This is a genomic window from Hamadaea flava (assembly GCF_024172085.1).
In the GTDB taxonomy this organism is placed as follows: Bacteria; Actinomycetota; Actinomycetes; order Mycobacteriales; family Micromonosporaceae; genus Hamadaea; species Hamadaea flava.
On sequence record NZ_JAMZDZ010000001.1, the window covers coordinates 111,594 to 166,542 of the forward strand.

Here is a 54,949-nt window from a genome sequence, read left to right on the forward strand (position 1 = left end):
TATTCGGTGCAACGGGTGACGGAGACGCCGCGGTCCAGGCCCACCATGGCGATGACCAGGAAGCACTGCTGACCGATGCCCCGCGCGTACACGGTCGCCTCGGTCGCGCCGGCCGGGGCGGTCACCAGCGGTTGCCTTTGACCGTCCTGGACGCGTACGACGAGGAAGGTCGCCTCGCCGTCGGTGGCGTCGAACCACGTCACCACCACGGAGCCGCCCGTACGCCGGATGTCGATGATCGACGGGGCGATCTCGGGCTTGTTGAGGTTGCGGCTCGGCGACGGCTGCCTCGACACCGTCGGCGTCGGCGTGATCGTCGTGGACTTCGTCGGCTGCGTACTGGGCTGGGTCTTGGGTCGCGTACTCGGCTGTGTCGTGGGCTGAGTCGTCAGCGGTGTCGTCGGCTGGGACACCGGTACGATCAGGGTGAGCCACAGGCTCGTCACGCCGAGCGCCACCCCGACGAGGACTGTACCGGTCGCCGCCGCGACGGTCGCCCTACGCCCGACCGCTCGCGCCACCCGGATGCGGGCGCGGCGGATCACGGTTCCGGGTCGAATCTCGGCCCAAGATTCGACCGAGATCCGTGATCCAGCGCCAAAAGGGCCGGCGGCCGGGGTGGCGGCGGTGGGCGGGGCGGCGGGGGTGGCGGCTGCTGCGGCGGCGGCGACTAGGCGGCCCAGCGAGGTCGGCGACATGTCGCGTACTGGCTGCCGGACCGTGACCGCCTCCGGCGGAGCCGCCCCACCCATCGCCGGTTCAGCGAGGGACGCGAGTGCCGCAGGCGTTGCGGATGCAGGGGTGTGGGCCGAGGTGCGTTCGGATGAGGCGATGCGGCGCAGCTGGTCGCGGATCTCCAGCGCGGTGGCGTACCGGTCCTCGGCCGCCGGGCTCAGGCAGCGGTCGATCACCGCGCGCAGGTCGGCTGGCACGTCCGGCCGGGTCAGTGGACGCGGCGGCTCCTCGCGTACGCGGCGGACGTAGGCCAGGAACGTGTTGTCGTCGCCGGTGTGCGGCGGTTCGCCGTCGAGGAGCGTGAACAGCGTCGAGCCCAGCGCCCAGACGTCGTCGGCGACGGTGGGCGTACGCCCTTCGAGGACCTGGGGCGAGGCGTGCTGAACGGTGAACCAGTCCAGCGACTGGGTGTGCGGGGCGGCGTCGATCGGCCGGGCGATGCCGAAGTCGGCGACCACGTAGGAGGTGGGCAGGACGAGGATGTTCTGCGGTTTGACGTCCCGATGCAGGACGCCTTGGCTGTGGGCGAAGGCGAGCGCGTCGGCCACGACCGCCCCCGCTTCCAGGACGGTGCCGATCGGCAGCGGGCCGCGCGCGTGCAATTGGTCGTGCAGCGATCCGGCGTCGTAGAACTCCATCACGATGCACGGGCGGCCGTCGGAGGTGACCGCCGTGCCGAGGACCTGGACGATGTGCGGATGGCGGCGGCCGAGCCGCACGGTCAGCTCCACCTCGCGTTCGAACCGAGCCAGCGCGGCCGGATCGGTCAGCTGCAACGCTTTCAGCGCGACCGGCCGGTTCAGCGCCTCCTGGTACGCGCGGTAGACGACGCTGCCGGCGCTGCGGGCGACCTCGGTCAGCTCGCGATATCCGGGGACCTGCGGACCTGGCCGGTTCGGCACGGGTTCGCCCGCGGTCGTCATGTCCGCTGCTCCTCGTGCAGGATGCCCTTCTCGATGGCGAGCCGGGTCAGGTCGGGACGCCGGCGACGCCCGGTCTTCTGCCGGATGTGGTCCAGGTGCGACCGCACGGTGCGTACGCTGATCGCCAGCCGGTCGGCGATGTCCCGGTCCCGCTGCCCGGCCGCCAGCAACGCCAGCACCTGCCGTTCCCGTGTGGACAGTTCGACCGGCGGCTCGAACTGCCGCTGCCGGGCGTCGAGCAGGAACGCCGCCAGGCCCGGAGCGACATACCGGCGCCCCTGGGCGACCTGGCGGGCCGCCCGGCGTACCTCCTCGGCGTCGGCGTCCTTGGTCAGATAGCCGTCCGCCCCGGCTGCCAGCGCCGACAGCACGTCGGTGTGCCGGGACGACGCCGCGATCACCAGTACGCGAAACCCCATGCCCGTCACCGTGGTGACCGCCTCCGGCCCCCGCAGGCGCGGCAGTTGCAGATCGAGCGTCACCAGAGCGCCCGGCGGAACCCGGTAGGCGGCGAACTCCTCGACCGACCCGGCCGACACCCCGACCCGCAGGTCCGGACCGCCGTCGAGGACGCGTACGAGGGCCGCCCGGAACAGTGGATGGCCGTCGACCACGTGCGCCTCGAACTGCGCCTCCATCATCAAGCCCACCTCCCCTTCGGACGGGATTCGAAGCCGGGGAAGGCTTGGATGGGTCACTGCCCGAATCGGATCGAGCGACGCTCAACCGCTGGCGCCCGGTCGCAGGACGCCGTAGATTGCGAACGCGGCGACGAGGAGCGCGGCGGCGATCACTCCGATGCCGAAGGCGACCACGAAGGCGCGAGCCGGCGGCGTCGGCGGATTGGCCTGACCGGCCTGCAGGGCCGAGACGACCCGGCGGCGCAGAAAACGGTGCGCCTGAAGCTGATCCCGCTGCGTCCACACTGGAGGCATCCATTCCTTCGCTACCGGGCGATCCGCCGTTGACCGGTTCGCCGCTGGACCTGTTGCTGCCGGGACTGACGACCACCGCGTACGCCGATCGCGCAGGGCAGCGCGTCGGCGTACTGGGCTGGGCGATGGGCCGCACACCCGCGTGGAGCGTCCTGCTGCGGCTGGACGGAGTACGCGAGCCGGCCGGGCTCCTCGGCCCGCTCTCGGAAGGGCTGATCGCCGGGGACGTCCCGGTGGCGGCCACCCAGCTCGTCCGGTGGTCGGTGCCGCAACCGGGGGATCGGCCGGATACCTGGGACGTGTGCTGGGTCGCCGCCCGGCTGGACCCCGTCCAGGCCACGGCGGCGGTGGCCGCGCGCGGCGGTGGAGTCACCGGCGCGGTGCAGGCGACCGCTGTCGCCGGGCTGCGGCTGGCGCTGCGCCTGCGGGCCGCCGGGTACGCCGTCCGCCCGGTCGAGGAGGACCGGCTGCGCCCGGAGTTGGCAGCCTCGCTGGGCGCGCCCGATGCCGTGGTGATCCCGGCGAAGCACACGTGGTCGGTCGGCCCGTTGCGGCACGTCGCGTTCCGCGTACCGGGGCAGGCCGACCACGCGCTCTGGGCCGTTCGGCCCGGCCCGCCGGCGCTGAGCAGCTGCCTGGCCGTCCAGGTGACTCCGGCGCGTACCGGGGTCAAGGTCCGGGCGAGTTTGCGCCTCGGCGTGGCGACCGACCCGGACCGGGTCGCCGTCGAGGACGCCGTACGCCGGAGCCTGGCCGGACTGGATCGGCGGCTCACCGCGATGACCGGCGATCAGGCGCAGGGTGTGCTCGCGACGCTGCCGCTCGGTGTCTACTGAGGAGCGCTTCATCGGGTCAGCCCCCGGATCCGGGCGTACGCGTCGAGCACGGCGAGCGCGGTGGGCAGCAGCCCGATGAGGGCGGCGAATTCGAGGATGTCGAGCAGCCGCAGCAGGTAGGGCGACGGCGGCTGATCTGGGCGTACCGCTGTGACGAGTCCGGCGAGCGCCCCGGCGGCCAGCACCGTGATCAGGACGAGCCGGGCGGGGTCGCCTGAGTTCGCCAGCGTCGCCCCGGCCTCGGCCAGCACGGCCAGCCCGCCCGACAGCAGCACCACTCGTTGTCCGACTTGGACATAAGCGCGTACGCGCAACGTCAGCGCGATCCCGGCGAGCACGGCCAGGGCGAGCGACCACGGCCGCCCTAGCCGCAGCAGTACGCCCACCGCGCCGACCTCGACGGCGACCGCCCCGGCGAGCAGGCTGGTCAGCATCCGGGCGGACACCTTCGCAGCGGCCACCACGTCCGCCCCAGCCGCCGGGCGGATGTCGGTCGCCAACGCCGACTGGTCGGCGGGCAGCCGGGGCAACGGCAGCCGGCCGAGCCGAACCGCGATCCCCGGCATGAGGAGGGTCAGCACGGGCAGCACGGCGATTATCGGGGCCACCGCGATCGGCCCGGCGACCGTGGTGAGCAGCGCCGTGCCGAGGCCCAGCACGCCGGCCACGACGAGCCCGGCGAACCAGACGCGGGCGGCCGGCACGAGCACCAGCGCGCACAGGGCGTACCCGGTGATCGCGGCGGCGCCGGCGACCGCCCAGTTCACTCCCGCGAGTGGCGCGGCCGCGGCGACCGCCGGAATCCCCGTCGCCGCGATGACGGTGCCGGCCGCCGACCCACGGGACGACCGGGCGAGGGCGGTCGCGGCCAGCAGGCAGCCGACCGCCACCGCGGCCCGCCCGACCAGGGGAAGCGCCGCCGCCGATCCGGCGACCGCCAGTGTCGCGACGGCGAGCCCGGCCCGCCGCGCGTGCTCCGGCCGCCACCGGCTCGCCGCGTGCGCCGCCACGACCGCGTCGGCCACGTCGTCGAAGAGCACCGGGAGCGGACCGCCCCCTTGGGCGTACAAGTGGAGGACCTCGCCGTCGCGGATGCCCGCGCTGGCGACCGTGGAGCCGGGGTCGAACGGCTCGTCGCCGAGCCGGCCGAGGGTCCAGCCGCCGCCCACGGCCCCAGCCATGCGCACGAGCTGGGGGACCAGTTCGGCGACGGTCGCCTGGGGCGGCAGCGAGACGTCGACGCGGGTGGCCGGGGCGGCGATGGTGACGCGGCGCGGGGCGGCGAGCACGGCGGGTGCGATGTCGACGGTCATCGTGGGTCCGGCAGGTCGGGCAGGCCGGCTTGAGCTGCCGTGACCAGCGGTTCGAAGCGTCGGCGCGTGGCCTCCGCGTGCTGGCGGAGGGCGTCGTTGACGGCTTCGGCGATCAGCGGCCCGAGCCCGTCGGGTCCGTAGCGCCGCAGTGCCTCCGGCGCGACCTTGATCTCGCGGAAGGCGGCCGCGCCGCGCAGCGTGGCGGTGACGTCGCCGTGGCGGGAGCGGCCCACCACTTCCAGCCGCTGCAACGTGGTCTGGATCTCCTCGACCTGGCGCTGCTGGTCCCGCAGCCGGCCGAGCAGGTCGTCGATCTCGAACATCACGTCCCGACCTTTCCGTCGCCGTCACCGTCGAACTCGATGTCCTGGGTGACCTTCTTGCCGTCGATGACCGCCTCGACCTTCAGCGAGACGTCGTGCTCGGGCCGGGCCAGCTGCACCTCGACCCCGTCCTTCGTCGTCTTGATCACGATGGTGTCGCCCCCGGTCTGCGCTGTGCCGGACGGTGTCCCAGCGCCGGTCGCGCCACTGGTGGCGCTGGTGGTGGCCGGGTCTCGCGCGACCCAGTCGCCCGAGGTGAGCACGCTCGGCGTCAGGGTCTGGCCGGTCCCGATCGCCGAACCCGTCCCGCTCGTCGTCGCCCCATTGGTCGGTCCGCTGGTCGTTCCGCTCGGTGCGGTCGTCGTGCCCAGCCCGGTCCCTACGGCCGATTGATCCACTGTGGAGGAGACGGCCGGGCCGGTGGGCATCGTGGACGCGGTCTGGAGCGTCTGCTCGGCGGTCGCGCCGGACGAGGTCTTGAGCTGGTCGCTCATCCCGCTGAGGGTGGTGATCAGCTGGATGACGATCTTCACCACCATCCCGACGACCAGCCACGACGTGACGGTGGCGATCGCCTGCCCGCCGAACGGGATCGACAGCTGGGCGGTCGCGGCGGCGTTGCCGGACTTGACCACGGCGTTGTAGGTCCGCTGCGCCTGCTGGACGAGGTCGGCCACCCGGGCGAGCCACTCCGCCAGGTTCTTGAGCCCGTCGCTGGTGGTCGAGAAGCAGCCGTCGAGGACGAGCAGCCGGTTGACGTTCGTCTCCTTCGCCGCCCCGCTCCACACCGCGTCGATCGCCTTGCGGGCCAACGCGATCCGATCGCTCGGCCCGTTCAGCGCCGAGACGATGTCGAGCACCGCATCGGCACACCGCCGCAGGCTCTGCGGGTCGGCGAGCAGTCGCTGCGCGAGCGTGGTGAGCTGCCCGCCGGTGAGCATGTCGACCACCGGGCCCAGCACCAGGCTCAGCCCCGACGACTGTGCGGTCTGCGCGGTCTGTGCCGTCATCTTCATGGCCGTCGCACCCGCCCGAGATCGGCGGCGGCCTGCTCGTCCAGGGCGGCGTACGCCACGATCGCGTTCTCGATGGTCATCGTGACCGCCTGGGTCTGCCCCAGGACGGAGCCGAGCGCCTCGGCTAGCCGCCCCAGCACCTCGCGCGCGGCGGCCTGCGCGACGATCCCGGCGAGCCCGGCACTGGGCACGCTCAGGTTGCGCAGCGACCGCAACGCCTCGTACGCACGCAGCAGCTCGCCCGCGATGGCGCCCGTCTCGGCCCGCACCGCGTCGTGCTCCGCTTGATACCCGACGTACCTCATGCGGCCAGCGTAGGAACGCCACCCGGGCGTCCAGAACGGCAGAAATGCCCATGCGGTTGTCCGCATAAGTGTCCAAGGAACGGCCGCGCCGGAGCGGTTTCATGAGGCGATGAGCCCGATGAGCCCGATGAGCCCGATGAGCCTGATGAACCCCGAAGGATTCGACGAGGTCCAACTGCAGCCACCGCCGCTGCTGCCCCGCGAGGGCGGCTCGGCCTCGTTCACCCAGCTACTGGTGATGGTGCCGCTCATGCTCGGCATGGGCGCGATGACCCTGGTCAACCTGGGCCGGTCCAACACCACGATGTCGTGGCTGTTCGGCGGCCTGTTCGCAGCGTCCACGGCGGGGATGCTCGTCCTGACGCTCACCCGGTCCGGTGCGCAGAAGCGACGGCAGCTCGACGTCGAACGCCGCGACTACCTGCGCTATCTCGCCAACCTGCGTCGGCAGGTGCAAACGGCCGCCGCGCGGCAGAGCGAGGGGATGATCGATCGGCTGCCGCCGCCGCGGGACCTGTGGAGCCTGGCCGGCACCGCCCGCATGTGGCAGCGTACAGCGGGCGACCCGGAGTTCGGGCAGGTCCGGATCGGCACCGGACCGCAGCTGCTGGCGACGCCGCTGCGCCCGCCGCAGACGGCCCCGGTGGAAGACCTCGACCCGGTGAGCTCCAGCGCCCTGCGGACGTTCATCCGCACCTTCGGCACGGTCAGCGCGTTGCCGGTCGCGGTCTCGGTCCGGTCGTTCTCGCGGATCACCGTCGAAGGCGAGCGACCCGAGGTGCTCGGTCTGGCCCGGGCGATCCTGGGCCAGCTGGCGATCTTCCATCCGCCCGGCGCACTGCGGATCGCCTGCCAGGTCAGCGCCGATCGGCAGCGGTCGTGGGAGTGGCTCAAGTGGCTGCCGCACGCCTGCGACGGCGGGCGGATGGACGCCGCCGGTCCGGTCCGGCTCGTCGGCCCGGCCGCCGAACCGCTCGTCGAGCTGCTCGACCTCGACAGCCGCCCGGCGTTCTCGGCGTACGCCGAAGCCGACCCGCACGTCGTGTACATCGTGGACGGAGTGCCGGTGCCGGGCGAGGTCACCGAGGTCGCCGGAGTGACCGTGCTCGACGTCGGCGGCTGGCCCGGCGAACCGGACGGCGCCACCCTGAGCCTGCTCGTCGACGGCGACCGGATCGGGATGCGTACGCCGGAAGGGGTGCGCCCGATCGGCCGCCCCGATCGGCTCGACGAGGCACCAGCGGAGTTCCTCGCACGGCAGCTGACGTCGCTCAGCCCGACGGTGCAACCATTGCCGGACCTGAACACCGGGGCCGCACCCGGCCTGGCCGACCTGCTCGGGATCGCCGATCCCCGCGCGGTCGACCCGGCCGTCACCTGGCGCCCCCGCCCGGCGCGGGACCGGTTGCGCGTGCCGATCGGCGTCGACCCGGCGGGCCGCCCGCTGGACCTGGACCTCAAGGAGTCCGCCGAAGGCGGCATGGGCCCGCACGGCCTCGTCATCGGGGCGACCGGCTCGGGCAAGAGCGAGCTGCTGCGTACGCTGGTCACCGGGCTCGCGGTGACGCACTCGTCGGAGGTGCTGAACCTCGCGTTGATCGACTTCAAGGGCGGCGCGACCTTCGCCGGGATGACGGATCTGCCGCACACCTGTGCCGTCATCACCAACCTGTCCGACGACCTCACCATGGTCGACCGCATGGGCGACGCGCTGCGCGGCGAGATGGTGCGCCGCCAGGAGCTGCTCCGGTCGGCGGGCAACTTCGCGGCGGTGAAGGACTACGAACGCGCCCGGCTGGCGGGGGCGGACCTCGAACCCCTGCCGTCTCTGATGATCATCATCGACGAGTTCAGCGAGCTGCTGACCAGCCGCCCCGAGTTCGCCGAGCTGTTCGGCATGATCGGCCGCCTCGGCCGCAGCGTCGCCATGCACATGCTGCTCGCCTCGCAGAACCTTGACGAAGGCCGCCTGCGGGGGATCGACACCCATTTGAGCTACCGCATCGCGTTGCGGACCTTTTCCTCCGCCGCCAGCCGAGCCGTGCTCGGGGTGCCTGACGCGTACGAGCTGCCGCCGATCCCGGGTTCGGCGTACCTGCGGACGGACACCGCGACGCTGCTGCGGTTCAAGAGCTCCTATGTGTCCGGACCGCTTCCCGCGCAACGATTCCACGCCACCCAGCCCGCGCCGTTCCGTCACCGGGCGATGCCGTTCCCGTTGATCCCCACGCCAGCCGAGGCCACGCCCGAAGACGCCGCCCCCGCGATCGCCCCGCAATCGGACACCGGGGAGACCGTCATCGACGCGATGCTGTCCCGGCTGACCGGCCGCGGCCCGGCGGCGCACCAGATCTGGCTGCCGCCGCTCGCCGATCCGGCCACCGCGGACCAGCTGCTGCCCGGTCTGACCGCGACGCCCGAGCGGGGCCTCTGCCTGCCGAGCTGGCCCGGCAACGGCCGCCTCACCGTGCCGATCGCCATCGTGGACAAGCCGTTCGAGCAACGTCGTGATCTACTGTGGATCGACCTGTCCGGATCCGCCGGGCACGCCGTCGTCGTGGGCGGGCCGCAGAGCGGCAAGAGCACCCTGCTGCGCACGCTGGTCGCGCTGCTCGCGCTCACCCACACCCCGGTCGAGGTCCAGGTCTACCTCCTGGACTTCGGCGGCGGGACACTCGCGGGCCTGTCCGGCCTACCCCACATCAGCGGGTACGCCGGACGCCTGGACGTCGAAGGCTGTCGGCGTACGCTCGCCGAACTGACGGGACTGCTCGCCGAACGGGAGCGGATCTTCAGCGAACGCGGGATCGACTCGATGGCCGCGTTCCGCCGCCAGCCTCCGCCGCCCGAGGACGGGCGCGTGTTCGGCGACGTGTTCCTCGTCGTCGACGGCTGGCTGACGCTACGTCAGGAATTCGAGGAGCTGGAGGAACAGGTCGGTACGCTGGCTGCCCGGGGCCTCGGCTACGGCATCCACGTCGTGCTGGCGGCCAACCGCTGGACCGAGATCCGCCCGGCCCTGCGCGACCTCATCGGCACCCAGGTCGAGCTGCGGCTCGGCGATCCCGCCGATTCGGTCGTCGACCGGCGGGCGGCGGCCAACGTGCCGGTGGGCGTACCGGGGCGGGGGTTGACGGCGGACAAACTGGCCTTCCTCGGCGCCCTGCCCCGGATCGACGGCCGGTCGACCACCGACGACCTCGCCGACGGCGTCGCCGACCTCGTCGCGCAGGTCGGCAGTGGCTGGACCGGACCGAGCGCGCCCAAACTCCGGCTGCTGCCCCACCTGTTGCCGATCACCGCCCTGCTGTCCGACGTGGGTGCGGCGGGGCCGCCGGGCAGCGGTCGAGTGCCGCTCGGCATCGCCGAGGCCGACCTCGCCCCGGTGTACGCCGACTTCGCCATCGACCCGCACTTCCTCGCGTTCGGCGACACGGAGTCGGGCAAGACCGGGCTGTTGCGGCTGCTCGCCGCCGGCCTCCAGGCGCAGTACCGACCGGACCAGGCCGCCGTCCTCGTCGTCGACTACCGCCGCAGCCTGCTGGACGCGGTCGCCGCCGACTACCTCCTGGAGTACTGCGGTTCCGATCAGGCGGTCGCGGCGGCGGTGGCCCAGGTCGAACGCGCGATGCGCGAACGGCTGCCCGGACCGGAGATCACTCCGCAGCAACTGCGCGACCGGTCCTGGTGGACCGGCCCGGAGCTGTTCGTGCTCGTCGACGACTACGACCTCGTCGTGACGCCGGCCGGGAACCCACTCGCCCCGCTGGCCCCCTTGCTGGCCCAAGCCAAGGACATCGGCCTGCACCTGATCCTGACCCGCCGCAGCGGCGGCGCCTCCAGGGCGTTGTTCGAGCCGATCCTGCAACGACTGCGGGATCTGGCGACGCCGGGCCTGGTGCTCTCGGGGTCGAAGGACGAGGGACCGCTGCTCGGCCAGGTCAAGCCGGGACCGTTGCCCCCCGGCCGGGGCCGGCTCGTCACCCGCCGGGCCGCGCCGTCGCTCGTCCAGCTCGCCTGGATCGAGCCCACTGCATAGCGCGATGGGCACTTTTGCCGGGCCGCCGCTCCGCACTTGTGCCGTTCACCAGGGACTCCGCCGCGGCTTCAATGGCGTCAGGGCGTCAAACCCCGACCAGAAACGCATTCGACTAGAAGGGAGGTGGCGCGGTGACGGGACCCGGGTTCCAACTCGACACCGCGGCCGCGGCAGCGGCCGTCCGCGCCTACGACGACAGTTCCGACCAGGCTCGCAGCACGATCCAGCAGATGCTGGGCGACGTCGACGCGCTCCGGGCGACCAGGTACGCCGGTCGCCAGGCGCAGGCGCTCGACCGGGCCGTGGAAGGGCTCGACGGCGATCTGAAGAAGCTGGTGCAACTGCTGTCCGACCTGTCGTCGGTGGTCAACAGCACGCAGACCGCCTACACCGAGACCGACGACAGCGTCGCCCAGTCGCTGACGAGCGCGGCCGGCGGTGCGTACGACCGGCTGCGCGGGAACTGAAGGAGGAGACGATGTCGGATTACGTGGTCAGCGTCAACTTCCAGGCGATGTCGGACCTCGCCGCGGCGCTGCGGGCCAAGGCCGCCACGTTCAACCAGCAGATCGACGACGCGAACAGCAAAGCCGGTCCGCTGCGCGACACCTGGGTGCAGTCCGGCAGCCAGGCGGCCGAGAAGTACCAGGAGTACTGGACTCGGCTTCAGCGGGCGGCGCAGGAGCTGTTCGCCGACATCGACCGGCTCGGCTCGGCGCTGGGCCAGGCCGGTCAGGACCAGCAGGCCAACGAGGCGAAGTTCGCCTCCCAGTTCGAGTAGGACGCCATGACGGAGTCGTTCGAGGTTCACCTGAAGTCCCTGCTGGACTTCGCCGCCGAGCTGGAGGGCCAGATGACGGCCCTCGGGCTGCCGAACGACCGCCTGGCCGTCCTCACCGGCGCGCCGATGCCGCTCGGCGACTTCACCGAGGCCCGAACCCTCGGCGAACGGCATCGGCGCGCCGCGGCCGAGCTGGCCGCCCTCCTCGGGGCGGCGCAGCAGGCGTTGCTGTTCGCCGCGAACGCCACCCGAGCGGTGGCCGCCGGGTACGAGGCGCAGGACGAGCAGGCGGCGGCCGACCTCCGCCGGGGCACCGTCTACACCTCGGGTACGCGGCTATGAGCACCGACTTCGGCGCGTACGCCCGGGCGCAGCTGGAGCAGCTGATCGCCGTGGGCGACCCGGCCCAGGTACGCGCCGCCGCCGACCTCTGGAGCGACATCACCCGTGGGCTCTACTCCCGGGCAGGCGACCTGGAGCAGCAGCTGCGGGCGTTCACTCCCTATTGGACCGGCGGAGCGGCCGAGCGCTACCAGCAGATGATCGCCGACCTGATCCGGGGACTGTGGCAGCTCGGCGACCTCGCCCGGCTCGTCGCGGACAACGTGTACTCGGCGGGGGAGGCGTTGCAGGCCGCGCGTACCGGGGTGCTGGGCCGGCCCGACCTCGACGCCGTGCGGCTGCTGACCGACCTCGCCCAGAAGTACGCCGACCTCGAAGCGCTCGTCCCGGCCCCGCCCACCGCCGCGCCCTTCCCGGCGGTGAACGACCTGATCGCCGGGACCTATCCCGCCCAGCCCGCCCAGGGGACCCTGTTCGGCGGGGTCTACGGGGCCGGGCTGTCGGCTGCCGCCGCCGCGCTCGGCGGCCGGTTCCGCACCGCCATCCCGCAACTCGTCGGCCCGCCGTCGACCGCGCCGACCGTGCCGACCGTGCCGTCGCCGGTGCCCGCATCGTCCACTCCGAAGTCGCCGGTTCCGGCCGTTTCGGCGCCGGCGCCCACTCCCGTACGCAGCGGCGGCTCGACCGCCGGAACGCGCGCACGGGGGAGTGCCCGTGTACCGGGGTTCAGCCCACCGACCATCCCCACCGGCGCGGTGCCCGGCGGCTCGGGCGTCGTGGATCCCGTCCTCGCGCGGGTCGACTCGGACCCCGTCCCGGTCGGCGTCGCCGCCGGAACCCCGGCCGTCACGCCGGGTGGCGGAGCGTCCGGCGGGGCGGCGGGCGGCGGCTACTTCACCCCGCCGGTCGCACCCATGACCGGCGGAGCCGGCGCGGGCGGCGACGGACCGGGCGGCGGACGCGTACCGCACTGGCTCACCGAACCCGAGCCGGACGTGGTGTTCGGCGTACCGCTGCAGGCGGTCGCTCCGGTCATCGGAGCGGCCGGATGAAAACACTGAACCGGTTCCTCATCCACGCCCGCCCGGCGTGCGTACCACCACTAGGTGGGGCACGGGAGGGGAGCCGTCGTGAGCGTGGGGTGGTACCTGTACGCATTCGTGGATCCGGCCGACGCGGGCGGGCTGGTGTTGCCGCCGGGGATCGACCGGACTCCGGTGCAGCTCGTCCGGGACGGCGCGTACGCGGCGGTGGCGTCCGAGGTGGACACCGCGCCGTTCGACCTGACGCTGTCCGACGCCGACCTGACCGAGGACGGCTGGCTCGCGCACGCCGTGCGTACGCACGACCAGGTGGTCCACGCCGTGTTCAACCGGGCGCCGGTCCTGCCGATGCGTTTCGGCGGCCTGTACGCGACCCGAGCCGGGCTGGTCGGCCTGCTGCGGACCGAACACGCCTGGCTCGTCGACGCCTTCGGCCGGATCCGCGAGGCGACCGAGTGGCACGTGCGGATCACCGAAGACCGGTTGTCCTCGGCGGAACCGGGCAAGGCGGCGGGCGGGCCGGTCTGGCCGTGCCGACGCCGCCACGACCGGTCCACCTCGGACGAACTGTGGACCCGGATGCACGCCGACCTCGCCCCGCACGCCGTACGCAGTCACCAGCGCCCGGCTGCGATGGGGCGGGCATACCTGGTCCGGCGAGAGTCCGAACGCGCCTTCATCCGGGCCGCGGCCGGGCTCACCCGGCTGGTCACCGGGCGGCGGCTGCGCATCGAGATCGTCGGGCCACTGCCGGCCTACCACTTCGTGGACGTGGACTCGCACCGGTTCGCGGGCTTCGCGGCCCGATCGGCGGTTGGCCGCGGGCGCACCGGCCGGTAGCCTCCGAGGAGTAGCCATGGATGCACATGTCGCTGATCTTCTCGGGGCGTGGGCGCTCGACGCGTGTGACGGCGTCGAAGCGGCCGCGATCGAAGCGCACCTCACGCAGTGCGCCCCCTGTTCGGCAGAGGCGTGGAAGCTGCGCGCCGCATCGGCATGGCTGGGAATAGAGCACGTCATGGAACCACCACCCGGACTACGTGGACAGATCCTGGAACGGGCGCGCAGCCGTCGCCCACCCGTCCTGCTGCGCACCCTCGTCGAGGCGTACGCGAGCCAGGTCGCGCTGCTCGACCGGGCGCTGCGCGGGCTGAACCCCGCCGACTGGCGTACGCCCGATCCCCGGCACCACGACCTGGCCGGGCTGATGGTGCACCTGACCCGCAACGACGCCATGCTCGCCACCGACCTCACGTTGCCGGTGACGAAGCTGCCGGAGCCGATCAGGTCCGGTGGGACGCCGGGCCCGGCCGTGCACGAGGTCTGGCGCGCCCAGGCCGACTCGCTGGTCACCGGGCTCGCGTCCGGCGAGGACCTGGATCGCGACGTCTCCCTCGCCGGCCGGGACGGCCCCGGGCGCGGACCGCTGCGCGATGCCCTGGTGCAGCGCGCCTTCGAGACCTGGATCCACCTCGACGACATCAGCGCGCACGTCGGCCGCCGGCTGAGCCAGCCGCCGCCCGAGCAGGTCCGGCGGATCATCTCGCTGGCGGTCGGGCTGTTGCCGGGGGCGCTGGCCGCACACGGGGTGGACCAGCCGGGCGCCGGACGGCTCGTGCTCTCCGGACCCGCGGGCGGCGAATGGGAACTGCCGCTGGGGCCGTTAACCGTGCGGGCCGACGCCGTCACCTTCGCCCGGCTGGTCGCCAACCGGCGCTCGCCGGACACCGCGGCGTACGCGATCGAAGGCGACCGGCAGCTGGCCGGGTCGGTCCTGCGAGCGGCCGCCACCCTGGGATGTGATTGAGGGTGCGGACGGGGGACTCGGACGCACGGTTGCACGAGCGCCTCGTCGGCGGCGACGACGACGCCCTGGCCGAGATCTACGACAGCTGGTCGGCCCTGGTCTTCTCGTTGGCCGTCCGGATCACCCGCGACCGGGCCGGCGCGCAGGACGTCACGCAGGACGTCTTCGTCCACCTCTGGGAGCGGCCGGGGGCCTACGACCCAGGGCGCGGCTCGCTGCGTACCTGGTTGTGCGTGACCACGCGGGGCCGGGCGCTGGACTGGATTCGGCGTACCGAGACGCGCCGCCGCTATCAGGCCGCGGCCGCCCCGCCGGAGGTCGCCGAGGCCGGGGTGGACGAGAGCATCCTCTGGCAGACCGAGGTCAAAGCGGTACGCGCGGCGGTGCAGGCATTGCCCGCCCCGCAGCGGGAGGCCGTCACGTTGGCGTACTTTCATGAGCGGACGTACCGCGAGGTCGCTCGTGACCTGAGCATTCCGGAGGGCACGGCCAAATCCCGGCTGCGCGTGGGACTCGCCCACCTCGCCGACCTGCTCAAAGCCGAGGGAATCATCGACTAACGTCCAGGTCATGAGCAGCCCAGCCACGAGCAGCGGCCCGGACGGCGAGCCGAGCCCGGCCGACACCACCAACCTCGACCGCTACGGCAGCCCGCCGCTGGACTGGGCGCGGGCCCGGGACGCGCTCGCCGCCGTGCCCGGTCCGGAGATCACCCATTTCCTCGGCACCGCCCGCCCCGACGGTACGCCGCACGCCGCCGGCGTCGGCGCGCAGTGGCTCGCCGGCGCGATGTACTTCACCAGCAGCCCCACCACCCGCAAGGCGCGCGACCTCGCCCGGAATCCGATGTGCACGATCTCGGCCCGGCTGCCCGGCATCGACGTCGTCCTCGAAGGAGTGGCCGCCCGGGTGACCGATCCGGAGACCCTGGAGCGGGTCGCCGAGGGCTACCGGGTCGGCGGCTGGCCGTGCGAAGTGGACGGCGACGCGCTCACCGCGGCGTACAGCGCGCCGAGCGCCGGGCCGCCGCCGTGGCACGTGTACCGGTTCACCATCCACACGGTCGTCGGGGTCGCGACCGCCGAGCCCTACGGCGCGACCCGGTGGCGCTTCGAACGCTGATCAAGCCTCGAAATGCTGATCACTGTGGAGACACGGCCAGCCCCTCGATGCCGGGCTGGAAGATCTCCCGGCCGAAGAAGGCCCACCAGTCGGTTCCCTGATCGATGGGACGGAAGTCGGCCCACCACTCGACCAGGGTCGTCGCCGTGCCCGGGATCTCGATGACCCGCATCGTCGCCCGGTAATCCTCGACGGCGTACGGGCTGCGGACGAACTCGTACGCGAGAGTCCGGTGCTGTTCGTCGAGCGCGACGAGCCGTTCCTCGATGACCGCCCCGTCGGCGGTAACCAGATGGCGTACCCGTCCGGTGGAGTCCAGTGCGGACTTCGCGATCCGCGGATGCCACCCGGCGATGTCGCCGAACCGGGCGACGTCGCGCCACACGTCGGCGACCGGACGCGGGATGGTGCCGCTGGCGTACGAGCGGATGAGCGTGCCGGAGACCGGCGCGGCCGCCGGCAGCAGCCGGAAGTCGTCGTAGTGGAAGCCCGGCGCGACCACGCAGCTGACCAGGACCTCCTGGCCGCCGGCGGGCCGCGCGGCCTGCCAGACGCCGGCCGGGACCAGCAGCTGAGGCCGTTCGCCCGCGGCGATGTCCGGGCCGAGCCGCACGACGACCGGATGGGCCGGCTCATCGCCGTCGCCGCCGAAGATCAGCTCCAGTGGGCCGCCGCGATGCCAGAGCCACAACTCGTCCGAGCGCACGGTGTGCCACCGGGACTCCTCGCCCGGCCGCAACAGGAAGTAGATCGCGCCCGAGGCCGCCCGGGGGCCCGGGTACCCCTCGGGCAGGAACTGCTGCGACGTCGTCCAGGTCTCGGCGAACCACCCGCCCTCCGGGTGCGGCTGCAGCCCGAGGACACGGGCGAGGTCCGGCTGAGTCATCGAGGTCTCCTTCTCATCCGCACGTCCGGGCCAGCACATCACACGTCGTGATGCCGGGCGGGCGCGGCCGGCGAACTATTTCGCCGACGAGACGGGGATCGGTGCGACCAGTTCGATCCGACCATCTGCGACGGGCTGATCTCAGTGCGGTGACCAGGGGAGCGGACCTACTGGAGCGGCTGGTACATCACGTGCAGGCCGACCAGCCCGTGCCGCGGATGCCGGAACGCGTCCGGGACGGTGCCGATGATCTGGAAGCCCAGCGACTGCCACAGGTGGACGGCCGCCTCGTTGGTCTCGACCACCGCGTTGAACTGCATGCCGTGATAGCCCTGCTCGCGCGCCCACGTCAGCGCGTACGCCCCGAGCGCCCGCCCGACGCCGCGCCCCTGCGCGGCCGGGTTCACCATGAAGCTGGCGGTCGAGATGTGCGCGCCGCGGGCCGGCCGGTTCGGCCCGAACTTCGCCGAGCCGAGCACCGTGCCGTCCTCGTCGACGGCCACGACGGTCTGCGCGGGCGGCGTCTCCATCCACAGCGGACGCGCCGAGTCCGGTGTCAGATCCTCCGGGTACGCGTAGGTCTCCCCGGCGGCGACGATGTCGGAGAAGAACGGCCAGATCTGCGGCCAGTCGCCGGGGACGGCATCTCGAATGATCACGGTCTGACATTACCGGGGCCGGAACCGATATCCTTCCGCGCATGTTCGCGCGCTTGTTCGAGGGCGTACGCCGTTGGTATTGGCTGGCCGGCGGTGGCCTGATCCTGATCGTGATCGCTGCCTTCGTGCTCTGGCCGGGTGGTGAGGAGGAACCGCGGTCACGCCAGTACCGCGACGTCAGCGCCTGCCTGCTGACCGACTCGGCGGGGATCAACTCGGCGGAGGCGAAACCGGTGTGGGCGGGGATGCAGGACGCCTCGCTGAAGACGCTCGGCCAGGTCCGCTTCCTGTCCATCGCCGGGCCGCAGGACGTGACGAACGGGCGTACCTTCGTCAACACGCTGGTCCTGGGCAAGTGCGCGGTGATCGTCGCGGCCGGGAAGCTGCCGGTGGAGACGGTCAGCGCGGTGGCCCGGGAGAGCCCGAACCAGAAGTTCGTCATCGTCGTCTCGAGCGGCTCGACGCCCGAGCCCGGCGTGGGCAACGTGTCGGTGGTCTCCGCCTCGGGCGACGACGCGACGCGTACCGCAGTGAGCAGCGCCGTCGCCGACTCCCTGAGTTAGCTCTCGACCGTGGAGAGGGCGGTGACGATCTTCGTCAGTGCGCTCTCCAAGTGCGACAGTTCGGCCGGCGTCACCGCCGCGAGCGCCCGTGCCGCGATCTCTCGGCGGGCTTCGGCGATGGGCGCCTCGGCGGCCCGTGCCTTCGGGGTGAGGTAGAGCCGGACGAGCCGGCGATCGTCCGGGTCGCGGCGGCGTTCGAGCAGGCCCGCGGCCTCCATACGGGCGGCGGTGTTGACCACGGTCGGGGTGGCGACGTCGAGCCTGGTCGCGAGGTCGCCCGGGGTCAGCCCGTCGGTGTCCCAGAGCACTTCGAGGACCAGGTTCTGGCCGATGCGTACGCCGTGTTCCTGCATCGCGGCGTCGGTGGTGGTGCGCAGCAGCTTCTGGGCTCGGGTGAGCAGCCGGATCACGTCGGTCACCTGCTCAGTGTATGATCGTTAGCAGGCTAACGATTTGGAGCACCCCTCATGATCCTGGTAACCGGTGGCGGCGGCTTCCTCGGCACGCACGTCACTCAAGCGCTGCGTGATCTGGGCGAGGACGTGGTGATCGCGCAGCGGCGCGGACCGTCGCCCGTGGACGTGACCGACCCGGCAAGTGTGCGCGAGCTGGGCCGACGCTTCCCGATCACCCGCGTCGTCCACCTCGCCGCCGCCGGCCTCGGCGACGGGTCCACTCTCGACAAGCTCTGGGCCGACACACTCGCGCTGTTCACCGTGCTGCGGGCGGCGTACGAGTGGAACGTCGAGCGCGTCGTGCTGGCGAGCAGTATCGGCGTCTACGCGGGCGTTACGCCCGACGACGGGTACTACCGCGAGGACGTCCCGCTGCCGGTCGCGAGCCCGCACGCCATCCCGGCCGCGAAGAAGATCATGGAGACGGTGGCCGCGGTCCAGCGCGAGGTCCCGTCGGTCACGGCCCGCGTCGGCGCGATCTGGGGACCGCTCGGCCGGCCCGCGTCGCCCTTCTTCGCCGCGCCCCAGATGATTCACCAAGTCGTCCGCGGACAGCAGCCGGCCGCACCCGCGGACGACGCCATAGACATGTTGTACGCCAAGGACTGCGGCACCGCCGTGGCCCGCTTGGTCACCACCGCCGAACTGCGCCATTCGGCGTACAACATCGGCAGCGGCCGGGTGACCTCGAACCGGGAGCTGGCGGCGGCGATCACGCGCGTGGTGCCCGGAGCCCGGATCGCGCTGACGGACGGCGGCGAGACGCAGGCCGCGCTGGACGTGGCGCGACTGCGCGCGGACACCGGGTTCGAGCCCGAGTACGCCCTGGACCGCGCGGTGGCCGACTACGCCGCCTGGCTGGCCGACCACGAGAAGTGAGCGGTCAGGGGTGGCGGGGCCAGCCGTGGTCGAAGATCGGGTAGCGCTCGGCCGGGGTCGCCGACCCGTGGAACGTGGCGGCATCGGGGCTGCCCAGGTCGTCGTCGGTGTCGTCCTGCCACAGCGGCGACCATTCGATGCGGAAGGCCCGGTGCGCGCGCCGGGCGATCGCGTAGGCGATCTCCGGGATGTCGGCCTGGTCGAACTGGTCCTGGCGCAGCGAGAACTGGTCGTACAACTCGCACGAGATGAGGTTGCGCAGCCGGGCGAGGTCGGCCGGCATGTCTTCGTCGAGATCCGGCGTGGTCATGCCCTTCACGGTCGGCCTGCCGTCGCGCTCCGGTCAAGCACGCGAGACTCTTCCCACAAGCCGTCTCCGGGCAAGGGACCCTGAGGAAGCTCAGGGTCGGGACCGACCTTCGGCGGGGGCAGCGGCTCGCCAAGATCCATAGCGTCGGTCGCATGATGCACATCCTGGAGTCGGCGGCCGCCTCGCCCTGGGTCTACCTGGTGCTGTTCGCGGTCGCCGTGCTGGACGCGTTCTTCCCGGTGGTGCCGGCCGAGACGATGGTGATCACCGCCGGGGGACAGCCCAACCTGGCGCTGGTGATCCTGGTCGCCGCGGCGGGCGCGTTCGCGGGCGACCACGTCTCGTACCAGATCGGCCGGACCGCCGGGCAGGGCCTGCTGCGCCGGATGCCGCCGGACAGCAAGCGGCGGGCGGCGTACGAGTGGGCGTCGAGGGCGCTCCAGGAACGTGGGGGACTCCTGCTGGTCGTCGCCCGGTACATCCCCGGCGGCCGGACGGCGGCCACCATGACGACCGGTGCGGCGGCGTACCCACGCCGGAGGTTCGCCTTGTTCGACGCGATCGCCGCGGTGTCCTGGGCGCTCTATTCGGGGCTGATCGGGTATCTCGGCGGGCGGGCCTTCGAGGACGATCCGCTGCGCGGGTTGCTGCTCGGGCTCGGGATCGCCGTCTCGATCACCGTGGCGGTGGAGGCGATCCGTCTCCAGCGCCGCCGGACAGCCCGGCCTCGTACGCCAGAATCGCGGCCTGCACCCGGTTACGCAGACCGAGTCGAGTCAAGATCGAACTGACGTGGGTCTTGACCGTGCCCGCCCCGAGGAACAGCCGCTCGCCGATCTCCTGATTGGACAGTCCGGCGCCGATCAGGGCGAGCACCTCCCGTTCCCGGCCGGACAGCTGAAGCACCCGGGCGCGGGCCTCGGTGACCCGGCCGAGCTGGTCGCCGCCGAGGTGGGCGATGACCCTTCGCGCGACGCGGGGCGACAGGAACGCCGCGCCCTCCGCCGCCGCGCGTACGCCGGCCGGCAGTTCCCGGGGATCGCCGGACTTGAGCAGGAAACCGGCCGCGCCGGCTGCCAGCGCGCCGGAGATGTAGTCGTCCTCGCCGAAGGTGGTCAGCATCAGGACGGCGATCTGCGGCGTTCCGCGCCGGATCTCGCGGGCCGCGGCCAGCCCGTCGAGCCTCGGCATCCGGATGTCCAGCAGCGCCACGTCGGGCCGGTGCCGCTGGGCCAGCTCGACGGCCTCGCGCCCGTCGGCCGCCTCGGCGACGATCTCGATGCCCGGGTCGGTGGCCAGGATCGCGCGTACGCCGGACCGGAACATCGGCTCGTCGTCGGCGACCAGCAGCCGGATCACTCAGCGACTCCGGGGGTCTCAGTGACTCCGGGGGTCTCAGTGACTCCGGGGGTCTCAGTGACTCCGGGGAGGTGGTCCTTGCCGACGAGCCGCCCGTCGCGGAAGCACAGCCGGTAGACGTCGATCGGGCCGCCGAACAGGTCGTCGCTCACCCGGTAATACTCGCATTCCGCCCCGGCAGGGATCGGCGGCTCCGGCACGTCCGGCCGTCCGTCGACCTCGTGCGCGGGCAGGTTCAGCTCGGCCCGCGCCTGCCCCAGCTGAAACGACCGGTAGGTCTCGCCATCCACTAAGGACGTCGTCACCTCGTGCACGCGTAGGCCGAGCACGATGACGCCGATCACCGTGAACGCCGCGAGCTGCACAGCCAGGCCACCCCACAGCGTCCGGCGCACGGATCGGCGCGCCGACTCCCGCGCTGGTGGCGGCTGTTCCGGCACCGGCGGCCCGCCGTGCACGGGCAACTCGGCGATCACCTCGAAACCGCCGCCGCGCGGCTCGGCGCGCAACGTCCCGCCTGCCAGCCGCGCCCGTTCCCGCAGGCCAGCCAGCCCCATGCCGCCCGGCTCCACGGACGCCGGCCCGCCCGGACCATTACGCACGGTCACCGTCACCCGATCTCCCACGCGCCGCGTGTCGACGGTCACGGCCGCGCCCGGCGCGTGTTTCGCCGCGTTGGTCAAGCCTTCTTGCACTATGCGGTACGCCGAGAGCCGTCCCATCGCCGGCAAGTCGTCGACCGCGGTGCCGCTGAGCGACACCGCCATCCCGGAGTCGCGCGTACGCCGGACGAGGTCGGCCAGGTCCGGCACGTGCGGCTCGGTCGGCGCGGGCTCAGGACCTGCGCCGCCGCTACCGGGCCGGCCACCGAGCACGCCGATGATCTCCCGGAGCCGATCGGTGGCGTCCGCGGCGGCGACGCGTACGTCGGCCGCGGCCGCTCGATGATCGTCGGACAGCCGCGGATCGATCTCGAGCGCGCCCGCCCGCATCGCGATCAGACTGAGATCGTGCCCGAGCGAGTCGTGCATGTCCCGGGCGATCCGGTTCCGTTCCCGCAGCCGGGCTTCCTCGGCGACCAGCTGCCGTTCGCGTTCGAGCTGGTCGGCACGCTGCCAACCGGCTTCCACGAGCGCGGCTCGCTGCCGGGCGTACTGCCCGGCCCACCAGGGCAGCACCGCAAACACGGCCAGGGGCACGAGTGTGTCGATCCACGCCCAGAGGTCGCCCAGCGCGGCGGCGGCGAGGACGAGCCCGGCCATGGCCACCAGCCCGAAGACGGCAGCGGCGGGGGCGGTCCGGTCCATCCGGCGGCCGGCGGCCAGCGCGGTGAGCACCGACAGCACGACCGGCCAGGCCGGCAGCTCGGACGAGCCGATCGGGATCGCCAGAATCGCCGCAGAACCCGCCGCCAGGGTCCAGCCCGGGGCGCGCCGGGCGGCCGCGTACGCGATCGCGGTCAGCCCGAGGCCGACCAGCAGCCGCAGCCAGTCGATGCCGGCCCCGGCCTTCAGCAGCTCGACCACCAGCAGCACGATCACGAGGAGGGCGGCTGCACCGTCGCGCAGGCGGGCGCGTACGGAGCTGGGCATGAATCCACCGTAGCGGGCGGGCGGCTAGGGTGGGGCGATGAAGATCGCGATCACCGGCAGCACTGGCCGGGTGGGCGGGCGGGTCGCCCAGAGGCTCGCGGCGGCCGGTGGTGTGCACGAGGTCATCGGGCTGACCCGGCGCGAGGCTCCGTACGACGACGTCGCGGCGCTGCGTACCGCGCTGACCGGAGTCGACACCCTGGTCTTCGTCTCGAGCGACGGCGAAGCCGCGAAGGTGATCCTGCACCACCAGAACGTGCTGCGGGCGGCGGTGGAGGCCGAAGTCGGCCACGTCGTGCTGCTCAGCGGGCTGGACGCCGATCTGGACTCCCCGTTCTGCTACGCGCACACGAACGGCTACTCCGAGCAGGTCCTGCGGTCGAGCGGGCTGCGGTACTCCATCGCCCGCGCGGGGCTGTTCGCCGAGTTCCTCGGCGGGCTCGTCCGGCAGGTCGCCGTGGACGGCACGGTCCGGCTGCCCACCGGCGGCGGCCGGATGTCGCTGGTGGCCCGGGACGACGTCGCCGACTGCCTGGCCGCCCTCGCGCTGGCCGGGCCGACCGACCGGCACCACGACCTGACCGGCGCGGAGAGCCTCACCGGCCTCGACGTCGCCAAAGCGGCCGGGTACGCCTTCGAGGAGTGCGCCGACGCCGACTTCGCCGCCGCGCTGACGCTCGCCGGCGAGGAACCCTGGTGGGTGTACGCCTACAGCTCGATGTTCGCCGCGATCCGGCAGGACCGCTGGTCGCCGGTGAGTGACGAGGTGAGCCGCCTGCTGGGCCGCCCACCGGCAGGCATCATGCGCTGAAGAACTGGGTATGGGATGGTTCGGTGGGGAAGGGAGAAGCGTGTCGGATCCGATCACGGTGGACGAGTTGCGGCCGGGCGATCACGCCTGCCTGACGTACTCGGACAGCGACGAACGGCTGGACATCGTGGCCGCGTTCGTCGCCGACGGCCTGGATCGCGGCGACAAGATCATCTGTTACACCGAGGAACTGTCCGCCGACCAGATGGCGGCCGAGCTGGTCAGCCGCGAGGTGACCGGTGCCCGTGACGGGCAGCTCATCATCGCCCCGAGCCGCGACGTCGGCCTGGTCGGCGTCGGCGCGCAGCCCGTCGTCGACGTGCTCGGCGCGGAGCTGGCCGTCTCGGTCGAGCAGGGCTATCCAGGGCTGCGTGTGTCGGCCGACATGTGCTGGGCGGTCGCGCCGTCTCCGGCGGTCGAGCGGCTGGCCGAGTTCGAGACCGCACTGGGCAGTCTGTTCACCTCCGGCAAGCTGACCGCGATCTGCGAGTACGACCGGGACCGGTTCGACCCGGTGACCCTGTCCTTCGCCGCCCGGTCGCACGCCAAGACGGTCGCGGCGCTGGCGTACCACGACGATCCGGTACTGCGGATCTGCCGTCAGCACCGGCCCCCCGGCGTACGCATCGCCGGCGAGCTGGACTTCACCCATCGCGACCCGCTGGAACAGGCGTTGTCCGAGGCTGTGCGGCTCGACCGGCACCTCTACCTGAACCTGGCCAAGCTCCATTTCATCGATGTCGCCTGCGCGACGCTCGTGGCGAAGACGGCGTTCTCCCTGCCGCCGGGCCGCACGATGACGATCGTGGCCTCTTCGATGGTGACCTCGGTGCTGCGCCTGCTCGGCGTCGAGGACTCCGGCGCGTCGCTGACGGGTGGCCGGTCGTCCGGCGGTTCGTTCTCGGACGGCTCCGTGGGCGGCGACGTTCGGCTCAGATTGATAGAAGCCGATGAGCGCCCCTGACCTGCGCCCTCCCGACCGCGACCGGCCTGACGTCGCGGCCGAACTGCTCGAGCAGCAGTTCGACGCGGCGGGCTTGTATTCGCTGCGCTCGGCGATCGCCGCCCACGCCTCGGAGTTGGGCGCCGACAGCCGAAGGGCGGGCGAGATCGTGCTGGCCTGCCACGAACTGGCGATCAACGCCGTACGCCACGGTGGCGGCCGGGGCCGGCTGCGCCTGTGGCGCTCCGGTGACCTGCTCTACTGCGAGGTCACCGACGACGGCCCCGGGCTGTCCGACCCGGACGCCGGCTCCCAGCCGGTGCCGCTCGCCGAACCGGGCGGTCGCGGACTCTGGATCGTCCGGCGGCTCGCCGAGAGCATCGAGATCGCCAACCATCAGGGCACGACGATCACCGTCGCGTTCGCCCTCCACTAGGCCCGGCTTATCGTTTGTCGGCTGCACGTCGCTTTCATGGGACTGCGATACCATGACGGTACCGTGATCGCATGAACATACTCATCTCTCCCACTGGCCCCCGTAGCCGGCTGCTCGGGGTGATCGCGGCAACCGTCGGCCTGACCACAGCGGGTCTGGCGGTCGCGGGCTGCGGCCCGGCCGGCGGCACCACGGCCGCCCCGTCCGCCCAGACCGTCGTGACCGAGGCTCCGTCCGGGCCGGTCGCGACCGGCGAATCGTCCGCGCCGGCCGAGCCCGGCGCGCATGACGGCATCCCGGCGCTGTGCCTCGACGAGGCGACCATCGCCGCCGCCGTCGGCTTCGCCGTGCATGTCGAACGCCCGACGATCAAGCAGAACGGTGACGCCGTCAACTGCACCTTCCTGGCCGACGACCAGCAGGCCCGGCCGGGTGCGAACGTCAGCGTCCTGGTCGCCCCGGCCGCGTACGCCGAGCAGGCGCGCACGGACATCAAGAGCAGCGCCACGCGGGCCGGCGTCGGCACCGCACCCGTCGGTGTCGGGCAGGACGGCCTCGCGTACGAGTCGGCGCAGCGCAGTGCGGCGGCCACGGTGGTCGGCGGCAGGCTCGTCGCCGTGACCGCCGACGGCATGGGACTCTCGTCGCCCGGGGTCGGGCGGCGGGCGGTCGAGAAGCTGGTCGCCGCCGTCGCCGCCAAGATCGGGGGCTGACATGCGCCGGAATGTGCGGGCGAGGGCGGCCCTGCTCGTCATCGTCCTGAGTGGATTGGGTGGCTTCGGACTGAGCGGATGCGGTGACTCGGCCTCGTCGGGCCTCGACGGGGGCCAACGCTCGGCAGTCACCACCGCGCCGACACCCGAGCCGTCGGCGACCGGCGATCCGATCGGCAGTCCGCCCGGTGGCTCGCCGACCCGCAAAGGCAGTCCCAGCAAGGCTTCCGGCACGCCGACCGGCCGGTCTTCGGGAGCGCCGTCGGGTATGCCTTCGGGGTCGCCGAAGGGCTCGGGCAAACCGCGCGGTGCGCTGGTGTTCGACCCGTTCGCGAAGATCTCCTGCACCTGGGTGCCACGCTTGTTCGTCGACCTGTCCGGGCACGCCAAACCGGGTGTCGCGGTACGCGTACCGGTGTGGGCGTCGAACCTGGCGGCCGGGGTCACCCTGACGATCCGGGCCGAGCTGAACGGGTCGAGTTATCGGACGACCACGACGGTCACGGCGGCCGCGCCGGAGTGGCGGGGCACCGCCCAGCTGGCCATGGCGCTGCCCGAGTCCGGCGACTTCTTCAGCACTGCGATCGAACTCGACAGCACCGGCAAGCTGGCCGGGAAGACCACGGACAACTCACGGCGTACCGTCGCGGGCACGCTGCCCAGCCCGCGACCGTCCAGCGAGGAACCGATCACCTGCCCGACGGTGACCTGAAGCGGGGCGACCTGAGCGGGGTGACCTGAGCGGGGCGACCTGAGCGGGGCGACCTGAGCGGCGGCGGCCCGGCGGTACGATCATGCCGATGTCCATGCCCTATGAGGCGACCGGCCGGGTCGGCCAGAAGGCCCGCACCCGGCAGGCCCTCGTCGACGCGACCCGGCGATTGCTCGCCGAGGGCCAGACGCCGCAGGTCGAGGAGGCCGCCGAGGCGGCGGGGATCTCGCGTACCACGGCGTACCGCTACTTCCCGAATCAGCGGGTGCTGCTCATGGCGGCGCACCCGGAGATCTCGCCCGACACGTTGCTCGGCCCGGACGCGCCCGCCACCCTGCCCGAACGGCTCGACGCGTTCGTCGCGGCGTTCTGCGAATACAACTTCACCTGGGAGCATCAACTGCGCGCTGCTTTACGCGTATCCCTTGGGCCGGATGCGGAACGGCCGACGTTGCGGCAGGGCCGCGCGGTGGCCTGGGTCGAGGATGCGTTGGCGCCCTTGCGCGTGACGCATCCGGCGGTGGACGTGCACGCGCTGGCGATCGCGATCCGCTCGGCGATCGGCATCGAGACGCTGATCTGGCTGTCGGATGTGGCCGGATACGACGAGGCCCAAGCCGCGCGGACAGTACGCCAGACTGCCCGCGCCCTGCTCGACGCGGCCACCGGTCGGTAGCGGCGAAGGCAGGGCGCGGGCGGGTCGGGAAGCGGGTCAGGACCAGCGGAAGAACCGGGCGGCCGCGGTCCACGCCACCGCCGCGTAGGCGCAGAGCACCACGATGTGCAGCGCCTGCGGCCAGTGACCGGCCGCCGCGTCCTGCATGACCTGGACGCCCGCGCCGAGCGGGGTGAACTCGCCGATGCGCTGCAGCGTCTTCGGCATCACCTCGAGCGGCACCCACAGGCCGGCGAAGAACATCAGGGGGAAGAAGGTCAGCGACCCGAGGCCCTGCGTCAGCTTCGCCGAGCCCACCGAGGCCAGCAGCAGCCCGAAGCCGAACAGGCAGGCCGCGACGAGCAGGAAGCCGAGCACGAACGCCAGCGGGTTGCCCGGCAGGTCGACCCCGTACGCCAGCCAGCCGACCCCGAGCACCAGCAGCACTCCGATGCCCAGCACGGTGAGGTGGGCGAACGCCTGCGCGGTGAGCAGGTCGCGGGGCCGGGCCGGAGTGGCCGCCAGCCGGCGCAGGATGCCGCGTTCCCGGTAGGTCGCCAGCTGCGCCGGCAGCATGCTGAGCGCGACCATCGCCACCGCCATGGTGAGCATGATCGGCACATAGACCGAGAGCGTCGAACGCCCGCCGAGCGCGGGGTTGGCCTCCCGGAAGGCCGGCACGCTGCCCAGGATCGCCAAGATGGCCGGGGCGAGCAGGATGCCGAAGACGACGGCCGCGATGTCGCGGAAGTAGAGGCGCAGCTCGGTGCGGAACATGGTGACGTTCATCGGTTCGCTCCATCGATAGCGTCGGGAGTGGCGGTTTCGGTGCTGGCGGAGACTGCGGTGAGCTGCACGAACGCGTCGTCGAGTGTGGACTGCTCGACGCGCAGGCCCAGCGGGGCCAAGCCCTGCCGCGACAGTTCGGCGACGACGGCCGGCAGTGCTTCCTCCGTGCCTCGCACGGTGACGTGCTCGCCGTCGACGGCGACGTCGCTGACGCCGGGCAGCCCGTCGAGGGTGACGGGCCGGGCGACGCGGAAGGTGAGCACCTGGCCGGTCGCGACCAGCGCGGTGAGGCCGGCCGGGGTGTCGAGGGCGGCGATCCGCCCGTCGTGGATCACCGCGACCCGGTCACACAGCCGCTCGGCCTCGTCCATGAAGTGCGTGACCAGGAGAATCGTCACGCCCCGGTCGCGGATGTCGGAGATGAGCTGCCACGTGTCGCGCCGGGCCTGCGGGTCGAGACCGGTCGTCAGCTCGTCCAGGATCGCCAGCCGCGGATTGCCGACCAGCGCCAGCGCGATCGACAGCCGCTGCTTCTGCCCGCCCGACAGCTTCGCGTACGCCGTGTTCGCCGAGCCGGTCAGCCCCAGGTCGTCGAGCAGCTGCTCCGGCCGGGCCGGGTTCGGATAGAACGAGGCGAACAGGTGCAGCGCCTCGCCGGCCGTGATGCGATCCTGCAGGCTGGACTCCTGCAGCTGCATGCCGAGGATCCGGCGCAGCCGTTCCCGGTCGCGCTGCGGATCCAGGCCCAGCACCCGGATGTCGCCCCGGTCGGGCGTACGCAGTCCGCCGACGCATTCGACGGTGGTGGTCTTGCCGGCGCCGTTGCGCCCGAGGATGCCGAAGATCTCGCCGCGCTCGACGGAGAAGGTCACGTCTTCGACGGCCACGCGCTCGCCGTAGCGCTTGTGCAGGTTCGTGACTTCGAGGACTTTCGGAGTGGCTGTCATGCCTGTAGACGCTAGAAATCGGCGGCGTCGCCCAGAATCCGTTCAGCCCTCCGCTTGGGGTAGACCTAGCCCCACCCCGGCCGGAAGTCAGCCCCAATGCGGTCCGGGCCGGTGACCGGCCAGACTGGGGGGCATGACGGCAAGGTTGCGCGCGTTCGCGGCAGGTCTGGAGCTCTACGCCCTGAGCCTGTTCGGCCTGCTGTGCCTCGGCCCGGTACTGGTCGTCTTCACCCCGGGCCTGCTGCTTGGTCTAGTCTTCCTCATCCCCGGCCCGATGGTGGCCGTGCGACGGTTGACCGGGTTGGTGCGGCGGCGTACTCGGGACCTGGCGGGCATCGAGGTGCGGAGTCCCTACGCGCCCGAGCCGCCCCCGCCGCAACCCCAGGCCGATGGCTGGTACCGGCGCGATCGTCAGCTGTTCAAGAGGGCCTGGTGGCCGCGGATGGCCGATCGCATCGACTGGGTTCTGGGCGACAACGCGACCTGGCGCGACCTCGGCTGGATGTTCCTCGCCCCGATCGGCGCGCTGCCCGGCGTGCTGCCGCTCGTGTTGCCCGCCGCGGCCTTGTGGGTTGCCGCGTCCGCACAGCTGCCAGACGCCGCAATCGGCAGCCTGGTCGCGGTCACCGCGCTGGCCGGGCTCGCGCTCGCGCCGTCCGGTCTGCGGTCGTCGGCCCGGTTCCACCGCCGCCTGCTGGGCGGCCGGGTGCTGCGCTCCGACGTCCACGACGTCCAGGCAGACCATCGAGTACGCCGCTGGGTCGGCAAGGCGTCCTCACCAGTGGTCCGCCTGGCCCTTCTGCTGCTCACAAGTGCCATCGCGATCCCGGTGTTCGTCGCGACGGTGGCCGCGCTGGTCCTCGGCTACGGGCTCGGCCTGATCTTCCTCGTCCCCTGGGGGCAGGCCGATCTGCGCTGGCTGGCGGACTGGCGGCGGTCGCTGGCCCAGTGGTCGGGCGTGTCGATCCCGAGTCCCTATCGGCCGTTGCCGCCCCTGGTGCAGCGGCCCGACGGCATGTACCGAGTGGGCAAGAACCTCTACAAGACACCGCGCTGGGCGCTGTGGACCCAGCGGTTCTACTGGGTGCAGACCGATCCGGCGACCTGGCGGGAACTGGTGTGGCGGGGGAGCGATCCGATCGTCGGCGGACTGATCGCCGGAGTTCCGGTGCTCCTGGTGGTCTACGGGATCTGGGGCCAGATCCTGCCCCGAATCGTGCACTTCTTCGTCGGCGAGTCGCCCGCGAACTTCTGGTACGGCACCTTCATCGGCCATCCCGCCGCCGCGATCCCGGGCGGGCTGGCGCTGGCGGCGCTCGGGGTGGCGATCGCCCCCGCCGCGCTGCGGCTGCACGGGCGCTGGAGCCGGCTGCTGCTCAAGCCATCCGGTGACACCGCGCTCGCGCAGCGGGTCGAGCAGCTGACGCTGTCCCGCGCCGACGCCAGTGACGCCGCCGCTCGCGAGCTGCGGCGCATCGAACGCGACCTGCACGACGGCCCGCAGGCCCGGCTGGTCGCGCTCGGTCTGCGCCTCGGCACGATCGAGGCGCTCATCGACACCGATCCGGCCGCGGCCAAGGAACACACCGTGCAGACCCAGGAGGCGGCCGCGCACGCGCTGCGCGAACTCCGCGAGGTCGTCCGGGGCATCCATCCGCCGGTGCTGGCCGAACGCGGCCTGGCCGACGCAGTACGCGCGCTGGCGCTGGACAGTCCGCTCACCGTGACCGTCGACATCGACCTGCAGGTGCGGCTGCCCGAGCCGATCGAGGCGGCGGCGTACTTCTCCGTGGCGGAGGCGTTGGGCAACGCCGCGAAGCACGCCCGCGCCCGGACCGTCGCCGTCCGGCTCGACCTGCTCCCGGCCGGTGGCGCCGACCCGGCCGCCAACGGCGACGTGCTGCGGATGATCGTCCGCGACGACGGCCGGGGCGGCGCGGATCCGGCCAATGGCAGTGGCCTGCGCGGCCTGGCGCGTCGGCTCGGTATCTTCGACGGGACCGTCACGCTGTCGAGCCCGCCCGGCGGCCCCACCGAGCTGATCATGGAGCTGCCATGCGCGTCGTCCTCGCCGAGGACCTCTACCTCCTCCGGGAGGGACTGATCCAGCTGCTGACGGCGCACGGGTTCACCGTCGTCGCGGCGGCCGAGACGGGTCCTGAGCTGGCGGCGGCGTTGGCCGAGCACGAGCCCGACATCGCGATCGTGGACGTACGCCTGCCCCCGACCAACACCGACGAAGGACTGCGGATCGCGTTGGAGGCCCGACGCCGGCGCCCCGGTCTGCCGGTCCTGGTGCTGTCCCAGCACGTCGAGCAGCTGTACGCCCGCGAACTGCTCGAAGACGGCTCGGGCGGAGTCGGCTACCTGCTCAAGGACCGGGTGCTCAACGCCGGTCAGTTCGTCGACGCGATCCGTCGCGTGGCGGCGGGCGGCACCGCGATGGACCCCGACGTCATCGCGAAGCTCCTCACGCGGGCCCGGCCGGACAGCCCGGTCGACCAGCTGACCCCCCGGGAGAAGGAAGTCCTCGGGCTGATGGCCGAAGGCCGGTCGAACGCCGCGATCGCCCAGCGGCTGTTCATGAGCGAGGGCGCGGTCGGCAAGCACACCGCCGGAATCTTCGGCAAACTCGGGCTCGGCCCGTCCGACGACGACAACCGGCGAGTGCTGGCGGTGCTGGCGTACCTGAACAGCGGCCGCTAAACCGACGGTTTGTGGGCGACGACCAACATCCGCTGGGCGTGCGACTCGAACCGGCCATGCCGCTGGATGTGCTCGTGCAGCGCCAGCAACGTGTCGTGGTACTTCTCGACGGTGAAGTCCGGCACCGCCCAGATCACCTTGCGGATGAAGTAGACCACCGCGCCGACGTCGGCGAACGTGACCACCAGCGATTCGGCCCGCAGCTCGTCGAGGACGAGACCGGCGGCCGTCAGCTCCCGCCGGGCGGTCTCCGGCTCGCGCTCCGGCCCGTAGGTCTGCGGCCCGAGGAAGAACTCCGTCAGCTCGCGATTGGACCCCGGCCCGATCTGTTGGCTGAAGTAGACCCCGCCCGGCTGCAGTACCCGGGCGACCTCGGCCCACCCGACGACGTTCGGATGACGGCTGACCACCAGGTCGAACGTCTCGTCCGGGAAGGGGAGCGGACCGTCCTCGGCCGCCTCGACGACCGACACGCCTAACGGCTGGAGCGTACGCCGGGCCAGCGCCAGGTTCGGCGGCCAGCCCTCGGTCGCGTACGTCGTGGGGGCGAGCGCCGGGACCTCGGCCAGCACCTCGCCGCCGCCGGTCTGGACGTCGACGGCGACCCGGGCCCCGGCCATCAACGCCGACATCCGCCGCAAGTATCCCCAGGACGGCCGCTGCTCGGTCGCCCGGCCGTCCAGCCAGGAGAAGTCCCAGCCGTCCACGTCGGCCTCGGCCGCTTCGGCGAGCAGCTCGTCGAACGGCCTCCCGGCGGTCGTCCGGGGATCGGCTGTCCGGGCTGCGTCGGCAGGCGGTTCAGCGGATGCGGCGGTCATGGCCTCAGCGTCCCAAGGGCGGCCGTCCCGGGCAAGTGATCCACACCGGCGAGTGGAAAGCGCTGCGGTATCAGGTTTCCGACAGTCGCCGAACAGTGGGCCTACGGCGGTTGGTCTCATGTCGACGGTGATCTACTCTTCGGGCGTGGCTGAACTCCTCCGCTTCGAATCCGACTTCGGCACTGTGTACGTCGAAGAGCGCGACGACAGCGGGCTGGAGCGCGTCGGCGTGTTCAGCCGCGCCAAGCCCGCCAAGGAGAAGCTCGAGGTCGCCCTGGCCCAAGTCCGGCCGGCCTTCCAAGCCGCGATCACGGCCCTGTCCGACCTTCCGGTCGCACCGGACGAGTTCGAGATCGAGGTCGGCCTGACACTGACCGCCGAGGCCGGTGCGCTCATCGCGCGTACCGCCGCGGAGGGACATCTGGTCGTGCGGGCGGTGTGGCGTAACCCGGTGGCGGGACGGGAGTGACCGGGCAGCCCACGCTGGCCGGCCGGGTCCGGGTGCTGGCAGGTGACCCGGAGCGGATCGTGGGCGCGGGGGTCGCGTTGTCCGCGCGCCGCGTCCTGACCTGCTGGCACGTGGTCTCCGACGAACCGGCCGACGCCCTGGCCGTCGCCGAGCCGTCCGGCGTGCCCATCGAAGCGGACGTGACCTGGTCGGCCCCGATCGGCCCGCACGGCGAAGGAGACCTGGCGGTGCTGACCACCCGCGCGCCGCTGACCGGGCCGCCCGCCCGCCTGGCCGACTGCGGCGACGCCGAATTCGACGTACGCGTCATCGGCAACCCCGCCCAGTCCCCGGCGCAGATCCTGGCCCGGGCGCGGCTGGTCGGCCCGGCCGACCCGGTCACCGGCTGGCGGCAGCTGGACCGGCTGTCCACCGCGACCGTCGCCGTCGACCGCGGCTTCAGCGGAGCGGGCGTGTTCGACCCGGACGGCCGCGTCGTCGGCCTCACCGTCGCACGTTCGCAACTCGGCCAGCAGACCGTGGGCTGGATGATCCCAGTGGCCGCCTGGCGCCGCCTGCTCCCCGCCGACCTCGCCCCAGCGGTGACCGCCGCGCCCCGGACCGAGCCACTGAGCCCCACCGAACGCAGTACGCTCGCCCGCGCCCTCGCCACCGTCCCCACCATGCTCGACCCGTTGGCGCGAGCCGAGCTGATCGCCGCACTGCCCGACGCCATCCGGCTCCGCGTACGCGTGACGCATCGCCTGCTCCTCGACTGCCGCGAACTGATCACCACCACACTCGACACGGACGGCGGATTCCCGGCCCTCTATGGGCGACTGTCCGAGCGGGAGGATCCCGATAGCATCTCTTTGCGGGAGTTCCGTGCACTCGCGGCGTCGATGCGGCTCCTGCCGGCACCGGACGAAGAGGACTGATCATGCCCCGCCTGTTGCTTCAGCAAGCCACCGAACTGCGGGACGTGCTCCTGTCGGTGGGAGTGCTGAAGAACGCGGACGAACGTCAGTTGTGCCTCGACGCCGTCCACACCGAACTCGGTCGGCAGATCGTCAGTGACAACCGGAAGACCACGGCGCACAAGACCGATCTGATGGTCATCGTCCAGGCACTGTCGGCCGAGCCCGAAGGCCTGCCCACGTTGCTGCGTGCGGCGGAGGCGTTCGGCGAGCCGGGTGACGTCGTGCCCGCGTGGCGTGTTCTCGCCCGCCTGGACCTGGCGGACCTGCTCGACGGGGTTCGGCCCGATGTCGTCGCGGAGGTCGCCGGTCAGGTGATGGACGCCCGGGTGGACGTCGACAAGCCGGATGTCGTCCTCCAGCAGGTCGGTTGGCAGCGAGCCGAGGCTTGGGGCGCGTCCGCGATGATCGCCTTCGTGGTCCTGCTGCTGGAGCGGCTGTCGGGGGAGGCGGGCGGTGCCGGGGCGAATCCGGCCAGTGGTGCGGTCTCCGGTCGGGAAGGCAACACTGCCAGGATCGAGACCTGGCTCACCGGCGGACGGTATGCTTTTGGGTTGACCGGTGCTGACCTGGACAACGCTCGCCGTGTGGCGCGATTGATCAGTGCGGCCGCGGGACCCGGCTCGAACACAGGTTTGCCGGCGCATGAGGAAGGTCCCGACGTGGGTACCACGACGATCATCAAGGTCACCGACTCGGGGACCGCGCAACCGCCTGCCCTGGTCTGGGGCGGTGTACCGGCCCGCAATCAGTACTTCGTGGGCCGCCGCGAAAGCCTGACCACTCTCGACGCCGCACTGACCCAGCAGGCTCGGGCGTCGGTCCTGCCGAAGGCCAGCGTGCGCGGCGCCGGCGGGGTGGGCAAGACCCAGCTCGCCGTCGAGTACACCTACCTGAACCAGAGCCGGTACCAGATCATCTGGTGGATCAACGCGGAGAACATCGCGACCGTCCGCGCGTCGCTGTCCGCCCTGGCCGACCGCGTCAACATTCCGCCGAATCCCAGCATGGAGCAGCGAATCCGCGCCCTGCTGGATCACCTGGCGACGACGTCACAGGACTGGCTGCTGGTCTACGACAACGCGACCGATCCGGCCGAACTGGCCCCGCTCATGCCGACCGCGAACGTCGTCGGCGAACTCGGGCACGTGATCGTGACCACGCGCAACACCGCGTGGGCGGCCGAGGGCGCCACCCTGGAGCTGGACGTCTTCAGCCGGTCGGAATCCCTGGAACTGCTCCAGGCGCGGGTGCCCGACACCACCGACCGCGAGGCTCACGACCTGGCCGAGAAGCTGGACGACCTGCCGCTGGCTTTGGAACAGGCTGCGAGTTGGCTGCTGACCATGCCGTCCTCCGTGGACGAGTACCTGCAGGATCTGGAGAGCCGGGCGACGACGTTGCTCGCCGAGGGCCGGCCCCGCGAGTACAACGGGACGGTGCTGACCGTCGTCTCGCTGGCGTTGCCGCAGCTGGCCGAGCGGTCGGCCGCTGCCGTCCAGCTGCTCGAACTGCTGGTGCACCTCGCTCCGGAGCCGATCTCGACACGGCTGCTCTGGGAGGGCCGGCGCGCCGCCGGCCTACCCGAACCGTTGCGGTCGGTGCTCCAGGAGCGCAACGACATCTCCCGGACCGTGCGGCATCTGGGTTCGCTGGGGCTGGCGCGGATCGACAACGCGAACAAGCGGGTGCAGATCCACCGGCTGGTGCACCTGGTCGTCCGGGAGGGGCTGACCAGCGCCGAACCGCTGCTGAACGCCCAGCGGCTGCTGTCGGCGGCCAACCCCGGTTTCCCCGACGACCGCGGCACCTGGCCCCGGCATTCGGAAATCGCCCCGCATCTGCAGGCCGCACACATGAACGACGGCGATGTGGACGCTCGCCGGACGGTGTTGGACCAGGTGCGGTACCTCTACAACACGGGCGACTACGAGAGCTGCCGAGTACTCGTCGAGGAGGCGCTCGCCGCCTGGGACGTGCCCGACACGGACGGTCGCCCCAGCTCCGACGCGCTGACCCTGCTGGCGCTGCGCCGCTACGGCGACGCGTTGCGGCAGCTGAACGATCAGCAGGCAGCCACCGTCACGCTGGCGGCGTACGAGCGAATGGTCGAGGCGCTCGGCGAGGAGCACGAGTACACCATGGGCGCGGCGAACAGCGTCGGCGCCGACATGCGCCGGGCGGGCCGCGTGACCGAGGCGCGGGAACTGGACGCCCGCACCCTGGAAACGCAGCGACGGGTCCTCGGCGACGCCGACCCCAGCACGCTGCGCATCATGAACTCGCTCGCGATGGATCTGCGGCTGACCGGCGACTTCGCCGCCTCGTACGCGCTGAACGTCGAGGTCGAGGAGCACGCCCGCACTCTGGAGGACGGGGCGATCCCGATCGTCCTCGCCCAGGAGGCCCAGGCCCGCGACCTCTACCTCCTCGGCCGGTACGCCGACGCCGCCGCACTGCTGGAGGGCTCGCTTCCGATCCAGCGCAACCTGCTCGGGGCCGACCACCTCACCGTGCTCCGCGCGACCTGTGTCTACGTGGCGAGCCTGCGCAAACTCGGCCGGCTCGACGAGGCGGTGGCCGAGGGCCGGGCCAACCATCTGCTCGCCACCCGCCGGTTCGGGCCCGATCATCTGATGACCGCCGAGTGCGGGATGACGGCGGCCAACGCGTTGCGGGCGCGTGGCGACGCCAGGGACGCCCACACCTACGCCATGCGCAGCCTGCAGCTGTTCCGCGGGATCTACGGCGAGGACCACCCGCTGGTGTGGTGCGCGTCGGTCAACGTCGCGGCCATCCTGCGTGCTCGCGACCTCGACCAGGACGCGGAGGAGCTGAACCTGCGCACCCTCGACGGTCTGCGGCGCACGCTCCCAGGCGAGCACCCGTACCTGCTCAGCGCGCGTACCGGGGTGGTCATGAACCTCGTCCGCGCCCATCGGATCGCCGAGGCCCAGCCGCTGTCCGCGGAGATCCTCGCCGACTCGCAGCGGGTGCGCGGCCCCGAACACGCCTACACGTACTACTGCATGGTCAACGCCGCGGTGGACCAGATCCAGAGCGGACAGACTGAGACCGGCCTCCCGCTGCTCGCCGAGGCCACCCGGCTGCTGATCGAGAAGTTCGGCGCCGACCACCCCGAGGTCGAGGCGGCCCGCAACCGCCGCCGCATCGAGTGCGACATCGAGACGATCAGCCTGATCTGAGGTCAGCTCGATGCGAAGTCACGCGCCGCGAGCGTCGCGCACAACAACAGGCCCGCGTCGGTCAGGCTCGCGGCCCGGTCCAGCTCCGCGAAAGCCTGGTCCAGCTGTCCGCGTACCTCGGCCAGGCGCGCCTCGGCTCGCTCTGCCAGCTCATCTTGTACGCGGAAAGCAGCCCACAGGTCTGCCACGGCGGTGAAGGCGTACGCCCCGTGCAGCAGACCCGTGATCGGCCGGGGATCGGCGCGCCACGGCGACCGGTACCAACCCCGGTCGGCCGGGTCGAACAGGTCGGCCAGATGCATGACCACGCTGAGCTTGCTGTGCTGGAACTCGTGGACCATCGCGACGGCCAACTCGACCGCGCCAAGCCCAGGCTCGCTGGCGAACGCGCCGAACGCGTCGGAGTGCGTGACACTGTGATTGCCCGCCCCAGCGTCGCCCAGCGGGACGAACGTCGTCAACCCGAATGCCAGCTCGTCGGCGTACGCCGGAGCAAGGTCCGCCAGCAGCCGCCATGCAGAGTCGAATGTGGACTTTGCGGCGGCGTGCCCTGCGTCGGTCAGCCGACCGGCCAACTGCAGGCCATAGCAGTCCCGCATCGGATCGGCATCGTCCACCGTCAAGTGCAGACTGCGCCCGTTACGCCGAAGGCTGTAGCGGGTCAACGTCGGCCAGTCGTCCACCGCGCCGGAATCCATTCCCGCGCGATTCGCGGCTCGCCGGGCGATCGCATCCAGATAGCCGACGGACGCCGACGCCACACCCCGCGTACGCTGCGTCGCCCAAACGCCGAGCCACGGCAGCCGCAACACCTCGCGCACAGCGCCCGGATCCACCTCGTACGCCCGCCCGATCATTGTCGCAGCGGGCACCAGATCCGCATCGGTGGCGACGAGATGGCGGATCAGCAGCAGCGTCCGGGTCAGTTGAACATCCCGCAGCTTCTCGATCTGCTCCCGGTCGGCAGCCCCCCGAGCCAGCCCCCGTAACTCGCCGGCGGTCAGTCCGAGACGGGGCGCGTCTCGAGAAAGCTGTTCCATCCCGCGAGCGTCCTCTCCGGATGCGAATGCACCAGCGCGACCAGGTCCGCGACGGCCGCCGTCAGCGCTGGATCATCGCCGAGCAGCAGCCGGTTCAGGCGATCGCCGGAGATGTCGGGCAGCGGCGCCCGGCTCGGCAGGGGTCTTTCGTCATCCATCGGTTTCCCGCAAGCGACGGCGAAGTAAGTCCCCACCAGTCTCTCACAATGCCGCAACACGAATGCCCCTTGTGACCAGTGCTTGTCACAAGGTCCCGTCTATTTCGCTCCGCCGTGGCCAGCGCAGTTCAGCATCTGCGGTGGAGGGTGTTGCGGACTGCTCGTCGTTGTGGGTCGACGAAGGTCGGTGGGAGGAATTCGGGGAAGCCGTCTGGTCTGATGCGGACTTCCCAGTGCCCGTGGTGGATTTCGCGATGGTGGAACCCGCAGAGTAGGACGCTGTTGGTGAGGCAGGTGTCGCCGCCGTCTGCCCATGATCGGATGTGGTGGCCGTGGCACCACTGGGGTGGCCGGTCGCAGCCGGGGAACGCGCAGCCCTTGTCCCGCAACACCAGCGCACGCCGGAGCGGTCCGTCGATAAGCCTGCGGGCGCGGCCGACGTCGAGGACTTGGCCGTCGCCGCCGAGCACGGCCGGGATGATCATCGCGTCGCACGCGAGTCGTCGCACGGTTTCCGGGGTGAGTAGGTCGCCGGTGTCGAGCAAGCCTGCGCCGACTTTGGCTTGGAGGGCGTCCCAGGGCAGGGTGATCGTCAGGTGTGGTTTCTCGCCGCCGTTGTCGGGCAGCTCACCGGCATTCATGATCCGCTGGCACACCTCGACCAGCGCATCGGCTCGTCGAGCGCCGGCCGAGCGCAGATCCGGTTCACCTGGCAGCACCCGGGCCGCACCGCGACCGCCATCTGCCGCATCAGCGCCACGTCCCGCGCCCGCGCTGTCGACGGGCGCAGCCGCAGCTGTCGGTGCGGGCTTGCGTGGCCCGGACAGCGGGTCCAATGCGGTCCGCACGATCGCGGCCATCTCCGTATCCAGGATGCCGCGGATCCGGTATTCGCCTTCGCCGTAGGGGATGAGGGTGAAGTCGCGCCGGTCGTTGGCGGAGCGTTCGGCGCGTTCCAGGTCGCGGCGCAGGCGTTCCTCGGCGATCTCGGGCGCGACCAGTTCCAGGATCTGCGACCGGTGGTTCTCCAGGGTCTCCGGCCGCAGTCGGTCGTCGGCAGCAAGCTTCGTCAACACGTCAGCGGCTTTCGCCTTACCCGCATCGCCGACGGCCGACGGCAGGGCGTGCACCGTTTTGGCGATCACGCGCGCCTGGTCGACGGTGACCCGCCCCGCAACGAGGGCTTCCTCGACCACCGGCGTCTCAGGCAACAGCTTGGCCAGCTTCGTCCAACCGACAGCATCCTTGTGCCGCATGGCCAGGAGGTAGGTCAGCCAGTTCGCGGTGCCGGTCGCACCGGCGTTGTGGGGGATCTCGCGACTGTCGGCGGTGCCGATCAACGCCAGGAACCGGCCCGACAGGGCTTGGATCGCGACGTGGACTCGGCGGACCTCGTCGGTGATCTCGGCGTCCGAAAGTGCCCACAGGGGACCAGCCGCCAGCTCGGCGACATCCGCCTCCACCTGCGCCAACACCCCGCCCATGGATCAACATTAGAACGAAGGTACGACACCTTCCAGGGGGTCAAGGTCACGAGAATGTGCCACGATCCAACCACCCGAACGTCCACAAGCGACACGCGCCGCAATGCGCCCTACAGATGCGATTTCGGGTCCGATTCCGTGAGCATGCGCCAGCGCGAAACGGCCGCTGACCGCACACCATCGGCGCATGATCTTGCGAACCGGCTAGAAGTCGCGCACCAAAGGGCGCATAACGCGCAGGCGCGCCCTAGTGGGCGCACACGCAGAAGGCGCGGGCGCACATGCAGAAGGGCACGGGCGCAGAACGCTCGGGCCGTCAACAAGCTCAGGAAGTCGTGGGAATCCGCTCGTGGCGTTCGATCAGGAGCCGGATGCCGTCTGGTTCGAGGGCGAGCAGGCTCGGCACGATCTCGCCGGCGGCGTATGGGGAGTCGAGGACGGCGTGCTGCAGGAAGTCCACCCAACCGGAGTCCTGCCTGGTCACGAGGAGGGTGTCGGGGTCGGGGAGGGCTACGAGCAGTTGGTCGCCGCCGAGTGAGCGGCTCATCTGTTCGTGGAAGTCGGGCAGGGCCAGTGCGGATGAGGCGAACGAGCCTTCGCGGCGCAGGGTCAGGAACAGGCCGCGCTCGGGGCGGTCGCGGTCTTCGCCGACGTCGACGCGCAGGCCCGCGACGAGTGCGCCGTACGCCGTCGCGAGCACTTCTTCGAAGGGCTGCGTACCGAGTTTGGCGTGGGTCAGGTGGTTCATGCCGATGCGGCCTTGCGGGGTGAGGGCGACTGCGGCGACGGTCACGTGCAGGCGACCTGGGACGACGTCGCGATGGGGGAGGTGCTGGAGGAGGTCGATCGTGGGCGACGACCAGCTCCACAGGACGGGGAGGAGTTGGCCGTTCTCGGCGACGTGTTCCATGTTGTCCACGGCCTGTGCCGCCGCGTGCTGGCGTTCTGCCTGCTCCATGGTCTGCCGGACGTCGGCGTACGCCGCCTCCCAGCCGCCGGGTCCGGGCCGGTCGAAGCTGTAGGTGACCGCCGCCCGGGGGAAGGTGCGCCCGATGAACTCCTCGTCCACCGCCGACGGCTGCCACTCCGAGTAGATGCGGCTGACCTCGGCCGCGGCCCGGCGCTCGACCGGAACCGCGAACCAGGCCTGCTGTACGCAGTCGTCGGCCTGGGTCGGCCCGCTCGAGATGAACGGCTCGGGGTAGCCGGGGATCTCGAAGACCACCATGTTGGTCGTGGGGTCGGTGTTCACGCGTCCTCCTTGGGCAAGCGCGTCCTCCCAATGACGCAAGATCGTCAGGGACGGTACCACTGTCCGGCAAGACCGCACGCGGGCGGACTGATCACAGTAGACGGTTGCGGCCCCAGCCTCGGGCCATCCGCCACGCGGCGAACGCGCCGAGCACGGCGGCTACGGCGAGCAGCACTCCCGCGTCGCGGAGGGTCGCGGTTGCGTCGCCGGTCAGGGCGGCGGTCAGCGCGTGCAGCGCCCAGTATCCCGGCGACGCGGGGGCGGCGGCCCGCAGCCACGTCGGCATCAGCGCCAGCGGCACCATCGCGCCGCCGAGCACGGTGAAGAACATCCCGCCGAGGTCGTTCACCGCGCTCAGCTCGCTCTGGCTGCGTACCACTGTGGCAAGCGCGGCCCCCGCGCACAGCAAGGTCACCGCCCAGCTCACGCCCGCGACCAGCAGGAGGTCTGGTCGCGGCACGCGCAGCCCCAAGAAGATCATCGAGTACGCGATGAGGGCGGCCTGTTGCGCGAGTAACACGGTGCCGAGCGGAACGGCCTTGCCGACCAGGATCTGTGCGGGGCGGGCGGGGGTGGCGCGGAGCCGGTCGAGCGTGTGCCAGGAGCGTTCGGTGAGGATGCCCCCGGCGATGATGTTGAGGCCGAGCAGGGAGAACAGCACGAGCATGCCCGTGACCGCCTGGGTGAGCCCGGCGGACCCGAGGGCGGCCGCGTAGAGCGGGCGCAGTGCGGTGATCAGCACCAGCGGCATGCCGACGCGGCTGAGGGCCGGGCCGGGTTCGGCGCGCAGCAGAGCGAAGTTGTGCCGGATCAGGACGGTCGCGGCGCTCATCGGGTCACCGCCAGGCTGTGGTAGAGATCGTCGAGGGTGGCCGGGCGGATGTCCACTGCCGACGGCCGTACGCCCGCCGCGAGCAGCCGGGCCAGTTCGGCGGTCGGGTCGGGCGTGGTGATCTGGTCGACGCTGCCGTCGGGCCGGGTGATGTCGAGATGGCCGGGCAGTCCGGCCAGCAGGCTGTCCTGGTCGCCTCGGGCGATCACGCGACCGGCCGAGCACAGCGCGAGCGTCGCACCGAGGTCGACCAGTTCGGGCAGGTAGTGCGTGGTGTAGCAGACGGCGGTCCCGGTCGCCGCGACCTCTTTGATCAGGTCGAGCAAGGCGGCTCGCGTTTCGGGGTCGGCCCCGACGGTCGGTTCGTCGAGCAAGAGCAGCCGGGGGCGGTGGAGTAACGCGGTCGCGGCCTGGGCTCGGCGGCGCTGGCCACCCGACAGTAGCCCGACCGGCCGGTCCAGACAGTCGGTGAGCAGCAGGCGTTCGGCCGTCTGCGTGATCGCCGCGCGCAGGGATCGTCCGCGCAGCCCGGCGAGTCCGCCGAACAGGCGCAGGTTCTGCCGCAGGGTCGCCGGCAGGTAGAGCGCCAGCTCCTGCGGGGCCAGCCCGATGCGGTCGCGAGCCTGAGCGGGTGTCCGGCCGTCGACGGTGACCACGCCCGCGTCGGGCCGGATGAGTCCGGTGACGATCTCGACGAAGGTCGTCTTGCCGGCGCCGTTGTGGCCGATCAGCCCGCAGATCTCGCCGGGTGCGATCGAGAGGGTGAAGCCGTCGAGGGCGCGTCGGTCGCCGTACCGCTTGATCAGGTCTTCCGCCGAGAGCATCGCCGGGGAGTGCATCGGAGCGCCTCCTTTGTGATCTACGTTGTATAGATCTACACTGTAGAGGTGCCTGACGACGATCGCAAGCGACGGATTCTGGACGCCGCGCTGGAGCTGGCCGACGAGCGCGGCCTGGCCGGTGTGACCATGCGCGCCCTGGCGCAGAAACTCGGGGTCACCGCGATGGCGCTCTATCCGCACATCGGGGACAAGGAGGGCCTGTTCGACGGGCTGGTCGATCGGATGCTCGCCGAGATGCTGCCCGCCGTGCCCACCGACGGCACCGCCGAGGAGCGGCTGCTGGCCGTCGGGCGGGCCGCGCGTGAGCTGTCCCGGCGGCACCCCTCGGCGTACGCGTTGCTGCTGGCCCGTCCGGCGGTCACGCCCGACGCCGTGCGCCTGGTCGACGCGATCTACGGCGCACTGCTGGATCTGGGCGTACCGGATGCTGAGGTGCCGCGCGTCGAACGGCTCATCACGACCTTCGCCCTCGGGTACGCCGCCAGCGAGGCCAGCGGCCGGTTCTCGGCGGGCACGATCAATCCTCGGGGGAGGCGGGCGCAGTTCCCGGCCGACGAGGTGTCCGCCCATCGGCGGCTGAGCGAGGTGCTCGATCGGATGCCGGACTGGGACGCCGAATACGAGGCCGATCTGCAGGACCTGCTGCTGATGGTGCGAGCGCGCTGGTCCTGACGGGCCGCGTCAGTCCGTGACCATCGCCAGGACGAAGCCGTCGTGGCCTTTGACGCCGACGGTCTGCACGGCAGTGGCCGTCAGCCGGGGCTCGGCGGCGATCAGCTCGGTGAAGCGGCGTACGCCGACGACTCGGGGATCGTCCTCGGTCGGGTCGGTGACGGCGCCTTCGCGGACGACGTTGTCGCCGATGATGACGCTGCCCGGCCGGGTGAGCCGTAGCGACCAGGCCAGGTAGTCCGGATTGGACGGCTTGTCGGCGTCGATGAACACGAGATCGAACGGACCGGCTCCGTCGGCCTCCAACTGGGGCAGCGTGTCCAGGGCCTTGCCGACCAGGATGTCCACGAGGTGCCCGACGCCCGCCCGCGCGACATTGGCTCGGGCGATGGTGGCGGCGTGTTCGTCGACCTCCAGCGTCACCAGGCGGCCGTCCGCCGGCAGGGCGCGGGCCAGCCAGATGGTGCTGTAGCCGCCCAGTGTCCCGATTTCGAGGATCGACCGCGCTCCCCGAATGCGGGCGATCAGGTTCAGCAGCTTGCCCTGGTTGGGCGCGACCTGCAGGGCGCTGAGTCCCGCCGCGTCGCTGTCCTCGACGGCTGCGGTCAGCGCGGAGTCTTCTTTCACCAGCAGATCCGCGAAGTAGCCGTCGACCGCCGTCCAGGTGCTCTGCGTCATGCGGGTTCCTCTCGGAGACTGAGCAGCGTGAGCGACGTTACCACCGGTGGCCGCCGATCAGGCTCAGCAAACCCCGTGTCCCGGGAAACTCCCGCGTTCAAGAAGACCGCGACCCGCTGCCGGACGGGCAGCGGGCCGTAGGCGTACGCGAGAACCGGGGCTCAGTTCTTCTCCTCGTCCAGGAAGTTGACCGCGACCGTGGCGAACAGCGGCGACAGGAACATGTTGTAGTGCGTCAGGCCGGGCAGGATGGCCAGCGCGTGCCCGCCCGCCGGGCGGCCCTCGGCCATCCAGCCGCCGTCGCGGTGCCCGCCGTCGAGCAGCCCGAAGACCTCGACGTAGTGGCTCGGGGGAGCCATGTCGGCGTCGGCGGCGACCACGAGGGTCGGCACCCGCATCGCGCGTACCTCTTCGCTGAAGTCGAAGTCCTTCGCCATCGCCGCGCCGATCTTGTCGAGCAGCTGGGGGAAGTCCTCCGGGCGCGGAGCCACCCGCTGGTACAGCTGGTACATCGGGGTGTCCTTCATGAACTCGGCCGCCGCCGCGCCGACCTGCTGCTGCTGGCCGAGCATCTCGGCGTAGATGGCGCTGCGCTTGATGTTCGCCGACGCCGTGACCAGGCGGCCGATCTTCTCGGGGTGACGGAAGCCGAGGTGCCACGCCACGCCGCCGCCCAGCGAGTAGCCCACCACGTCGGGCCGGTCCAGACCCAGGTGGTCGATCAGCGCGGCGATGTCGTCGGCCATCAGCGCGACGTCGATCGGCCGGTCGATGTCGGCGGTCCGGCCGTGCCCCTGCAGGTCGACCAGGATCACCTGGTGGTGGTCGGCGAAGAGGGAGACGACCGGCCCGAACATCTCGCCGGACCCGAGCCCGCCGTGCAGCAGGATCAGCGGGCGGCCCTCGCCGTAGGTCTCGTAGTAGAGGTTGATCCCGTTGACCTCGGCGTACTGGCCGTTGCCCGCGGTGTCGTTGCTCCAGCTCGTCATGATCAGCTCCTTGAGGATTCCTTCAACGTCATCTGACACCACGTATGACGGTCGTCGCCGGCGAAAGTCATCGGTCCCGGCAGAAGTTTGTGAAAACCCTCGCGATAAGTTGATCGACATGGTGGGTTCGGTCGCGCAGTTGTGGCGTTATCCGGTGAAGTCGATGCTGGGCGAACAGGTCGCCGAGGCCGACGTGACCGAGCGCGGCATGCTGGGGGACCGGCGCTGGGCGGTCCTCGACGAGGAGACGGGGAAGATCGCGAGCGCCAAGACCCCGCGGCTGTGGCGGGCACTGCTCAGCTGCCGGGCGACCGCCGGGCCGGACGGAGCGGTCGTCCTCGGCCCGGACGGGAGGGCGCTGGCCGACGACGGGCTCACCGAACTACTCGGCCGGCCGGTCACGCTGGCCGACACGCCGCCGCCCGGGGCGTCGCTTGATCGGTCCAAGCCGGATCAGGTGCTCGCGCGAGGACTCGACGCCGATGTGGAGGCCGATGTCGTCCGGTTCGGCTCGGCCGCGCCTGAGGGCACCTTCTTCGACTTCGCGCCCCTCCACCTCATCACCACCTCGACGCTGCGCAGCGTCGCCGCGCTCAGTCCGCGTACGGCGATCGAGGTTGAACGCTATCGGCCCAATCTGGTCATCGAGACGGCGGAACCCGGCTTTCCGGAGCACTCCTGGGTGGGCGCCGAGCTGCGGATCGGCGACGGGCTCGTGCTCCGCGTCATCGCGTCCACTCCACGGTGTGCCATTCCGACGCTCGCTCACGGCGAATTGCCCCGCGACACGTACGCGTTGCGCGTACTCGCTGAGCACAACCGGGTGCCGGCACTGCCGGGACTGAACCCCGAACCCTGTGCCGGAGTGTATGCGCAGGTGGTGACGCCGGGCCGGGTGCGGCCGGGCGATCACGTCGCGACGGGGTGAAGCTCCAGGTCGGCGACGGCCGTCACCACGTCCGGGAAAGCCGGCACGTGCGTCATCGTTTCAGGTCGACGAGGGCGCCGGACCGCTCGACGGTGCGCGTACGCCGACGGGCGGCGCGCGGGCGAGCGAGGAGGACCAGCGCCACCAGCGGGATCACCAGCATCGACTCGGCGAGCAGCACGGTGCCGAGCGTGACGAGGGTCCAGCCCAGCGCCCGCACCAGGGCCACCGCGATGCCGATGCCGCCGGCCGTTCCGACGACGGTGCCGTACCACGCTGGCAGCTGCCGAATCACAACGTCCCTCCCCAGGTCGCGGGAAGATCCTTTCAGATCCGACACCGTGATGCCAGGGCCACTGTACGTAGTTGAGTAGTCGGTGATCCCGAAGGACCGATCACGATCTGACGGGGCGAGCCGTGAGACAGACCAGCGCCGACCGATGCGTGGAGCCGTAGACCGTGGTGACGTCGAAGCGCTGTTCGGTCAGGAAACCCGCCACGCGCTCCGCGATGGCCTGCGCGCGCCCGATCGCCGGCGGCTCGTAGGTCAGGAACATCGCCCCGGACGGCTTGAGTAGCCGCCGGATGATGTCGAGGTCGCTCGCCGACGACCGGACCCAGAACAGGTTGACGTTGACCGCGAAGACTTTGTCGAACCGCCGCCTCAGCAGGTCCGCCGCGTCCAGCGGAGCCGTCTGGAACGCCGCGCGACCGGCCGCCACATGCTCGGCGTTGCGCTGCTCGGCGTACTTCACCATGGTCAGCGACCGGTCGATCGCCGTGATCTGCCCACTGCGCAACCGGTCGCACACCAGCGACACGGCCGCCCCCCGACCGCACCCGATCTCCAGGAGCCGGTCGCCGGGGCGTACGCCCATGGTGTCCACAGTCCAGCGAACCCGTTCCGGAATAGCACCCACCGCCATCCCTCTGTCTTACCAAACGGACGCTCAGGCGGTAATCGGCCCCGGCTCGCTGTGGCCCCGGACGCTTGCTTCGGCCGGCGCGAATGGTCCGGGGACCACACCGGCGCTTGTGGCTGCGCATATGGTGGGGTGATGCCGGAGCGCGTGATCCTGGTCGTCGGCTACGACGGCGCCGAGCTGCTCGACATCGCCTGCGTCACGTCCAGCCTGGACATCGCCAACCGGATCGGCGCGAGCCCGCCGTACCGGAGCGTGCTGGCGACCCCGGGCGGGCAGCCGATCACCTGCGACTCCGGCCTGCGACTGGCCGCTCAGGCCACCCTGGAGCAGTTCCGAGGCCCCATCGACACGCTGCTGGTCAGCGGCGGCCTCGGGCACCGCGACGCGGCCGAGAACCCGGTGGTGGTCGGCCACGTACGCCGCCTCGCCGCGCTGTCCCGCCGAGTGGCCTCGGTCTGCACCGGCGCCACCGTGCTCGCCGAGGCGGGCCTGCTCACCAACAAGCGCGTCACCACCCACTGGATGTACGCCGAGCAACTCGCCCGGAACTATCCGGAGATCATCGTCGACCCCGATCCGATCTACGTCCGCGACGGCGACGTGGCCACCTCCGGCGGCGTCACCAGCGCGCTCGACCTGACCCTGGCGTTCGTCGAGGACGACCACGGGATGGCGCTCGCCCGCGGAGTCGCGCTCGGCGTGGTGGCGTACCTGCAACGGCCGGGCGCGCAGGCGCAGCTGAGCATGTTCCTGACCCGCCGCGACGGCGACGACCTCGTGGTACGCCGGACGACCAGCCACATCGCCGGCAACCTCGCCGACGACCTGACGGCGGGCGCTCTCGCCAAGCTGGCGGGGGTGAGCGAACGGCACCTGTCCCGGCTGTTCCTCACCTACGTCCGGGAGACCCCGGCGCAGTATGTACGCCGCGCGCGTACCGAAGCGGCCGCGCACCTGCTCGCCTCGACCGCGATGCCGCTGCCCGCCATCGCCCGGCGCTGCGGATTCGGCAGTACGGAGACGATGCGGCAGGCGTTCGTGACGCACTACGGGGTGCCGCCGTCGGCGTACCGCAGGAATCCTGTCGGGCCGCCCACGGAATCGGACCCTCCGGTTCCAGCGCCCGGCTACGCGGTCGTCGGTGCGGCACGATCGGGATCGTGACTCGCATCCTGGATCGCTGGCCCTCGGCGCTCGGCCTGGTCTCCATCGCCGGCGCGGTGGCCGTCCTCGTCCTCAGCTCCCGCGACGAGCTGCCGTTCGGCCCGGCCGACCTGTTCGGCCCGGCCATCGCCACGATGGCGGGGATCTACCTGATGGCGTACGCCCTCGGCAAGCCGTGGACGGCCTGGCTCGCCTTCGTGGTGCTGAGCGTCGCGGTCAGCGTCTTTCACGTCCTCTACCTGCGTACGGGTGCGCCGAACCCGGCCGTCGGGATGGCCGCTGTCCTCGTCGTGCTGTGGATCTGGGTGGTGGCCGCCGGGCGACGGCTCTCGCTACAGACCGCGGGCATGGTCTTCTTCGGTACGCTCAGCCTGCTCTGCGCCGCGGTGGAACCGCCGCTGGCGGTGGCCTTCGCCGGACTCGGCTTCCTGTTCCACGGGGCTTGGGACGCGTACCACTTCAAGGTGGACCGTGTGGTGAACCGGCCGTGGTCCGAATACTGCGGGGTGGTGGACCTGGGGGTCGGGGTCGCGTTGCTGGTGACCGCCGCCAATGGGTGACGCCCCGCGCGTTCGCCCCGGGCGTTCGCCCCGCGTTGCCGCCCCCTGGCGCATGGGTGACCCTCGATCGCCGGAACGCTGTGCACCTGACACGAGCCGGGTCAGGTGCACAGCGTTCCAGTAGTCGGGGGACCCCCGTGCCAAAAAGCGGGGGCGTCAGGCAGCGAGGGTCACGAGCGTCCCGGGGGAGGGGACGACCACCTCGACGGTCCGGTCGTCGCCGACCGAGACGGTCAACGTGGGCGACGAGCCGACCTGAACCCGAACGGTGTCGCCGGCCGACGACGGGACCCCGAGCCGCAGCGGGCCGTCCGATGACACCACCGCAGACACGAGGCCGGAGCTACGCGAGTAGTCCGACACCACCGTGGCGGGCGACGCGTCGACCAAGACAAGCGAGTCCAGCGCCACGCGCAGCCGGTCGTCGGCGTACAGGCTGAGTCGGCCTTCGCGCAGGTTGAGGTTGGTCAGCGTCGCCGCGCGCCCGGGGTGGGCGAAGCGCCAGCCGCCGGGCCGGGCGTCGGCCATCTGCTGCATCGCCAGGTACGCCAGCAGGTTGCCCCAGCTGAGCAGGAAGTCCGACCGCGCCTCGAACGGGTGGATGTCCTCGTCCGGGCTGGAGAAGTAGTTCTCGTGGACGTGGCTGTGCTCCTCCCATTCCACGCGGAACATGCCGAGCAGTTCGTCGGTGATCCGCGCGACCTGCTCGTAGAGCCCGTAGCGGCGTAGCCCCTCGACGGTGAGGAAGGCGACCGGCCCCCAGACGCGCCCGCGCATGTAGTGCCGGTTGTAGCCGGGGTCGCTGCGCGAGACGCTGGGCAGCGGCGGCGATCCGCCGAGCAGCTCCGGCGTGAGCAGGGTCTCGACCGAGCGCCGCGCCCGTTCCGGGGTGGACGCCCCGGCCAGCAGCGGGTACAGCATGCTCGGCGCGAGGTGGATGTCGAACGAGCCGTCGGCACGCAGGTTCCGGTAGTGGCCGGCGTCCTCGTCCCAGAACCGCTCTTCCAGGGCCGTCCGGGTGACCGCCAGCTCGTCGAGCAGCCGGGTCGCGTCCTCCGTGCGGCCGAGCCGCGACGCGATAGCGGCCAGCGCCTCCCCGTCAGCGGCGTGCAACGCGTTGAGCGCCACGTCGGTCAGGTCCATCGTGTGCGTCTTCGGGTCGTACTGGATCTCGTCGAACATGGGGGAGTCGTCCATGCCCGACTCGCGGCGCGTACTGTCCACGGTGGCCGACTTAGGGTCGTTCGTCGGGTCAGAACCCCAGGTGAGCAGGCCCAGCGGACCAACCCGATCCTGGGTCCACCAGTCGTGCCAGCCGAGCAGCCGGTCGTACGCGTCGCTGAGCAGGGTGGCGTCGCGGGTCTCGTCGGACAACCCGGTGCTCAGATACGACTTGAACACCGTGTACGCCCCGACCGGCGGCTGCGATCGGTCGTCGGTACGCCCGCGCTCGTCGGAGACGCGGTTGGGCACCATGCCGCGGTCGGTGGCCTGCTCCAGCATCTGGTCGTAGATGCCCCGGGCATAGTCGTGATCGATCCACGTCGCGGTGAGTCCACAGAAGAACGTGTCCCAGCCGTGCAGCGCCCAGGTGCCGTAGAACCCGCGGCGGCCGGCATGCACGAAGTCCCGCGAGGTCGGCGTGATCACCCGGGCCAGGTCGGTCCGGATCACGGTGTTCCAGGTGAGCGCGCGCTGGTAGCCCTCGGCCGACCGGCCCAGCCAGCCGGAGCTGCCGATCGCCCGGGACTCGGCGGCGGTCCGGGCCGCGTCGAAGTCCACCTCGGGGACCGCCACGCCGACCGGCGCCCAGGTGAACGTCCCGCCCGCGCCCGGCAGCGTGACGACGCCGTCGCCGAGCTCCGAGCCCTCCGGCAGCGTCGGCTGCCACCGAGCGAGGTCGACCGGCTTCGCCTCGGGCAGCTTGTCCACGATGAGCCGCACCCGGGTGCCGTCGGGCGTACCGGGGAGCAGCTCGGCCAGTCCGGCCAGGACGTTCGCCGCCGGGTTGGTGAAGACCAGTCGTAGCAGCGCTTCCCCGGCCCGGACGGTGACCTCGGCGTACTCGCCGTCGACGGTGTGGTGCCCCAGCCGCTCCAGGCCCTCACGCCAGGTGAAACCGTCGGTCACGGTGCCGTCGGGCGACACGATCGCGGCGCGGACGCGCAGGCCGGACGGCAGATGCGCGGCAGCTGTGTGGTACTGCGTGTCCCAGGTGTTCCAGTCTTGGGGGACGGGATGTTGCGTCATCGGTGGTTCTCCAGGGTCGGTAGCCAGATCCGCATCGCGTGCGGGCCGCGATTGGCCCACGCGTAATACGGGATGAGCGTCAGGTCCGCGCTGCGCAGCACGGTCACGCCGCTGAGCAGGTCGGGCCGGGGTTCGGGATGGATCGGCGCGGCCGGATCGAGCCGCAGGTCCTCGATGACCGCGTCCGGGTGCTCCGGCTGCTCCACCGCGTACACGAGCGGTCCGCGGGCCACCGCGACGCAGCCTCGTGTCGCGTCCACCCGCTGGTCGGCGACGATCAGGCGCGGCGTCAGGTCCAGCTCCAGCACCACCTGGTCGCCCGGCCGGAACACGCGCGAGGTCCGCGCGTACCCACCCGCCGCGACGCGCTCACCGTCCACAGTGGCTTCACTCCACTGTGGTACGCGTAAAGCGAGTTCGACGGGGTGCGCCGGAGCCTCCCGGACGGTCACGACGACTCGGCCGTCCCAGGGGTACGCGGTCCGCACGTCGACCGCGAAGTCCCCCGATCGCAGGGCGCCTTCGGCGTACTGGTGGATCTGGAGCTGGTCCAGCGAACCGGTCGCGACGTACGCGGGCAGGCTCGCCAGCGTACGCATGATGTTGGGCGGGCAGCACGCGCAGTTGAACCAGGGCCGCCGCCCGTTGGACGGGGAGCGCTGGACGTCCGGTCGTGCCCCGGTACGCCGGTGCAACGTGTTGACGTAGAAGTACTCCGCCTCGGTCAGCGACACTGCCGGCAGCACGGCGTTGTAGAGGATGCGTTCCATCTGATCGGCGTACTTCGCCTCGCCGGTGGCCAGCAGCAGCCGCCAGGCCCACTGGAGCATGCCGATCGCCGCACACGTCTCGGCGTACGCCCGGTCGGGCGGCAGTTCGTAGTCGTCGCCGAACGCCTCACCGTCCCATCGGGACCCGACGCCGCCGGTGACATGCTGTTTCCGGGCGGCCGTCGCGTCGAACAACCGGCGTACGGCGTCGAACAGCTCGGCGTCGCCGGTCTCGATCGCGACGTCGGTCGCGCCGAGCGCGAAGTACACCGCCCGGACGGCGTGACCCTCCAGATTGGCCGCCTCCCGGATCGGCACCCGGTCGGCATAGTGCGCGGGGTCGGCGTAGTGCGACGGGTCGAAGCCGGGCTTGGTGGCCCGGCCGTGCCCGCGCGCGTCGATGAAGTACGCCGCCAGGTCGAGATACCGCCGTTCGTCGGTCTCCCGGTACAGCTCGACCAGGCCGGTCTCCACGCCGGGATGCCCCTCCAGTTCGCCGCGCTCGCCGGGGCCGAACGTGTCGGCGAGGTGGTCGGCGAAGCGTACGGCGACGTCGAGCAGCGTGTTGTCGCCAGTTGCTCGGGCCGCCGCGACCGCGGCCTGGAACAGGTGCCCCGCGTTGTACAGCTCGTGGCTCATCCAGAGCTGGGTGTAGCGCGGTTCACCCCGCAGCCGCAGGACGGAGTTGAGGTAGCCGTCGCCGTCTTGGGCCGCCGCCACCGTCGCGGTCAGCTCGCTCAGGTGGCCCCGCAGCTCCGGGTCGGGGCTGCGGGCGTACTCCCAGGCGGCGGCCTCCATCCACTTGAAGACGTCGGAGTCCCAGAAGACCGCGCCGCGCGCCGCACCGGCCTGTTCGCCGGCGGCGACCCGGAGGTTGCCGATGTTGCCCGCCTCGACCAGGCGCTGCCGGCCGACCGGGATCGCCGCCTGGTTGGCAGCGATCCGGTCGGCCCAGAACCCGCCGGTGATCCGGCTGTCCGGCAGGCCCAAGGGGTGCAACGCGACCCCCGACCTCGGAGCTGTGATCACTGAGCCGACCCCGGGGCCGGTTGCCGCCGGAACCGTACGCCGTCGGCGATGACCACGCCGTCGGCCGCGTCGGTCAGCTCCACGTATCCGTCGAGACCGGCCCGGAACGGGAAGGTGCCGAGCGACACCCATTCGCCCATGCGGACGTCGGCGACGCCGTGGAGCTTCTGGTTGACCGTGACGGTGGACGTGCCCTCGGCGTGATGCACCGTGTAGGGCGCGTTGCCGGCCCGGTTCGGGTCGGCTGCGTACGAGATGAGCACCTCATAGCGGTCGTCCCCGGGGAGCGCGGGCAGCCAGCGGGCGCTGTTGGCCCCGGTGCCCTTCGCGTGGGTGAGGTAGTTGAAGCCGTAGTAGCCGAAGACGCCGCGGCTGCTCGGCCAGGTGCCCGTGACCGCGAAGCCGAGGCCGCCGTTGTCGACGGCGTAGTCCTCGCGGACGTCCGCCGCGTGCGGCGCGGTGACGAGGCTGAGCTGGTCGAGCGAGACGGCCGTGCCGCCGCCACGGCCGGGACCGGCCAGGGTGAAGCGGATCGTGTGCCGCCCTGGCCGCAGCCGGCCGGTACGCAGCAGCGCGGTGTCGTAGCCGTCGCCCCGAGAGGACGTGAGATCCAGTGTGGACGTACGCGGTGCCTCGCCGTCGACGGTGACGGTGATCAGCCCGCCGTCGGCGGATCGGAAGTAGCGCAGCCAGAGTTCATAGTCGCCGCCCGGCGCGACGGTGAACGGGTACTCCACGTAGTCGCCGGTCGCGGCTGGTGTCCACACCGCGCGGGCGCCGTCCTGGGCGGTCGCCTCCGCCAGCACCGTGAGCGTGCCGCCGGAGACCGTCGCCTGCTGGGCCGTCTTCCCGAGATCCTGCGTAAGCGTCTCGTCGACGCCGGGTCCGGTTGCGAGGCTGTCCCGGCCCCGGGTGAGCCATTCGAGGTTGAACCGGGCCAGCGCCACCCGGCGCGGGCTGCCGTCGAGGTCGCCGTCGCAGCCGTAGAGCAGCACGATCGTGCCGTCGGACAGCCGCGCGAGGTCGGAGTAGAACGCCCGGATCGGGCTGAGCGAGCGGCTGTAGCGGAAGGACTGGCCCTCGTCATAGCTGACCGCGACGGTCATGTTCCAGCGCATCGGCGAGTCCGGGAAGCTGAACAGCATCCGGTCGGGCTCGGCGGGGCCATGCTGACCGCGACGGGGTCCGCCGGTGTAGCGGATCAGGCTCGTGTCGCAGCCGTTGAACAGCCCGGCGTTGAAGTCCATCCGGGGCTTTGACCAGGTCACACCGCCATCCTCGCTGACGGCGACGGCTCGCGGCCAGTCGTTGCCGGACCCGGGCCGGGTGTTCATGACGACCGCGCCGTCGGACCGCTGCACCAGCCGGGCTTCGCCCGCTACCGGCAGCCCGGCCGCCATCGGGATCTCCCCGCCGGCCACCCAGGTACGCCCATGGTCGTCGCTGTAGATCGTCGACGCGCCGTAGTTCCGGTCAGTCGTCGGTACGCCGGTGATGACCGTGCGATGCGAGCAGGACAGGATGAGCCGCCCGGAGTCGAGCTGGATGCCGTGCCCCGGACCCGGGCCGTGCATCGCCCAGTTGTACGGGAAGTGGTCGAACAGCCCGGCCAGGCTCCGGCGCTCGCTCCAGGTCTGGCCCCCGTCGGTGCTGGACACCACGTAGACCGTGCTGGAGTCGGCCGAGCAACTCGTGTTCTCGGGCAGCTGCTCGCACAGGTTGTGGAAGAGGAAGACCTCGCCGGTGATCTTGTCCACGACGAACGTCGGGTTTGCCCAGATCTGACCGTCGACCGACTGCTCGACGACCTGGGTGGGGCTCCAGGTCTGGCCGCCGTCGACGCTGCGCCGGACGAGGATGTCGTGCGGGCCGGCGTCACAGGTCTCGTGGCGGCCCTCGGTGCAGGCCAGGATCGTGTCGTCGGGCAGGACGGCCAAGGCGTGCACGTGGTAGCTGGACAACCCGTCGACGGTGTTGTCCCACAGCGTGGTCTCGGTGAAGAACGGCTCCTGCGGCGCGGCTTTCTCCAGGGCTACGGCGGTTTCAGCGGTTGCGGGGGAGGTGGGCAGGGCGAGCGCGGAGGCGCCGGCGACGGCGCCGAGGGTGAACGCTCGCCGGCTGATCCGGTGGGACATGCGGCTCTCCTTGACTGTCTTTCGAAGCGGACGGTCTTCCGGGGCGGAGCTGTCTTCCGGGGCTGAGCTGTCTTCCGGGCTGGGCATTTTGTGCGGGGTGGAGCTGTCGTTTCGCGCTGGATCAGGGATGTGGGTCGAATCTTGGGTGGAGATTCGGCCGGGAACCGTGATCCATCGCCGTCGGGGTGGGCTGCTAGGGGGTGGGCCTCGGGTCAGGCCCGGCGCAGCACGTCGCTCAGGCCGTCGAGCGCGGTACGCAGTGCGGCGAGTTCGTCGTCGGTGCACGGCAGGAACGGCTCGGCGGCTGTCGCCGGGCAGAGCCCGAGCAGGTGCAACGCGGTCTTCATGATCACGACGCCGCTGGCGCCGGGGCGGATGGCGAAGAGGGCGGCCAGCCGGTTCACGTCCTGCTGGAGCGCGGTCGCGGTGGCGTCGTCGCCACTGCTGCCGGCGCGGAACAGGTCGACGCACAGGGCGGGGGCGAGCATGCCGACCCCGGGCACGGTGCCGGCCGCACCGAGGCGCAGCGCGACGTCCAGTTGCCGTTCGATGCCCTGGGCGACGCCGAATCCGGGCCGCTTCCGGGCCAGCTCGCAGAACTGGCCGAATTGCGCGGTATCACCGGAGTTGTCCTTCAAGCCGACGATCCCCGGCTCGTCGAGCAGGCGGCGTACGAGGCTGACCGGGACGGGGTTGCCCGTGTAGGCGGGGCTGTTGTAGACGACGACCGGGCGGTCCAGCGCGGCCGCCGCCTGGAAGTGCGCCAGCAGCTCCCGTTCGGTGTGTTTGAAGTAGAACGGGGCCAGCACCACGACCGCGTCGAGGTCGACGCCGTCCAGCGCCTCGAGGCGCTGCC

58 protein-coding genes and 1 pseudogene (2 of these 59 only partly in view) are annotated in these 54,949 nt (G+C 71.6%); 28 read left to right on the forward strand and 31 right to left on the reverse strand.

The features are described from left to right. The 3 genes from HDA40_RS00530 to HDA40_RS00540 form a co-directional block, all read right to left on the reverse strand. Positions 1–1,658 carry the 5' portion of a serine/threonine-protein kinase gene (locus HDA40_RS00530; protein ID WP_253750005.1) on the reverse strand. 1 nt of this gene lie to the left of the window's left edge, so the window shows 1,658 of its 1,659 coding nt (coding positions 1–1,658); it begins with the start codon at positions 1,656–1,658; its stop codon straddles the left edge of the window (only 2 of its three bases are visible, at positions 1–2). Next, on the reverse strand, positions 1,655–2,299 hold the full coding sequence (locus tag HDA40_RS00535) for a LuxR C-terminal-related transcriptional regulator (protein ID WP_253750007.1): 645 nt from the start codon (positions 2,297–2,299) through the stop codon (positions 1,655–1,657). The genes HDA40_RS00530 and HDA40_RS00535 overlap by 4 nt, the downstream gene beginning before the upstream one ends. An 81-nt stretch (positions 2,300–2,380) precedes the next feature. After that, positions 2,381–2,593, reverse strand: a complete 213-nt coding sequence (locus HDA40_RS00540; protein WP_253750009.1) for a type VII secretion protein EccB — start codon at positions 2,591–2,593, stop codon at positions 2,381–2,383. Between the two features lie 29 nt (positions 2,594–2,622). On the opposite strand from HDA40_RS00540, the gene HDA40_RS00545 reads away from it, so the two are divergent. Continuing rightward, positions 2,623–3,429 (forward strand): type VII secretion protein EccE, encoded by an 807-nt coding sequence (locus HDA40_RS00545; RefSeq protein ID WP_253750012.1) that lies wholly within the window; start codon positions 2,623–2,625, stop codon positions 3,427–3,429. Positions 3,430–3,437: 8 nt separating this feature from the next. On the opposite strand, the gene eccD is transcribed toward HDA40_RS00545, so the two are convergent. The 4 genes from eccD to HDA40_RS00565 are packed head-to-tail and all read right to left on the reverse strand — an operon-like array spanning position 3,438 to position 6,386. Further along, complete coding sequence (gene eccD / locus HDA40_RS00550) at positions 3,438–4,742, reverse strand: type VII secretion integral membrane protein EccD (RefSeq protein WP_253750015.1); 1,305 nt, start codon at positions 4,740–4,742, stop codon at positions 3,438–3,440. Further along, entirely contained in the window at positions 4,739–5,065 is a 327-nt protein-coding gene (locus tag HDA40_RS00555) for a YbaB/EbfC family nucleoid-associated protein (protein WP_253763523.1), read from the reverse strand. The genes eccD and HDA40_RS00555 overlap by 4 nt, the downstream gene beginning before the upstream one ends. Further along, positions 5,065–6,081 carry a hypothetical protein gene (locus tag HDA40_RS00560; RefSeq protein ID WP_253750018.1) on the reverse strand — a complete coding sequence of 339 codons (1,017 nt, stop codon included), beginning with the start codon at positions 6,079–6,081 and terminating at the stop codon, positions 5,065–5,067. Before HDA40_RS00560 ends, HDA40_RS00555 begins: the two co-directional genes overlap by 1 nt. Next, a complete protein-coding gene (locus HDA40_RS00565; RefSeq protein WP_253750021.1) occupies positions 6,078–6,386 on the reverse strand; it encodes a hypothetical protein in 309 nt (102 codons plus the stop codon). Before HDA40_RS00565 ends, HDA40_RS00560 begins: the two co-directional genes overlap by 4 nt. A gap of 109 nt (positions 6,387–6,495) precedes the next feature. On the opposite strand from HDA40_RS00565, the gene eccCa reads away from it, so the two are divergent. The 9 genes from eccCa to HDA40_RS00610 all read left to right on the forward strand — a co-directional run bounded on the left by eccCa (position 6,496) and on the right by HDA40_RS00610 (position 15,520). Continuing rightward, positions 6,496–10,425 (forward strand): type VII secretion protein EccCa, encoded by a 3,930-nt coding sequence (gene eccCa / locus HDA40_RS00570; RefSeq protein ID WP_253750024.1) that lies wholly within the window; start codon positions 6,496–6,498, stop codon positions 10,423–10,425. Between the two features lie 131 nt (positions 10,426–10,556). Continuing rightward, on the forward strand, positions 10,557–10,892 hold the full coding sequence (locus tag HDA40_RS00575) for a WXG100 family type VII secretion target (protein ID WP_253750026.1): 336 nt from the start codon (positions 10,557–10,559) through the stop codon (positions 10,890–10,892). A gap of 11 nt (positions 10,893–10,903) precedes the next feature. Then, a complete protein-coding gene (locus HDA40_RS00580; RefSeq protein WP_253750028.1) occupies positions 10,904–11,206 on the forward strand; it encodes a WXG100 family type VII secretion target in 303 nt (100 codons plus the stop codon). Between the two features lie 6 nt (positions 11,207–11,212). Continuing rightward, positions 11,213–11,548, forward strand: a complete 336-nt coding sequence (locus HDA40_RS00585; RefSeq protein ID WP_253750030.1) for a hypothetical protein — start codon at positions 11,213–11,215, stop codon at positions 11,546–11,548. Further along, the gene (locus tag HDA40_RS00590; protein WP_253763961.1) at positions 11,545–12,600 is read left to right on the forward strand and encodes a WXG100-like domain-containing protein; all 1,056 of its coding nucleotides are present in this window, start codon (positions 11,545–11,547) and stop codon (positions 12,598–12,600) included. The genes HDA40_RS00585 and HDA40_RS00590 overlap by 4 nt, the downstream gene beginning before the upstream one ends. Before the next feature lie 78 nt (positions 12,601–12,678). Then, positions 12,679–13,431: a GvpL/GvpF family gas vesicle protein gene (locus HDA40_RS00595; RefSeq protein WP_253750032.1), complete on the forward strand. Its 753-nt coding sequence runs from the start codon at positions 12,679–12,681 to the stop codon at positions 13,429–13,431. 16 nt (positions 13,432–13,447) lie between these two features. After that, positions 13,448–14,398: a zf-HC2 domain-containing protein gene (locus tag HDA40_RS00600; RefSeq protein ID WP_253750034.1), complete on the forward strand. Its 951-nt coding sequence runs from the start codon at positions 13,448–13,450 to the stop codon at positions 14,396–14,398. 2 nt (positions 14,399–14,400) lie between these two features. Further along, complete coding sequence (locus HDA40_RS00605; RefSeq protein WP_253750036.1) at positions 14,401–14,958, forward strand: RNA polymerase sigma factor; 558 nt, start codon at positions 14,401–14,403, stop codon at positions 14,956–14,958. 10 nt (positions 14,959–14,968) lie between these two features. Continuing rightward, positions 14,969–15,520, forward strand: a complete 552-nt coding sequence (locus HDA40_RS00610; protein ID WP_253750038.1) for a pyridoxamine 5'-phosphate oxidase family protein — start codon at positions 14,969–14,971, stop codon at positions 15,518–15,520. A 19-nt stretch (positions 15,521–15,539) separates the two neighbouring features. Here the strand turns inward: HDA40_RS00610 and HDA40_RS00615 are convergent, their stop codons facing one another. The 3 genes and pseudogenes from HDA40_RS00615 to HDA40_RS00625 all read right to left on the reverse strand — a co-directional run bounded on the left by HDA40_RS00615 (position 15,540) and on the right by HDA40_RS00625 (position 17,065). Further along, positions 15,540–15,986 (reverse strand): SRPBCC family protein, encoded by a 447-nt coding sequence (locus tag HDA40_RS00615; protein WP_275978435.1) that lies wholly within the window; start codon positions 15,984–15,986, stop codon positions 15,540–15,542. Further along, positions 15,984–16,406, reverse strand: a pseudogene (locus HDA40_RS00620) (cupin domain-containing protein); the annotation flags it as partial. The pseudogene HDA40_RS00620 and the gene HDA40_RS00615, both read right to left, overlap by 3 nt. Before the next feature lie 167 nt (positions 16,407–16,573). Then, positions 16,574–17,065 (reverse strand): GNAT family N-acetyltransferase, encoded by a 492-nt coding sequence (locus tag HDA40_RS00625; protein ID WP_253750040.1) that lies wholly within the window; start codon positions 17,063–17,065, stop codon positions 16,574–16,576. 41 nt (positions 17,066–17,106) lie between these two features. On the opposite strand from HDA40_RS00625, the gene HDA40_RS00630 reads away from it, so the two are divergent. Then, positions 17,107–17,628, forward strand: coding sequence for a type 1 periplasmic-binding domain-containing protein (locus HDA40_RS00630; RefSeq protein ID WP_253750043.1), 522 nt, complete (start codon positions 17,107–17,109; stop codon positions 17,626–17,628). Here the strand turns inward: HDA40_RS00630 and HDA40_RS00635 are convergent. After that, complete coding sequence (locus HDA40_RS00635) at positions 17,625–18,047, reverse strand: MarR family winged helix-turn-helix transcriptional regulator (protein WP_253750046.1); 423 nt, start codon at positions 18,045–18,047, stop codon at positions 17,625–17,627. The two genes, HDA40_RS00630 and HDA40_RS00635, sit on opposite strands and share 4 nt — an antisense overlap. Before the next feature lie 48 nt (positions 18,048–18,095). Between HDA40_RS00635 and HDA40_RS00640 the strand changes: the two genes are divergently transcribed. Beyond that, positions 18,096–18,962, forward strand: a complete 867-nt coding sequence (locus HDA40_RS00640) for an NAD-dependent epimerase/dehydratase family protein (protein WP_253750049.1) — start codon at positions 18,096–18,098, stop codon at positions 18,960–18,962. A 4-nt stretch (positions 18,963–18,966) separates the two neighbouring features. Here the strand turns inward: HDA40_RS00640 and HDA40_RS00645 are convergent, their stop codons facing one another. Next, the gene (locus tag HDA40_RS00645) at positions 18,967–19,272 is read right to left on the reverse strand and encodes a hypothetical protein (protein ID WP_253750052.1); all 306 of its coding nucleotides are present in this window, start codon (positions 19,270–19,272) and stop codon (positions 18,967–18,969) included. Between the two features lie 152 nt (positions 19,273–19,424). Between HDA40_RS00645 and HDA40_RS00650 the strand changes: the two genes are divergently transcribed. After that, a complete protein-coding gene (locus HDA40_RS00650) occupies positions 19,425–20,063 on the forward strand; it encodes a DedA family protein (RefSeq protein ID WP_253750055.1) in 639 nt (212 codons plus the stop codon). Here HDA40_RS00650 and HDA40_RS00655 read toward each other — a convergent pair. Together HDA40_RS00655 and HDA40_RS00660 are read right to left on the reverse strand one after the other, a co-directional pair. Continuing rightward, entirely contained in the window at positions 19,948–20,631 is a 684-nt protein-coding gene (locus tag HDA40_RS00655) for a response regulator transcription factor (protein WP_253750057.1), read from the reverse strand. The genes HDA40_RS00650 and HDA40_RS00655 overlap by 116 nt on opposite strands. After that, positions 20,628–22,223, reverse strand: coding sequence for a sensor histidine kinase (locus HDA40_RS00660; protein WP_253750060.1), 1,596 nt, complete (start codon positions 22,221–22,223; stop codon positions 20,628–20,630). Before HDA40_RS00660 ends, HDA40_RS00655 begins: the two co-directional genes overlap by 4 nt. A 37-nt stretch (positions 22,224–22,260) precedes the next feature. Here HDA40_RS00660 and HDA40_RS00665 point away from each other — a divergent pair, with 37 nt between their 5' ends. From HDA40_RS00665 to HDA40_RS00690, 6 genes are all read left to right on the forward strand, one after another. Continuing rightward, positions 22,261–23,034, forward strand: a complete 774-nt coding sequence (locus tag HDA40_RS00665) for an NAD(P)H-binding protein (RefSeq protein WP_253750064.1) — start codon at positions 22,261–22,263, stop codon at positions 23,032–23,034. A 40-nt stretch (positions 23,035–23,074) separates the two neighbouring features. Then, positions 23,075–23,998 carry an MEDS domain-containing protein gene (locus HDA40_RS00670; protein WP_253750067.1) on the forward strand — a complete coding sequence of 308 codons (924 nt, stop codon included), beginning with the start codon at positions 23,075–23,077 and terminating at the stop codon, positions 23,996–23,998. After that, positions 23,985–24,413 (forward strand): ATP-binding protein, encoded by a 429-nt coding sequence (locus tag HDA40_RS00675; RefSeq protein WP_253750070.1) that lies wholly within the window; start codon positions 23,985–23,987, stop codon positions 24,411–24,413. Before HDA40_RS00670 ends, HDA40_RS00675 begins: the two co-directional genes overlap by 14 nt. 71 nt (positions 24,414–24,484) lie before the next feature. After that, a complete protein-coding gene (locus HDA40_RS00680; protein WP_253750073.1) occupies positions 24,485–25,126 on the forward strand; it encodes a hypothetical protein in 642 nt (213 codons plus the stop codon). Between the two features lies 1 nt (position 25,127). Continuing rightward, entirely contained in the window at positions 25,128–25,838 is a 711-nt protein-coding gene (locus HDA40_RS00685; RefSeq protein WP_253750076.1) for a hypothetical protein, read from the forward strand. Positions 25,839–25,926: 88 nt separating this feature from the next. Continuing rightward, entirely contained in the window at positions 25,927–26,514 is a 588-nt protein-coding gene (locus HDA40_RS00690; RefSeq protein ID WP_253750078.1) for a TetR/AcrR family transcriptional regulator, read from the forward strand. A gap of 36 nt (positions 26,515–26,550) precedes the next feature. Here the strand turns inward: HDA40_RS00690 and HDA40_RS00695 are convergent, their stop codons facing one another. Together HDA40_RS00695 and HDA40_RS00700 are read right to left on the reverse strand one after the other, a co-directional pair. Then, positions 26,551–27,282, reverse strand: coding sequence for an ABC transporter permease (locus HDA40_RS00695; RefSeq protein ID WP_253750081.1), 732 nt, complete (start codon positions 27,280–27,282; stop codon positions 26,551–26,553). Next, the gene (locus HDA40_RS00700) at positions 27,279–28,229 is read right to left on the reverse strand and encodes an ABC transporter ATP-binding protein (RefSeq protein WP_253750083.1); all 951 of its coding nucleotides are present in this window, start codon (positions 28,227–28,229) and stop codon (positions 27,279–27,281) included. Before HDA40_RS00700 ends, HDA40_RS00695 begins: the two co-directional genes overlap by 4 nt. A gap of 133 nt (positions 28,230–28,362) precedes the next feature. Between HDA40_RS00700 and HDA40_RS00705 the strand changes: the two genes are divergently transcribed. Both HDA40_RS00705 and HDA40_RS00710 read left to right on the forward strand, forming a co-directional pair. Next, on the forward strand, positions 28,363–30,333 hold the full coding sequence (locus HDA40_RS00705) for a sensor histidine kinase (protein ID WP_253750085.1): 1,971 nt from the start codon (positions 28,363–28,365) through the stop codon (positions 30,331–30,333). Next, positions 30,285–30,935, forward strand: coding sequence for a response regulator (locus tag HDA40_RS00710; protein ID WP_253750087.1), 651 nt, complete (start codon positions 30,285–30,287; stop codon positions 30,933–30,935). Before HDA40_RS00705 ends, HDA40_RS00710 begins: the two co-directional genes overlap by 49 nt. Here the strand turns inward: HDA40_RS00710 and HDA40_RS00715 are convergent. Further along, positions 30,932–31,753 (reverse strand): class I SAM-dependent methyltransferase, encoded by an 822-nt coding sequence (locus HDA40_RS00715; protein ID WP_253750089.1) that lies wholly within the window; start codon positions 31,751–31,753, stop codon positions 30,932–30,934. The genes HDA40_RS00710 and HDA40_RS00715 overlap by 4 nt on opposite strands. A gap of 145 nt (positions 31,754–31,898) precedes the next feature. Here HDA40_RS00715 and HDA40_RS00720 point away from each other — a divergent pair, with 145 nt between their 5' ends. The 3 genes from HDA40_RS00720 to fxsT are packed head-to-tail and all read left to right on the forward strand — an operon-like array spanning position 31,899 to position 36,384. Beyond that, positions 31,899–32,222, forward strand: a complete 324-nt coding sequence (locus tag HDA40_RS00720) for a CU044_2847 family protein (RefSeq protein WP_253750091.1) — start codon at positions 31,899–31,901, stop codon at positions 32,220–32,222. Next, a complete protein-coding gene (locus tag HDA40_RS00725) occupies positions 32,219–33,139 on the forward strand; it encodes a trypsin-like peptidase domain-containing protein (protein ID WP_253750093.1) in 921 nt (306 codons plus the stop codon). Before HDA40_RS00720 ends, HDA40_RS00725 begins: the two co-directional genes overlap by 4 nt. A 2-nt stretch (positions 33,140–33,141) precedes the next feature. Beyond that, positions 33,142–36,384 (forward strand): FxSxx-COOH system tetratricopeptide repeat protein, encoded by a 3,243-nt coding sequence (gene fxsT, locus HDA40_RS00730; RefSeq protein ID WP_253750095.1) that lies wholly within the window; start codon positions 33,142–33,144, stop codon positions 36,382–36,384. 2 nt (positions 36,385–36,386) lie between these two features. Here the strand turns inward: fxsT and HDA40_RS00735 are convergent, their stop codons facing one another. The 6 genes from HDA40_RS00735 to HDA40_RS00760 form a co-directional block, all read right to left on the reverse strand. Further along, positions 36,387–37,424 (reverse strand): aKG-HExxH-type peptide beta-hydroxylase, encoded by a 1,038-nt coding sequence (locus HDA40_RS00735; protein WP_253750097.1) that lies wholly within the window; start codon positions 37,422–37,424, stop codon positions 36,387–36,389. Further along, on the reverse strand, positions 37,385–37,618 hold the full coding sequence (locus HDA40_RS00740; RefSeq protein ID WP_253750099.1) for a hypothetical protein: 234 nt from the start codon (positions 37,616–37,618) through the stop codon (positions 37,385–37,387). The genes HDA40_RS00735 and HDA40_RS00740 overlap by 40 nt, the downstream gene beginning before the upstream one ends. A 92-nt stretch (positions 37,619–37,710) precedes the next feature. After that, positions 37,711–39,066, reverse strand: a complete 1,356-nt coding sequence (locus HDA40_RS00745; RefSeq protein ID WP_253750102.1) for an HNH endonuclease signature motif containing protein — start codon at positions 39,064–39,066, stop codon at positions 37,711–37,713. Positions 39,067–39,391: 325 nt separating this feature from the next. After that, complete coding sequence (locus tag HDA40_RS00750; RefSeq protein WP_253750105.1) at positions 39,392–40,318, reverse strand: hypothetical protein; 927 nt, start codon at positions 40,316–40,318, stop codon at positions 39,392–39,394. Positions 40,319–40,409: 91 nt separating this feature from the next. Beyond that, on the reverse strand, positions 40,410–41,150 hold the full coding sequence (locus HDA40_RS00755) for an ABC transporter permease (protein ID WP_253750109.1): 741 nt from the start codon (positions 41,148–41,150) through the stop codon (positions 40,410–40,412). Then, positions 41,147–41,989: an ABC transporter ATP-binding protein gene (locus HDA40_RS00760; protein WP_253750112.1), complete on the reverse strand. Its 843-nt coding sequence runs from the start codon at positions 41,987–41,989 to the stop codon at positions 41,147–41,149. The genes HDA40_RS00755 and HDA40_RS00760 overlap by 4 nt, the downstream gene beginning before the upstream one ends. Positions 41,990–42,037: 48 nt before the next feature. On the opposite strand from HDA40_RS00760, the gene HDA40_RS00765 reads away from it, so the two are divergent. Then, positions 42,038–42,664 carry a TetR/AcrR family transcriptional regulator gene (locus tag HDA40_RS00765; protein ID WP_253750115.1) on the forward strand — a complete coding sequence of 209 codons (627 nt, stop codon included), beginning with the start codon at positions 42,038–42,040 and terminating at the stop codon, positions 42,662–42,664. 9 nt (positions 42,665–42,673) lie between these two features. On the opposite strand, the gene HDA40_RS00770 is transcribed toward HDA40_RS00765, so the two are convergent. Continuing rightward, positions 42,674–43,342, reverse strand: coding sequence for an O-methyltransferase (locus HDA40_RS00770; protein WP_253750118.1), 669 nt, complete (start codon positions 43,340–43,342; stop codon positions 42,674–42,676). A gap of 161 nt (positions 43,343–43,503) precedes the next feature. Further along, the gene (locus tag HDA40_RS00775) at positions 43,504–44,331 is read right to left on the reverse strand and encodes an alpha/beta fold hydrolase (RefSeq protein ID WP_253750121.1); all 828 of its coding nucleotides are present in this window, start codon (positions 44,329–44,331) and stop codon (positions 43,504–43,506) included. Positions 44,332–44,449: 118 nt separating this feature from the next. On the opposite strand from HDA40_RS00775, the gene HDA40_RS00780 reads away from it, so the two are divergent. Further along, a complete protein-coding gene (locus tag HDA40_RS00780; protein WP_253750124.1) occupies positions 44,450–45,259 on the forward strand; it encodes an MOSC domain-containing protein in 810 nt (269 codons plus the stop codon). 52 nt (positions 45,260–45,311) lie between these two features. Here the strand turns inward: HDA40_RS00780 and HDA40_RS00785 are convergent, their stop codons facing one another. Beyond that, positions 45,312–45,554, reverse strand: a complete 243-nt coding sequence (locus tag HDA40_RS00785) for a hypothetical protein (protein WP_253750126.1) — start codon at positions 45,552–45,554, stop codon at positions 45,312–45,314. A 100-nt stretch (positions 45,555–45,654) separates the two neighbouring features. Next, a complete protein-coding gene (locus HDA40_RS00790) occupies positions 45,655–46,185 on the reverse strand; it encodes an SAM-dependent methyltransferase (protein WP_253750128.1) in 531 nt (176 codons plus the stop codon). A gap of 132 nt (positions 46,186–46,317) precedes the next feature. Here HDA40_RS00790 and HDA40_RS00795 point away from each other — a divergent pair, with 132 nt between their 5' ends. Both HDA40_RS00795 and HDA40_RS00800 read left to right on the forward strand, forming a co-directional pair. Beyond that, on the forward strand, positions 46,318–47,349 hold the full coding sequence (locus tag HDA40_RS00795) for a GlxA family transcriptional regulator (RefSeq protein WP_253750130.1): 1,032 nt from the start codon (positions 46,318–46,320) through the stop codon (positions 47,347–47,349). Further along, entirely contained in the window at positions 47,346–47,909 is a 564-nt protein-coding gene (locus tag HDA40_RS00800; protein WP_253750132.1) for a hypothetical protein, read from the forward strand. Before HDA40_RS00795 ends, HDA40_RS00800 begins: the two co-directional genes overlap by 4 nt. A 156-nt stretch (positions 47,910–48,065) precedes the next feature. Here the strand turns inward: HDA40_RS00800 and HDA40_RS00805 are convergent, their stop codons facing one another. The 4 genes from HDA40_RS00805 to HDA40_RS00820 all read right to left on the reverse strand — a co-directional run. Beyond that, positions 48,066–50,159 carry an amylo-alpha-1,6-glucosidase gene (locus HDA40_RS00805; RefSeq protein ID WP_253750134.1) on the reverse strand — a complete coding sequence of 698 codons (2,094 nt, stop codon included), beginning with the start codon at positions 50,157–50,159 and terminating at the stop codon, positions 48,066–48,068. Next, positions 50,156–51,958, reverse strand: coding sequence for a glycoside hydrolase family 127 protein (locus tag HDA40_RS00810; RefSeq protein ID WP_253750136.1), 1,803 nt, complete (start codon positions 51,956–51,958; stop codon positions 50,156–50,158). The genes HDA40_RS00805 and HDA40_RS00810 overlap by 4 nt, the downstream gene beginning before the upstream one ends. After that, positions 51,955–54,093, reverse strand: coding sequence for a golvesin C-terminal-like domain-containing protein (locus tag HDA40_RS00815; protein ID WP_253750138.1), 2,139 nt, complete (start codon positions 54,091–54,093; stop codon positions 51,955–51,957). Before HDA40_RS00815 ends, HDA40_RS00810 begins: the two co-directional genes overlap by 4 nt. Before the next feature lie 212 nt (positions 54,094–54,305). Continuing rightward, positions 54,306–54,949 carry the 3' portion of a dihydrodipicolinate synthase family protein gene (locus tag HDA40_RS00820; RefSeq protein WP_253750140.1) on the reverse strand. The gene runs 319 nt beyond the window's last position, so the window shows 644 of its 963 coding nt (coding positions 320–963); its start codon lies beyond the right edge, outside the window — the gene reads right to left on this strand; the stop codon is at positions 54,306–54,308.

What these genes read in the sequence shown, in the direction of transcription:
- HDA40_RS00790 (WP_253750128.1), bottom strand. Translation starts at nt 46,185, where the DNA reads ATGGCGGTGGGTGCTATTCCGGAACGGGTTCGCTGGACTGTGGACACC.
- HDA40_RS00760 (WP_253750112.1), bottom strand. Translation starts at nt 41,989, where the DNA reads ATGCACTCCCCGGCGATGCTCTCGGCGGAAGACCTGATCAAGCGGTAC.
- HDA40_RS00650 (WP_253750055.1), top strand. Translation starts at nt 19,425, where the DNA reads ATGATGCACATCCTGGAGTCGGCGGCCGCCTCGCCCTGGGTCTACCTG.
- HDA40_RS00705 (WP_253750085.1), top strand. Translation starts at nt 28,363, where the DNA reads ATGACGGCAAGGTTGCGCGCGTTCGCGGCAGGTCTGGAGCTCTACGCC.
- HDA40_RS00630 (WP_253750043.1), top strand. Translation starts at nt 17,107, where the DNA reads ATGTTCGCGCGCTTGTTCGAGGGCGTACGCCGTTGGTATTGGCTGGCC.
- HDA40_RS00555 (WP_253763523.1), bottom strand. Translation starts at nt 5,065, where the DNA reads ATGTTCGAGATCGACGACCTGCTCGGCCGGCTGCGGGACCAGCAGCGC.
- HDA40_RS00660 (WP_253750060.1), bottom strand. Translation starts at nt 22,223, where the DNA reads ATGCCCAGCTCCGTACGCGCCCGCCTGCGCGACGGTGCAGCCGCCCTC.
- HDA40_RS00600 (WP_253750034.1), top strand. Translation starts at nt 13,448, where the DNA reads ATGGATGCACATGTCGCTGATCTTCTCGGGGCGTGGGCGCTCGACGCG.
- HDA40_RS00700 (WP_253750083.1), bottom strand. Translation starts at nt 28,229, where the DNA reads ATGACAGCCACTCCGAAAGTCCTCGAAGTCACGAACCTGCACAAGCGC.
- HDA40_RS00805 (WP_253750134.1), bottom strand. Translation starts at nt 50,159, where the DNA reads ATGACGCAACATCCCGTCCCCCAAGACTGGAACACCTGGGACACGCAG.
- HDA40_RS00610 (WP_253750038.1), top strand. Translation starts at nt 14,969, where the DNA reads ATGAGCAGCCCAGCCACGAGCAGCGGCCCGGACGGCGAGCCGAGCCCG.
- fxsT (WP_253750095.1), top strand. Translation starts at nt 33,142, where the DNA reads ATGCCCCGCCTGTTGCTTCAGCAAGCCACCGAACTGCGGGACGTGCTC.
- HDA40_RS00815 (WP_253750138.1), bottom strand. Translation starts at nt 54,093, where the DNA reads ATGTCCCACCGGATCAGCCGGCGAGCGTTCACCCTCGGCGCCGTCGCC.
- HDA40_RS00745 (WP_253750102.1), bottom strand. Translation starts at nt 39,066, where the DNA reads ATGGGCGGGGTGTTGGCGCAGGTGGAGGCGGATGTCGCCGAGCTGGCG.
- HDA40_RS00675 (WP_253750070.1), top strand. Translation starts at nt 23,985, where the DNA reads ATGAGCGCCCCTGACCTGCGCCCTCCCGACCGCGACCGGCCTGACGTC.
- HDA40_RS00540 (WP_253750009.1), bottom strand. Translation starts at nt 2,593, where the DNA reads ATGCCTCCAGTGTGGACGCAGCGGGATCAGCTTCAGGCGCACCGTTTT.
- HDA40_RS00685 (WP_253750076.1), top strand. Translation starts at nt 25,128, where the DNA reads ATGCGCCGGAATGTGCGGGCGAGGGCGGCCCTGCTCGTCATCGTCCTG.
- HDA40_RS00795 (WP_253750130.1), top strand. Translation starts at nt 46,318, where the DNA reads ATGCCGGAGCGCGTGATCCTGGTCGTCGGCTACGACGGCGCCGAGCTG.
- HDA40_RS00680 (WP_253750073.1), top strand. Translation starts at nt 24,485, where the DNA reads ATGAACATACTCATCTCTCCCACTGGCCCCCGTAGCCGGCTGCTCGGG.
- eccCa (WP_253750024.1), top strand. Translation starts at nt 6,496, where the DNA reads ATGAGCCCGATGAGCCCGATGAGCCCGATGAGCCTGATGAACCCCGAA.
- HDA40_RS00735 (WP_253750097.1), bottom strand. Translation starts at nt 37,424, where the DNA reads ATGGAACAGCTTTCTCGAGACGCGCCCCGTCTCGGACTGACCGCCGGC.
- HDA40_RS00715 (WP_253750089.1), bottom strand. Translation starts at nt 31,753, where the DNA reads ATGACCGCCGCATCCGCTGAACCGCCTGCCGACGCAGCCCGGACAGCC.
- eccD (WP_253750015.1), bottom strand. Translation starts at nt 4,742, where the DNA reads ATGACCGTCGACATCGCACCCGCCGTGCTCGCCGCCCCGCGCCGCGTC.
- HDA40_RS00640 (WP_253750049.1), top strand. Translation starts at nt 18,096, where the DNA reads ATGATCCTGGTAACCGGTGGCGGCGGCTTCCTCGGCACGCACGTCACT.
- HDA40_RS00770 (WP_253750118.1), bottom strand. Translation starts at nt 43,342, where the DNA reads ATGACGCAGAGCACCTGGACGGCGGTCGACGGCTACTTCGCGGATCTG.
- HDA40_RS00560 (WP_253750018.1), bottom strand. Translation starts at nt 6,081, where the DNA reads ATGAAGATGACGGCACAGACCGCGCAGACCGCACAGTCGTCGGGGCTG.
- HDA40_RS00690 (WP_253750078.1), top strand. Translation starts at nt 25,927, where the DNA reads ATGTCCATGCCCTATGAGGCGACCGGCCGGGTCGGCCAGAAGGCCCGC.
- HDA40_RS00775 (WP_253750121.1), bottom strand. Translation starts at nt 44,331, where the DNA reads ATGACGAGCTGGAGCAACGACACCGCGGGCAACGGCCAGTACGCCGAG.
- HDA40_RS00535 (WP_253750007.1), bottom strand. Translation starts at nt 2,299, where the DNA reads ATGATGGAGGCGCAGTTCGAGGCGCACGTGGTCGACGGCCATCCACTG.
- HDA40_RS00665 (WP_253750064.1), top strand. Translation starts at nt 22,261, where the DNA reads ATGAAGATCGCGATCACCGGCAGCACTGGCCGGGTGGGCGGGCGGGTC.
- HDA40_RS00695 (WP_253750081.1), bottom strand. Translation starts at nt 27,282, where the DNA reads ATGAACGTCACCATGTTCCGCACCGAGCTGCGCCTCTACTTCCGCGAC.
- HDA40_RS00780 (WP_253750124.1), top strand. Translation starts at nt 44,450, where the DNA reads ATGGTGGGTTCGGTCGCGCAGTTGTGGCGTTATCCGGTGAAGTCGATG.
- HDA40_RS00755 (WP_253750109.1), bottom strand. Translation starts at nt 41,150, where the DNA reads ATGAGCGCCGCGACCGTCCTGATCCGGCACAACTTCGCTCTGCTGCGC.
- HDA40_RS00710 (WP_253750087.1), top strand. Translation starts at nt 30,285, where the DNA reads ATGCGCGTCGTCCTCGCCGAGGACCTCTACCTCCTCCGGGAGGGACTG.
- HDA40_RS00585 (WP_253750030.1), top strand. Translation starts at nt 11,213, where the DNA reads ATGACGGAGTCGTTCGAGGTTCACCTGAAGTCCCTGCTGGACTTCGCC.
- HDA40_RS00565 (WP_253750021.1), bottom strand. Translation starts at nt 6,386, where the DNA reads ATGAGGTACGTCGGGTATCAAGCGGAGCACGACGCGGTGCGGGCCGAG.
- HDA40_RS00580 (WP_253750028.1), top strand. Translation starts at nt 10,904, where the DNA reads ATGTCGGATTACGTGGTCAGCGTCAACTTCCAGGCGATGTCGGACCTC.
- HDA40_RS00645 (WP_253750052.1), bottom strand. Translation starts at nt 19,272, where the DNA reads ATGACCACGCCGGATCTCGACGAAGACATGCCGGCCGACCTCGCCCGG.
- HDA40_RS00590 (WP_253763961.1), top strand. Translation starts at nt 11,545, where the DNA reads ATGAGCACCGACTTCGGCGCGTACGCCCGGGCGCAGCTGGAGCAGCTG.